Annotated in this window: 49 protein-coding genes and 1 pseudogene; 33 read left to right on the top strand and 17 right to left on the bottom strand. The window is 44.4% G+C overall.

The annotated features are described in order from the left end of the window. Positions 1-350: 350 nt before the first annotated feature. The 8 genes from L693_RS0117140 (at position 351) to katA (ending at position 18201) form a co-directional block, all read left to right on the top strand. Positions 351-3794: a non-ribosomal peptide synthetase gene (locus L693_RS0117140; RefSeq protein WP_231503685.1), complete on the top strand. Its 3444-nt coding sequence runs from the start codon at positions 351-353 to the stop codon at positions 3792-3794. Positions 3795-3797: 3 nt separating this feature from the next. Further along, positions 3798-12431 carry a non-ribosomal peptide synthetase gene (locus L693_RS0117135; protein WP_025718553.1) on the top strand — a complete coding sequence of 2878 codons (8634 nt, stop codon included), beginning with the start codon at positions 3798-3800 and terminating at the stop codon, positions 12429-12431. After that, positions 12428-13309, top strand: a complete 882-nt coding sequence (locus tag L693_RS0117130; protein ID WP_025718551.1) for a hypothetical protein — start codon at positions 12428-12430, stop codon at positions 13307-13309. Before L693_RS0117135 ends, L693_RS0117130 begins: the two co-directional genes overlap by 4 nt. Positions 13310-13534: 225 nt before the next feature. Further along, positions 13535-14440, top strand: coding sequence for an NUDIX hydrolase (locus tag L693_RS0117120; RefSeq protein WP_025718550.1), 906 nt, complete (start codon positions 13535-13537; stop codon positions 14438-14440). A 24-nt stretch (positions 14441-14464) separates the two neighbouring features. After that, the gene (locus tag L693_RS0117115; protein WP_025718548.1) at positions 14465-14956 is read left to right on the top strand and encodes an NADAR family protein; all 492 of its coding nucleotides are present in this window, start codon (positions 14465-14467) and stop codon (positions 14954-14956) included. Beyond that, positions 14953-15855 carry a TIGR02452 family protein gene (locus L693_RS0117110; protein ID WP_025718547.1) on the top strand — a complete coding sequence of 301 codons (903 nt, stop codon included), beginning with the start codon at positions 14953-14955 and terminating at the stop codon, positions 15853-15855. Before L693_RS0117115 ends, L693_RS0117110 begins: the two co-directional genes overlap by 4 nt. 76 nt (positions 15856-15931) lie before the next feature. Next, on the top strand, positions 15932-16534 hold the full coding sequence (gene cysC, locus L693_RS0117105) for an adenylyl-sulfate kinase (RefSeq protein WP_025718546.1): 603 nt from the start codon (positions 15932-15934) through the stop codon (positions 16532-16534). Between the two features lie 209 nt (positions 16535-16743). After that, positions 16744-18201, top strand: a complete 1458-nt coding sequence (gene katA, locus L693_RS0117100) for a catalase KatA (RefSeq protein ID WP_025718544.1) — start codon at positions 16744-16746, stop codon at positions 18199-18201. A 185-nt stretch (positions 18202-18386) separates the two neighbouring features. Here katA and L693_RS0117095 read toward each other — a convergent pair whose 3' ends face one another. Further along, complete coding sequence (locus L693_RS0117095) at positions 18387-19850, bottom strand: DHA2 family efflux MFS transporter permease subunit (RefSeq protein WP_197029988.1); 1464 nt, start codon at positions 19848-19850, stop codon at positions 18387-18389. A gap of 135 nt (positions 19851-19985) precedes the next feature. Between L693_RS0117095 and L693_RS0117090 the strand changes: the two genes are divergently transcribed. Then, complete coding sequence (locus L693_RS0117090; RefSeq protein WP_025718541.1) at positions 19986-20555, top strand: TetR/AcrR family transcriptional regulator; 570 nt, start codon at positions 19986-19988, stop codon at positions 20553-20555. 188 nt (positions 20556-20743) lie between these two features. Next, entirely contained in the window at positions 20744-20995 is a 252-nt protein-coding gene (locus L693_RS0117085; RefSeq protein ID WP_007432418.1) for a YolD-like family protein, read from the top strand. 149 nt (positions 20996-21144) lie between these two features. On the opposite strand, the gene L693_RS0117080 is transcribed toward L693_RS0117085, so the two are convergent. Next, on the bottom strand, positions 21145-21474 hold the full coding sequence (locus L693_RS0117080; RefSeq protein ID WP_025718539.1) for a DUF3817 domain-containing protein: 330 nt from the start codon (positions 21472-21474) through the stop codon (positions 21145-21147). 305 nt (positions 21475-21779) lie between these two features. Here L693_RS0117080 and L693_RS0117075 point away from each other — a divergent pair, with 305 nt between their 5' ends. Further along, positions 21780-23639 carry a stalk domain-containing protein gene (locus L693_RS0117075; protein ID WP_025718537.1) on the top strand — a complete coding sequence of 620 codons (1860 nt, stop codon included), beginning with the start codon at positions 21780-21782 and terminating at the stop codon, positions 23637-23639. A gap of 275 nt (positions 23640-23914) precedes the next feature. Here the strand turns inward: L693_RS0117075 and L693_RS0117070 are convergent, their stop codons facing one another. Next, positions 23915-24790 carry a LysR family transcriptional regulator gene (locus tag L693_RS0117070; protein WP_025718536.1) on the bottom strand — a complete coding sequence of 292 codons (876 nt, stop codon included), beginning with the start codon at positions 24788-24790 and terminating at the stop codon, positions 23915-23917. A 137-nt stretch (positions 24791-24927) separates the two neighbouring features. Here L693_RS0117070 and L693_RS0117065 point away from each other — a divergent pair, with 137 nt between their 5' ends. After that, on the top strand, positions 24928-25218 hold the full coding sequence (locus tag L693_RS0117065; protein ID WP_025718535.1) for a DUF1330 domain-containing protein: 291 nt from the start codon (positions 24928-24930) through the stop codon (positions 25216-25218). Positions 25219-25237: 19 nt separating this feature from the next. Beyond that, positions 25238-26032 (top strand): SDR family oxidoreductase, encoded by a 795-nt coding sequence (locus L693_RS0117060; protein ID WP_025718533.1) that lies wholly within the window; start codon positions 25238-25240, stop codon positions 26030-26032. Positions 26033-26089: 57 nt separating this feature from the next. On the opposite strand, the gene L693_RS0117055 is transcribed toward L693_RS0117060, so the two are convergent. Both L693_RS0117055 and L693_RS29405 read right to left on the bottom strand, forming a co-directional pair. Continuing rightward, the gene (locus L693_RS0117055) at positions 26090-27085 is read right to left on the bottom strand and encodes a sensor histidine kinase (protein WP_231503684.1); all 996 of its coding nucleotides are present in this window, start codon (positions 27083-27085) and stop codon (positions 26090-26092) included. Positions 27086-27101: 16 nt separating this feature from the next. Then, positions 27102-27296, bottom strand: coding sequence for a hypothetical protein (locus L693_RS29405; protein WP_197029990.1), 195 nt, complete (start codon positions 27294-27296; stop codon positions 27102-27104). Positions 27297-27317: 21 nt separating this feature from the next. On the opposite strand from L693_RS29405, the gene L693_RS31560 reads away from it, so the two are divergent. Continuing rightward, positions 27318-27479, top strand: a complete 162-nt coding sequence (locus L693_RS31560; RefSeq protein ID WP_269320853.1) for an Asp23/Gls24 family envelope stress response protein — start codon at positions 27318-27320, stop codon at positions 27477-27479. 61 nt (positions 27480-27540) lie between these two features. On the opposite strand, the gene L693_RS0117050 is transcribed toward L693_RS31560, so the two are convergent. Continuing rightward, on the bottom strand, positions 27541-28713 hold the full coding sequence (locus L693_RS0117050; protein ID WP_025718530.1) for an MFS transporter: 1173 nt from the start codon (positions 28711-28713) through the stop codon (positions 27541-27543). Positions 28714-28822: 109 nt separating this feature from the next. Here L693_RS0117050 and L693_RS0117045 point away from each other — a divergent pair, with 109 nt between their 5' ends. Beyond that, entirely contained in the window at positions 28823-29128 is a 306-nt protein-coding gene (locus L693_RS0117045; RefSeq protein ID WP_025718528.1) for an ArsR/SmtB family transcription factor, read from the top strand. A gap of 102 nt (positions 29129-29230) precedes the next feature. Here the strand turns inward: L693_RS0117045 and L693_RS0117040 are convergent, their stop codons facing one another. The 3 genes from L693_RS0117040 to L693_RS0117030 form a co-directional block, all read right to left on the bottom strand. Then, positions 29231-30187 carry an aldo/keto reductase gene (locus L693_RS0117040; RefSeq protein WP_269320852.1) on the bottom strand — a complete coding sequence of 319 codons (957 nt, stop codon included), beginning with the start codon at positions 30185-30187 and terminating at the stop codon, positions 29231-29233. Between the two features lie 146 nt (positions 30188-30333). After that, positions 30334-32613: an alpha-galactosidase gene (locus L693_RS0117035; protein ID WP_025718525.1), complete on the bottom strand. Its 2280-nt coding sequence runs from the start codon at positions 32611-32613 to the stop codon at positions 30334-30336. Positions 32614-32699: 86 nt separating this feature from the next. Beyond that, positions 32700-33686, bottom strand: a complete 987-nt coding sequence (locus tag L693_RS0117030) for a LacI family DNA-binding transcriptional regulator (RefSeq protein WP_025718523.1) — start codon at positions 33684-33686, stop codon at positions 32700-32702. 637 nt (positions 33687-34323) lie between these two features. Between L693_RS0117030 and L693_RS0117025 the strand changes: the two genes are divergently transcribed. From L693_RS0117025 to L693_RS29395, 5 genes are all read left to right on the top strand, one after another. After that, entirely contained in the window at positions 34324-35280 is a 957-nt protein-coding gene (locus L693_RS0117025) for a helix-turn-helix transcriptional regulator (protein ID WP_025718521.1), read from the top strand. A gap of 121 nt (positions 35281-35401) precedes the next feature. Next, a complete protein-coding gene (locus L693_RS0117020; RefSeq protein ID WP_025718520.1) occupies positions 35402-35863 on the top strand; it encodes an SRPBCC domain-containing protein in 462 nt (153 codons plus the stop codon). A gap of 354 nt (positions 35864-36217) precedes the next feature. Further along, positions 36218-36805: an SDR family NAD(P)-dependent oxidoreductase gene (locus tag L693_RS0117015; RefSeq protein WP_025718519.1), complete on the top strand. Its 588-nt coding sequence runs from the start codon at positions 36218-36220 to the stop codon at positions 36803-36805. A gap of 286 nt (positions 36806-37091) precedes the next feature. Beyond that, positions 37092-37532 carry an oxidoreductase gene (locus L693_RS31555; RefSeq protein ID WP_049825196.1) on the top strand — a complete coding sequence of 147 codons (441 nt, stop codon included), beginning with the start codon at positions 37092-37094 and terminating at the stop codon, positions 37530-37532. Beyond that, positions 37432-38205: an oxidoreductase gene (locus L693_RS29395; protein WP_231503682.1), complete on the top strand. Its 774-nt coding sequence runs from the start codon at positions 37432-37434 to the stop codon at positions 38203-38205. The genes L693_RS31555 and L693_RS29395 overlap by 101 nt, the downstream gene beginning before the upstream one ends. Before the next feature lie 118 nt (positions 38206-38323). Here L693_RS29395 and L693_RS0117005 read toward each other — a convergent pair whose 3' ends face one another. Beyond that, positions 38324-38707 carry a VOC family protein gene (locus L693_RS0117005; protein ID WP_025718518.1) on the bottom strand — a complete coding sequence of 128 codons (384 nt, stop codon included), beginning with the start codon at positions 38705-38707 and terminating at the stop codon, positions 38324-38326. A 422-nt stretch (positions 38708-39129) separates the two neighbouring features. Here L693_RS0117005 and L693_RS0117000 point away from each other — a divergent pair, with 422 nt between their 5' ends. Beyond that, a complete protein-coding gene (locus L693_RS0117000; protein WP_049825194.1) occupies positions 39130-40134 on the top strand; it encodes a helix-turn-helix transcriptional regulator in 1005 nt (334 codons plus the stop codon). A gap of 25 nt (positions 40135-40159) precedes the next feature. Continuing rightward, a complete protein-coding gene (locus L693_RS0116995; protein ID WP_025718516.1) occupies positions 40160-40810 on the top strand; it encodes an SDR family NAD(P)-dependent oxidoreductase in 651 nt (216 codons plus the stop codon). Positions 40811-40948: 138 nt separating this feature from the next. Here L693_RS0116995 and L693_RS0116990 read toward each other — a convergent pair whose 3' ends face one another. After that, a complete protein-coding gene (locus L693_RS0116990) occupies positions 40949-43114 on the bottom strand; it encodes an amidase (protein WP_025718515.1) in 2166 nt (721 codons plus the stop codon). Between the two features lie 358 nt (positions 43115-43472). Beyond that, positions 43473-44387: an arginase family protein gene (locus tag L693_RS0116985; protein ID WP_025718513.1), complete on the bottom strand. Its 915-nt coding sequence runs from the start codon at positions 44385-44387 to the stop codon at positions 43473-43475. Positions 44388-44492: 105 nt separating this feature from the next. Here L693_RS0116985 and L693_RS0116980 point away from each other — a divergent pair, with 105 nt between their 5' ends. The 3 genes from L693_RS0116980 to L693_RS0116970 all read left to right on the top strand — a co-directional run bounded on the left by L693_RS0116980 (position 44493) and on the right by L693_RS0116970 (position 47064). Then, a complete protein-coding gene (locus L693_RS0116980) occupies positions 44493-44834 on the top strand; it encodes a winged helix-turn-helix transcriptional regulator (protein ID WP_025718511.1) in 342 nt (113 codons plus the stop codon). Positions 44835-45056: 222 nt separating this feature from the next. After that, positions 45057-46430 carry an MFS transporter gene (locus L693_RS0116975; protein ID WP_025718509.1) on the top strand — a complete coding sequence of 458 codons (1374 nt, stop codon included), beginning with the start codon at positions 45057-45059 and terminating at the stop codon, positions 46428-46430. Between the two features lie 181 nt (positions 46431-46611). Next, positions 46612-47064, top strand: coding sequence for an SRPBCC family protein (locus L693_RS0116970; protein ID WP_025718507.1), 453 nt, complete (start codon positions 46612-46614; stop codon positions 47062-47064). 318 nt (positions 47065-47382) lie between these two features. Here the strand turns inward: L693_RS0116970 and dapA are convergent, their stop codons facing one another. Further along, positions 47383-48264 carry a 4-hydroxy-tetrahydrodipicolinate synthase gene (gene dapA / locus L693_RS0116965; RefSeq protein ID WP_025718506.1) on the bottom strand — a complete coding sequence of 294 codons (882 nt, stop codon included), beginning with the start codon at positions 48262-48264 and terminating at the stop codon, positions 47383-47385. Positions 48265-48375: 111 nt separating this feature from the next. Here dapA and L693_RS0116960 point away from each other — a divergent pair, with 111 nt between their 5' ends. The 4 genes from L693_RS0116960 to L693_RS0116940 all read left to right on the top strand — a co-directional run bounded on the left by L693_RS0116960 (position 48376) and on the right by L693_RS0116940 (position 51041). Next, on the top strand, positions 48376-49248 hold the full coding sequence (locus tag L693_RS0116960; protein ID WP_025718505.1) for a LysR family transcriptional regulator: 873 nt from the start codon (positions 48376-48378) through the stop codon (positions 49246-49248). 267 nt (positions 49249-49515) lie between these two features. After that, the gene (locus L693_RS31550) at positions 49516-49620 is read left to right on the top strand and encodes a DUF6254 family protein (protein ID WP_015735743.1); all 105 of its coding nucleotides are present in this window, start codon (positions 49516-49518) and stop codon (positions 49618-49620) included. A 358-nt stretch (positions 49621-49978) separates the two neighbouring features. Next, positions 49979-50431 carry a MarR family winged helix-turn-helix transcriptional regulator gene (locus L693_RS0116945; RefSeq protein WP_025718503.1) on the top strand — a complete coding sequence of 151 codons (453 nt, stop codon included), beginning with the start codon at positions 49979-49981 and terminating at the stop codon, positions 50429-50431. A 25-nt stretch (positions 50432-50456) separates the two neighbouring features. Further along, on the top strand, positions 50457-51041 hold the full coding sequence (locus L693_RS0116940; protein WP_025718502.1) for a GNAT family N-acetyltransferase: 585 nt from the start codon (positions 50457-50459) through the stop codon (positions 51039-51041). Between the two features lie 184 nt (positions 51042-51225). On the opposite strand, the gene L693_RS0116935 is transcribed toward L693_RS0116940, so the two are convergent. Beyond that, a complete protein-coding gene (locus L693_RS0116935; protein WP_025718500.1) occupies positions 51226-52827 on the bottom strand; it encodes a S53 family peptidase in 1602 nt (533 codons plus the stop codon). Positions 52828-53306: 479 nt separating this feature from the next. Here L693_RS0116935 and L693_RS31545 point away from each other — a divergent pair, with 479 nt between their 5' ends. The 3 genes from L693_RS31545 (at position 53307) to L693_RS30095 (ending at position 54032) form a co-directional block, all read left to right on the top strand. Further along, positions 53307-53477, top strand: coding sequence for a sigma factor (locus tag L693_RS31545; RefSeq protein WP_231503680.1), 171 nt, complete (start codon positions 53307-53309; stop codon positions 53475-53477). 140 nt (positions 53478-53617) lie between these two features. After that, a complete protein-coding gene (locus tag L693_RS31540; RefSeq protein WP_231503686.1) occupies positions 53618-53737 on the top strand; it encodes an RNA polymerase sigma factor in 120 nt (39 codons plus the stop codon). 19 nt (positions 53738-53756) lie between these two features. Continuing rightward, a complete protein-coding gene (locus L693_RS30095; RefSeq protein WP_025718499.1) occupies positions 53757-54032 on the top strand; it encodes a hypothetical protein in 276 nt (91 codons plus the stop codon). A gap of 284 nt (positions 54033-54316) precedes the next feature. On the opposite strand, the pseudogene L693_RS29385 reads toward L693_RS30095, so the two are convergent. From L693_RS29385 to L693_RS0116915, 3 genes and pseudogenes are all read right to left on the bottom strand, one after another. Then, a pseudogene (locus L693_RS29385) lies at positions 54317-54595 on the bottom strand (alpha-amylase family glycosyl hydrolase); the annotation flags it as partial. Between the two features lie 228 nt (positions 54596-54823). Next, complete coding sequence (locus L693_RS0116920; protein WP_025718495.1) at positions 54824-55441, bottom strand: FMN-binding negative transcriptional regulator; 618 nt, start codon at positions 55439-55441, stop codon at positions 54824-54826. 697 nt (positions 55442-56138) lie between these two features. Further along, entirely contained in the window at positions 56139-56483 is a 345-nt protein-coding gene (locus L693_RS0116915) for a winged helix-turn-helix transcriptional regulator (RefSeq protein ID WP_025718494.1), read from the bottom strand. Between the two features lie 230 nt (positions 56484-56713). Here L693_RS0116915 and ahlS point away from each other — a divergent pair, with 230 nt between their 5' ends. Beyond that, positions 56714-57562, top strand: coding sequence for an AhlS family quorum-quenching N-acyl homoserine lactonase (gene ahlS, locus L693_RS0116910; RefSeq protein ID WP_025718493.1), 849 nt, complete (start codon positions 56714-56716; stop codon positions 57560-57562). The last annotated feature ends 109 nt before the right edge of the window (positions 57563-57671 follow it).

Below are 57671 nucleotides of genomic sequence, written 5' to 3'. Positions count from 1 at the left end.
TTGTTATTGTAGAGCATTAAGTGATAGCTATACACTTATTCTAAAGAAATTTTCGGTCGAAAGACAAGCTCTAATTGGATTGGATGAAATTTTGATGAAGACTACTGAGGCGTTAACACAATGGCCGCAGCTAAGAAGCGATACCTTTTTGGAATATCGGATCAATATTTGATTGCTCATGGCGAACTTGAATTTCTAGGGATGCCGGGAATGCTACACCTGATGTCATTTCTTCTCCTCCAGCTAAATTCCCATTTTAATGTAAAGTTGTGATTATAGTTTATCCATAAATGACTTCTACGCCTTATGGAGCAAGCCTTAATTGATATGAACGTTAATGGGAGAGGGAGATGAAGTTAAGCATGTTACACGGTACATTAGCGGATTACCCGCGGGATCAAACAATTCATCAATTGTTTGAGGAGCAGGTTGAGCGCTCACCGGAGCAAGTGGCAGTCGTATTTGGAGACAAGCACTTGACGTATGCTGATCTAAACAAACAGGCCAATCAACTTGCACGCGTTCTGCGGGCCAAAGGCGTAGATACAGACGAGCCTGTAGGGATTATAGCCGAGTGCTCATTGGAGATGATCGTCGGGATTTTTGGGATTTTAAAAGCCGGGGGAGCCTATGTGCCCATTGACCCCGAATATCCCAAGGAACGTCTACGCTATATGCTGACAGATTCTGGCGCAAAGCTTCTGCTAACCCGGCTGCCAATTAACCAACAAGTGGGGCTTGATGCTCTTGTGCTGGATTTAACAAACCAGCAAAATTATGGAGAAGAAACAGAGAATCTCACATCTATTCATAGTTCAGATGCGCTGGCTTGCATTATGTACACGTCTGGCTCTACGGGCGAGCCTAAGGGAAACCTGACAATGCATTATAATATTACTCGGGTCGTTAAAAAGACGAATTACATCCAATTTGCGACAAAAGATCGTATATTACAAATGGCCAGTTTTTCGTTTGATGGTTCTACATTTGGTATATACGGGGCTCTGCTTAATGGAGCCACCCTCGTTTTGACCCCACAAGCTCAAATCATGAATGCACGTGAGCTATCACGCGTACTACGGACACAACAAATCACGAAATGCTTCATTACGACAGCGCTTTTTAATGCATTGGTGGATATTGATCCCGATTGCTTTGCAACACTTGAAACCTTGCTATTCGGCGGTGAAAAGGTGTCGGTCAGCCATGTGCGTAAAGCATTTACCCACCTAGGCCCCGGTCGTTTAATTCATGTCTACGGACCGACTGAGAGCACGGTATTTGCAACTTTTTACCGGATTGATCATTTGGACGAAAATGCCAATACCATCCCGATTGGCAAACCAATCAGTAATACGTCGGTTTACATTCTGGATCATGATCAGCACCTTCTGCCACAAGGAGTTGCAGGTGAACTATGCATTGCCGGGGATGGATTAGTTAGAGGTTATTTGAACCGCCCCGAGTTGACACAGGAAAGGTTTATTCAGTCTCCATGGGTGCCGGGAGGCAGGTTGTACCGAACCGGAGATTGGGTAAAAGAGCAAACGGACGGAAATATCGAATATATCGGACGGATCGACGATCAAGTAAAAATAAGAGGCTTCCGAATTGAGCCAGGGGAAGTAGAGTCACATCTATTAAAAATTAATGATATCCAGGAAGCCGCTGTTATCGCGCGTGAAGATGAGACGGGTCAGAAGCAGCTGGCAGCGTACTTTACTGCGAACCAAATGCTGACATCAGATGAACTTAAAAACACTCTCTCTGCAAAGCTGCCGAGCTATATGATTCCATCTTTTTTTATGCAATTAGAGCAGATGCCGCTGACACTGAATGGAAAGCTGGATCGCAAGGCACTGTTGGCTCTTAAAGGTAATTTGCATACTGGGGCAGCATACGTGTCCCCTGAGCCAGGGCTGGAAGCCAAGCTGATGGAAATCTGGCAGGATGTGTTAGGTATTCAGCAGTTCAGTGTTTTAGATAGCTTCTTTGACCTCGGCGGGCATTCTATTCATGCACTTACGCTGATGTCGAGAATGGAGCGGGCAGGATTTCATATCACTTTGACAGATATATACCACTATAAAACAATTCGGGCCCTCGCTGCTTATCTTCATTCGGCTCAGCATGATGAAGGTTCCAAGAAGCAACAGGGCATCATAGAAACCAAACAAGAATTGACTTCTTGGCTGCATCAAGAAACAGGGGATGTTTACGAGCTGGTGAAATATCAGGTGCGAGATTTCCTTCACGAAGTTAGAGATATTCAGGTGCTTTACTCGGGCCCTGACGCTGACATTGACGTTAACCATATCATACGGATCATGGATGGGAAAATTGCTAAAGAACTATTACCACATTATATTGTACCTCTGCATCAAAAAGCTAAGTTGGATGATCAATACTGGACCATCAATGAAGAGGTGTTTTTCCAGTGTCTGGACTTGAAAGGCATGGATACGGATAAAGTAGCAAGGTTTCGCAAGCAGCTGGAGGACGATTATTGGAGAAAAGATCAATGGGTTCTAACGGGACAAGTGGCACAAGAATATCCACTCAGTGGAATTCAACAAATGCAAATTTCGTTTCATACACCACCCAGTGTAGGCATTTTTCGGCTCGACGAGCATGTGAATTATGATTTTCTGGATCAGGCTTACGCTCAATTTTTACAAAGTCAAGGATTACTGAGAAGCGTCCCTGTCCCAAGAGACGGGTGGACATTTTGGAGGGAGTATGTACTTCCTGACGCTAACCTGCCAAAACTTAAGATCATTGACGTGTCGGATAGCAGTCCCTGTGGGTCCTTTTCGGAAATGATAAATGATTATATTACAAGTACTCGATACATCGGAGAGCATACTTTGTTTCACATGTTTGTGCTGAAACGAAATCTTCGTGAGCATTACGTCATAACTCTTTATCATCATGCCATATGTGATCGGGTGACCTCGGAGGTGGCTGAACGACAGATGCTTGCTTGCTACAGAAGCCTGCTTCAGAACCAATCCTTTCCTACCGATGAAGTGAAGCCCTATGCAGAGTATGTGAAACAAATCCAAAGTGGGCCCAAACGAATTACGGAACAAGAATTGATGACATCCTTTCAGCTGGAAGCGTTTCAAAAAAACAAGCAGGACCTTTTACGATCCCCCAAGCTAAGAACGAGTACCGAAGCCTATCTGTTTAGCGTGAGCATCCCGGCTGAAAACCCATCTTTAGAGTTGGCGCTTTCTGTCTATACAAGGGGCTTGCAAACTTATTTAGGCATGGATAAGCTGCCATTGTTATTTTTATATGATGGAAGAAGGTATGACGAGGCGGCGTATTATAACACGGTTGGTGAATTTATTGATTTTGTGCCTATGTTGATGGGTATGAAGCAGAATCCAGATGAAATGCTGCAGTCTGTCAGAAGCAGGCTGGATTTATTAAAACGCCATACTATCAATTTTATGGATCTACTTACAAGCCCTGCTTACAAAAAACAGTGGGAGCGGACCCGAAAACTTGTACAGTTTGGGAAGCAGTATGAGCACCTAGATGTATTCATGTTTAACTATTTAGCCAATAGTACCAGGGAAGGCCTGAAGTACAGTCATTATTACGATGATGCTGTCATAAAGCAACCGAATCCGCTCCCGATCTATTCACTGTTCAACTGCATTGCTACCTCCTACACGGACGGCCTTATTTTTTCTATGCGCTGCAGCTACGAGATAGAGGTTGAGGAAGTCAGGGCTGCTTTTTATCAAGCGGCTGGTATAGCATCCCGGATAGGAGAGGTTTAATAAATGATCGAATCTTCCATTACTGCTATTCAGAGTTTGTCTGGTATGCCGGACAATAACCGACGGTACTTGCCTTTATTTTCTCATTGCAGGGGGAATACGGGACAGCCTAAAGATAAAGATCAAATACTTTACAAAATTCGTTTGAAAACAAGTCAGGTCAAAGCGATTATAGAATTTGTACAGCAGCATCAGCTGGGCATGCCTGCTTTTATAACATCCATATGGTCTGTACTTCTATCCCATTACGCCAATCAATATGCTGTGCCTGTTTTATATTCCGTGATATCAGACAAAGAGGGGGGAGCATGTCGTCGGGATTATCCACTTCTTATCCATATTCAGAGGGAAGATCATCTTCTTTCCTTAATGCAAAGGGTAAAGGCAGAATGGGACAAACGACATAGTAACGAGCGGATAGAGGCTTTTTCACAGCCAACGAAGGTCGATTCCCCATCAGGAATAGATGAAGATTATTTCAATGTGGGCATCGTAGAAACGTGTGGTGACTTCTCGTATCCAAGTTCGAACACAAAAACGCCAGCTCCCTTGTGCAGTGTAAATCAACCAGAGATTGCATTCTGCTACCGTTATGGTCCGGATATATTGGAGTGTACAATACAGTATAATGGCAGACATTTCGGAAAAAGACAGATGGCTAGACTCGCAGACCATTTTCAAATCCTACTGGAAAATATACTCCATCTTCCGGCGAAAAAGGTACTCTTTCACCCCATGCTGACCACAAAAGAATACAAGCAGATGCAACAATGGAATGATACAGAACAAGCATATCCCTTGGATAAAACTGTGGTTCATCTGATAGAGGAGCAGGCTGCCAGAACACCCGAGACGATTGCATTGGAGTTTGGAGAGCTCAAGTTGACCTACTTTGAGTTAAATCAACGGGCAAATCAAATCAGCCGCGCGATTTTGGAGTCGCTTTCGATACAGGAGCATGAAGTTTTGCCGCCTGGCACGTTAATTGCCATTTTCATGGATAGAAGTCTGGATGTAATCCCGGCGATGATAGGGGTTATGAAGGCGGGAGCCGCTTATCTTCCGATAGATCCCCAATATCCTGGAGAACGGATTCGATTTATTTTAGAAGATGCGCAGGCGAAAATGATTATAACGCATAGCAAACTAGTGACCAAACTGAATCTGTTTATTTCTCGAAATAGTATGGAAACGCATTCGCTGATTTGTGTGGATGAGTGCCTGATGCAGCCGCGTTATCATCCCGATGAGAACTTAAATATTCGCGTTAAACCGCGGGTGAAACAGAATGACCTGGCTTATGTTATATACACATCCGGTTCCACTGGAAATCCGAAGGGGACCCTTATTGAACACGCTGGACTTGTTACTCTAATCCCTTACCTTGTTGAAAAGTTCGGTATTAGCCCTGACTCCAGAGTCATGCAATTCGCCTCTATCAGTTTCGACGCTTCAGTCTACGAATGGGTTGGAACGTTAACCGTAGGCGGGACACTTGTTGTGCTATCGGATAAGGAGCTGCCGCCTTATGCGGATATTTCGGACGTTCTTGAAGAGAAGAATATCAACATTGCCATGCTGACACCGTCTGTGCTGCGAACGATGAAACAAAGAGATCTGCCTGAACTGCGCACAATCGTATCTGCGGGAGAGCCCTGTACATCGGATATTGTGGACTATTGGGGAAAAGGAAGACTGTATGTGAACGCTTACGGTCCGACCGAAGTCACGGTCATTTGTTCCACATCTGTATGCAAGCCTGGGAAAGGAATTACGATCGGCAAACCCGTCTATAACAAACGATTGTTTGTATTGAATTCATTTGGCAATCCTGTACCAGTCGGTGTTCCTGGCGAGCTGTGGGTGGGTGGAATAGGACTTGCCAGAGGATACTTGAATCGTGATGAGCTGACCCAGGAACGCTTCGTTCACAAACAGATTGTCATGGGCAGGGAGTATCCAGCACAGACAGAGCGGTTATATAAAACCGGAGACATTGTGAAATGGACGCCGAACGGTGAACTGGTATTTATCGGCCGCAGTGATGAACAGATCAAAATCAGAGGCTATCGTATCGAACTGGGAGAAATAGAGCATCGGCTTCGCCAGCATCCTGGCATTGGACAATGTGTTGTGAAAGCATGGAAGGATGAATCATACCATAAACTGGTGGCGTATTTTACTGCCATAAAAAGGCTGAAAGAGGCCGAGCTGGCGCAGTATTTAAGCTCTGTTTTACCTGCTTATATGGTTCCAGCTTATTTTTGTCAGCTGGATTCATTACCAGTAAATACAAACGGAAAAGTTGATCGTAGAGCTCTTCCCGATCCGAAAGCCACCTTATTTGTCCCTGCTGAGGAAGCTGCGGAAGCAGGTGAGGCTGGGTTTGAACAGCGCCTGCTTCGAATTTGGCGGCAGATCTTAAAAAGAGGCGATATCGGTGTTAACGATCATTTTTACGCGGTTGGGGGAGATTCCATTCTTGCCATTCAGGTCGTATCTATGGCGAGGGATGATGGTATTATGCTTACTCCAAGACAAGTTGCAGAGTACCCAACCATTAAGGATTTAGCTGCTGTGGCTACTTGGGCAGACTGTGAGAAGAAGGAAGAGTGTATCGTTGATTTGACGGGCGAATTTGGTCTGACGCCGATCCAGCACTGGTTTTTCGAGCAGCAGTTCGTAGAACCGGATTATTTCAATCAATCCCAGCTGTTTTTACTACTCCGTGATTGTGACCCCGCACAGCTGGAAACGGCCATCAACCAATTGATTCGACTGCATCCAGAGCTTTCGATGGAGATCTCAGCCAGAGAGCATACGTATTCACAGCGCTACCGAGCAGATACCTCCATTCAACTTGCCAGCCACACTATTCAACAAATCAATTGCCCCGAATCTGAAATTACAAGCATATGCAATGCATGGAACAGACAACTGAATTATGAGACAGGCACGATGATGTATGCAGGAATCATCCAAGGTCATCCTGATGGTAATGCTCGTCTTTTTATAACGATTCATCATCTGGTCATTGATGGAGTGTCTTGGAGAATATTAGTTCAGGAATTATATCAATTGTATCACGGTACAGCGTTGCCTCCTGTTTCAAACCCATATAAAAACTGGCAGTCCGCATTGATGGATTATGCCAAAAATAAAAATATTCTAAATCATCTAGAGTACTGGAAGCAAGTACAGCTTCAAAGCTCGGCATTTGTGCTGCCGGTAGATCATTGCCCAGATCACAAAAAGAGCGGCGAATCTTCGGAATTCGTGATAATGCTTACTCAAAGCGATACGCAGCTGCTTTTGCACCATTGCTCTCAGGCTTATCATACCGAGATTAACGACCTGCTGCTTACGGCCTGGTCGCTGGCACTTTCCGCTTGGTCTGGACAGAAGACGATTGCGTTTCGGTTAGAAGGTCATGGACGTGAGCATCTTGTATCCGATATGGATCTGACAAGAACCATCGGTTGGTTTACCTCCATATTTCCGGTATGTATTCAGGTTAGGGACAGTGGCTCCTTGGGAGAGACGATTAAATCCGTCAAAGAGCAGTTGCGCTGTATTCCTCACCGTGGTATATCATACGGTGCTTTGAGATATTGCCATCCGAACGAAGAGGTCCGTACCAAGTTAGCAGCCTCCGAACCTCTGGCTTTATTTAATTATTTGGGTCAATTTGATCAGGCAAATACGAGTGGTCTAAACGAGTGGTTAGGTTTTACACGTGACGCTGCGCAGGATCATAGCTCGCCGCTTAATCATGGAACAAGCCTATTGGAGCTCAACTGTTCCATTGTTCACGGAAAACTGCATTTGTTTATGAAATTTAGCAAACGTCACTATGAAGAAGCGACCATTTCTCGATTGATAAATGCTTTCAAGTCATATCTGCTTGCCATTATCGAGGATTGCAGTCAGACGGAACATGAGGAGTTTACACCAAGTGATTTTCCGTCGGTTTCATTGGAGCAGCATACGCTGGATCAGATCGTATACAAGTACCACATGCAATATGGTCTGGATAAAATGATGTATTTAAGTCCCTTACAGGAAGGTTTGCTATTCCATTATTTGGAACATCCCGCTTCTGATCAATACTTCGTGCAGGTTCGTTGGGAATACCATGGCAGGCTGGAGGTAAGCCGTTACCTGGAAGCATGGAACAGTGTGATTGCCGAAAATGATTGCTTGCGGACATGTTACGTTTGGGAATCGCTGGACAAGCCCTTGCAATGCATTATCCGAACAGCAGAATTGGATGGGACGTTCCTGGATTTTGCGGCAGAGCAGCCAGAGCGGCAACAGGAATATATTGAACGATGGATGGCACAGGATCGTAATCGCCGTTTTGATCTGAGCAAGCCTGCATATCGCCTAGCACTGATTCAGACTGCCCCGGAAGCGTGGACGGTGATCTGGAGCTATCATCATATATTGCTGGACGGTTGGAGTCTGCCCCTGCTGCTGAATCGGGTTCATGAACTCTATGGTTGTAGCCTGCAAAATATAATGCCACGACGTAGCTTGTCCCATTCTTGTGACGCTTTCATTCGTTGGTTGAACGGTAAGGATCGAACGGAGGCTGAATTATTCTGGAAGGCTTATTTGGCTGACGTAACGGAGCCAGCTTCTCTGCCTGTAAAGAAAGGAGGCATACTTCCCGATGTACATCAGCCAATTGAGAACCAGCAGATCGAGACTCTGTATATTGATTCAAGCCTAACCAATCGTATCGCTGCTTTTGTACAGCAAACACAAGTTTCATTAAACACGTTGGTACAGTTCGCATGGGGGAAAGTGCTGCAGGTCTATCATGATGCAGATACAACCGTTTTTGGCCTGGTCGTGTCCGGGAGGGGATCGGATCTGGCAAAAGCAGATCGAATCACAGGCATGTTGATTAATACGTTGCCTCTGGTCATGCACTGGAATGTGGAGCAAGCCATTACAGCATATCTAGAGGAGTTGCACCAAACCATTCAGAAGCTGAATGACTACAGCTATGTGAGTCTGAACGAACTGAAGGGCTGGAGTGCTATTCAGGGACATGCGATGTTTTACAGCATCGTGGCATTCGAGAATTATATGAACGACTATCGGCAGCCTGAAAATGGATTAAACATGTCAGGTATGGAGGAGCGTGAAAAAACCAACTATCCGATGACCCTCACGATTGCCAACGACGGAGAACAGATAACCATCAAGTTTATTTACGATGCGGATCAATTAGAGCAAGAAACGATTTGCCGGTTGGAAGAGCACCTGCTGAATACGTTGCAATATGTGCTGGACCATCCGAATCATAAAGTAGGAGATGTGTGTTTTATAAGCAAAGACGAATATGATCGAGTCGTCTACGACTGGAATAATACGTATACAGCATATCCCAGAGATCGTTCTATTGTTGACTTGTTTCAGGAACAAGCGAAGCTGCGGCCTTCACAGCCTGCAATTGTTACGTACAACCAGGTTATGACTTACCACGACCTAAACCTAATGTCCCAGCAGATTGCCAATAAGCTAACGGATGATGCAGACAGTCGATGCGACACCAAACCGTTTAGAAATGGGAGGTTTATTGGAGTATACTTGCCACGCTCTCCCGAATTCATTGTCTCCATCCTGGCGATTATGAAAGCAGGATATGCCTACGTTCCCATCGACCCCGATTTTCCGGCAGCAAGAACGCGTGAATTGGTCGAGGACGCCAGACTGGACACCATCATCACCTCGCAGCAAGGAGCGGAGAGTATCTTGGAGGCCTGTGAGGGAATCCATTTAAAGCTAATGTATACAGAGCATTTTGACCAGACTGAAGTTGTACCACAAGAAGAGAAAAGGAATATAACTGCTCCTGCTCCCAATGACCTTGCTTACCTGCTATATACATCCGGCTCGACGGGAAAACCCAAAGGCGTTATGGTAGAACATCGCAATGTCATCCGCTTGGTCAAAAACACCAGCTATTTCTCGTTTTCCTCTGATATCAGGCTGCTCTATACGGGTTCGCCCGTTTTTGACGCTTCTACGTTTGAAATTTGGGGGACATTGCTGAACGGAGGCCAACTGTTTGTCGTATCAAAGGATGGTCTCCTCAACATCCATATGCTGGAGCAGCGGATGAAGTTATGGGAAATTAATACACTATGGCTAAGTTCCGCACTGTGCAACCACTGGATTGAAGAAAATGAAAGGATGTTTGCTGGACTCAGATCGCTGGCTGTAGGTGGGAACGTTTTATCGGTTAAGCATATCAATCGCATCCGGCTTGCCTATCCGGAACTTTCGATCCTCAATCTGTACGGCCCAACGGAGAATACTACATTTTCGACGAGCTACCGGATCGAAGAGCCTTTTGAGCAGAATATTCCCATTGGCAAACCCATTAGTAATTCAACCTGCTATATTTTGGACAAAAGGGGCCGAATCCAGCCTGTCGGGGCAGTCGGAGAATTATATGTGGGAGGGGACGGGGTTGCAAGAGGGTATTGGCAGCAAAACCAGCTGACACAGCGTGTCTTTATTCCAAATCCATATACCTCTGCCAAGGACCGTGAAAGAGGAGTGAATCTGGTTCTCTACCGCACGGGAGATCAAGCAAGATGGTTGCCGGATGGTAATATCGAATTTATTGGACGAATTGACGATCAGGTGAAGCTTCGTGGCTATCGAATCGAGCCCGGCGAAATCGAATTCCGTCTTGGCAACTACCCTGTTGTGAAAGAATGCCTGGTCGTTGCCCGCGAGCTTTACGGGGAATTGCGGCTGATTGCTTACTATACAGCAGAAGAGGAAGAGCCGGAGGGGCAGCTTCAATCTTTTATGGCTGATGGTCTTCCATCATATATGCTACCCTTTCGTTACGTTTGGCTGAGGTCTTTCCCATTAACGATTAACGGGAAAATCAATCGTAAAAAGCTGCCTTTGCCAGCAATCCAAAACAGCGGTATCGAATCAAATTCCGGACCACTGACCGAAATAGAACAAATCATAAAAGAGATCTGGAGTCGAGTTCTGAAGCTTGATCAGATCGGCAAGGCTGATCACTTTTACGCGTTGGGAGGGCATTCGCTTTCTGCGCTGCGTATAGCCAGCCTGCTGCAAAAAAGCGGTTATCCGGTTACAGTCAACCAAATATTTCGCGAGCAAACCATCGAACGGTTGGCCCTTTCATTGAGCAGGGAATTGGCGGATACAGGAGCTGTTCTTTGTCCAAATAAAAATATCCCATCTAGTCAGTCTACAAAGAAGGGTTATCCTAATAATGGATTTCCGCTGTCTGCCGTACAAAGACGTTTTTTTCAAAGAGACCTGACGAATCGCAACATGTTTAATGTGCCTTACCTCGCTCTGCTCAAGAAATACATCTCCAGAGAGTTGCTAAACACGTCGCTGGAGGCATTACGGAATAAACATGTGGCGCTACGCCTGTCATTTTCCCAACTGGATCATGATGAATGGTATCAGTATGAGCAGAACATGAGCGTAGAACAGGTTGTTTCTTACGTGGATCTGCAAGTGATCCCAGGTTCACATGACGCCTTCCTTTCGGAATACTGCGCGAAGGTTCAGCATGAATTTAACATCGAGGAGGGCCCTTTATGGAAGGTGGTGCTGTTTGACCACTATGGCCAAGAAAAACGTCAGGTGATATTACTCCTGTTCCATCATTTAATTTTTGACGGCATATCGTTAAACATTTTATTAGAGGATTTGAAGCATCTTCTCTTGCCGGGAATGGGAAGTGATTTGGCGTTACATGGGGGAGAGGAAAGCAGCTATCGGGATTGGTGCATGGCGTTGACACAATATGCGGCAAAAGACATTCCTTCTAAAGCAGCAATCTACTGGAGAAGGGTTGTGGAAGGTGGTAAGTCTTTAGAGGTCGACAGGGATTCGGAGATCGAGCCTTTACACTGCCACATGACAACAATTACACAGGATTTACTTGAAGGAGAGGGACATATCAGCCTTTTAAAAGCATTGGCTGTGAAGCAGCATACTACACCGCTAAGCATCCTGCTAACAGCCTTGTCACAGGCTTGCTTCCAGCTGAAAAAGCAATCCGATTTGCTGCTGCATGTAATGTCTTATCAACGCGAGTCTTTTTTGCCGGGGATTATGATTGATCGTACGATTGGTTTTTTTGCCGGAGCTTACCCTATTCGAATCCAAATTCCCGAAGAGGAGCTGTCAAAAAGTTGGAGAACTATGCTGGAAGATATCAAGCAGACGTTGCAGCATATTCCATCTGAAGGACTGGATTACTTTATTTTACGGTACATGATACAGGATATGTATCCAAATACAGAGCCACTACAAGACGGGACACACATGCTTTTCCATTATCAATCGGAGGAAATGGACGGGCTGGCAGATGATTTGTACGAGCCTTTGACCCTTCCCTACGGAAATACCAACGCGCCGGACAATCCCTCTGCTTACAAGCTAAATATGACAGCAAGTCTTAAACATGATCGTTTAAGCTTAACCTGCTATTACAGTTCACTTCACTATGAAGACCAAACAATTGCTAAGCTTGTACGCTTAATATCCGGGTGGCTGCGCCAAAGCATTGGTGCTCATCCCAATACTATGATAGTGGAGAGGAGTTTCCGGCTATGAAAATATACGAATTTTGCCCTTTTTTTAATGAAAATCGGATTGCAGATATTAAAATCAAAGAAAATGCCCGCTGGATTGACGAGCTACATGTGGTCGAAGCCAACAAGACGTTTAGCTATTTGGATAAGCCCCGCAACTTTAATCCGGATTATGTTGGTCCAAAGGTCATTCATCATTCATTGCATGCGGATCATCTGTTTCGCGAGCCTGAGAAGAATTCATTGTATTTTGATGTGGCTAGCTGTGGTGCGGAACACTTTGACCGCTGGTACTGGCGTCTGCTCAGCTATAACAGCGCGTTTCATAATGAAGCTTGCCAAAGAAACAGGAGTACCTCTATCTTGCGGGATCGGGTTGAGGACGATGATGTGATCATATTGGCTGACTTCGATGAGATCGTGGATAGCCGGATGGCGGACCGGATTGTGTCGGAAGTGAAGAAGCACCAGATTATTACGATTAAAATGCATTATTCTGTCTTCTTTCTGAATCTGTTTTGTCAATCTAATCATGGTGCTCCTCATTGGAGCTATCGCGTGTTCGCCATGACAGGGCGGTACTTCAAAAGTATGCCATTCTCATCTGACTATCTCAGGAAGAAAGGGATTGCTGAAGCGTTGTATCAAGACATCTATTGCTTGGAGGAACCAGCCGGATTCCATCATTCATGGCTTGAATATCAGAAAACCGCGCTTCCCAAGTTGCAGGCATTTGCCGCCAATGTAGAGGATAAAAGTATCTTGAATGCAGATTATATTGATCAATGTTTACATGATAAAAAACTATATTATATCGACACCGAACTTTATGTTGATAACTCAAAATCGTTTTTGAGCAGTCTACAGGAGCTTGAAATAGATGATCTTTGGTATAAATAAAGGAAGCTATGCTTTAGCTGTCCGAGAAACCCGGTCCATACAAGACTAGGGTTTTTCTTTTGTTTTCAATCAGTGAAGTGCAAAGCCCTTCACTGATTGAATATGGATTTCATGGAGAAGATGTTGACAAAGCCAAATTCATTTATTACCATGTTGATATTAACATTTTGTTTTTATCATAACAATAATAACCTATACCAATATAAGAACAGGCGGGTGACGCAAGTGACAGAAATACCAAAATACAATCCTGACGGCTTGACGGAGGAGCAATTTCTGGCCGCTTATGATGCAACACAATACGAACGTCCGTCAGTAACGGTAGATATGCTGCTCTTTACTGTAATGGACCAGCTCCAGCATAATTATCGCAAGCTGCCTGAGAAGACACTCCAGCTGCTTTTGATCCAAAGAGGCGAGCACCCTTTTATAGGGCAATGGGCGTTGCCCGGTGGTTTTGTGGGTATGGATGAAAGCCTCGAAGAAGCTGCGCAACGCGAGCTTAAAACCGAAACGAATGTGGATCAGATTTATATGGAGCAGCTATACACTTGGGGAGATGTAGCACGTGATCCGCGGATGCGGGTTATCAGCTGCGCTTACATGGCATTGGTAGACCATGATTCCTTGGAGGTACAGGCCGGGGACGATGCCGCAGATGCCCGATGGTTTGAGCTGGATTACAGTGTGGTTCAGGAGACGCGGACTAATCAGCCGGAGGGTTACACGTGGGAGCAAGACATTGACGTTACCCTGAAGCATGGGGACATTCGTCTGTCTGCCAAAGTAAAATTGACCGAACTTCTGAAGGGGAAAACCATTGAAATCAAGCGGGAAGTGCTGGAGTCAGAGGGAATTGCCTTTGACCATGCCAAAATTATTGCGTATGGGATCGAGCGTCTGCGCAGCAAAATTGAATATGCAGATATCGCATTTCATCTGATGCCCTACCTGTTTACATTGGGTGAGCTTCAACAGGTGTATGAAATTATTTTGGGTAAGGAGCTATTGGCTGCGGCTTTCCGCCGTAAAATAGCGGATCTCGTGGAAGAAACGAATGAATATAGAAAGGCGGCTGGACATCGTCCATCCAAGCTATACCGATTCAAGCCCAGGTCGCGTTTTATATAAAGGAATATGAAATGAGGAATTATCATGGAAAAGTTTACATTTTTTTATCGCAGTCATTCGCCATTTTCGCAATGGTATCCTTCTGATTTTGTTGTGGAGGGTTTGGAGTTTAACTGCGCTGAGCAATATATGATGTTTAAAAAAGCGCAGCTTTTTGGGGACGAGGAGGCGGCCCGGAAAATTATGCTGGCATCCACCCCTCGAGAGCAAAAGGCCCGTGGTCGTAGTGTACGCGGGTTTGATCAATCCTTGTGGGACGAGAATTGCCGACAATTTGTGTATGACGGTAACTATGCCAAAATTACGCAAAATCCGAATCTGCTTAAATATCTGCTTAAGACGAAGGGGACCACACTGGTTGAAGCTAGTCCGACAGACACCATTTGGGGTGTTGGCTTGGCTGAAAATGATGCCCGCATAAACAACCGCAAGTTATGGCGAGGCACAAATTGGCTAGGGGAAATATTGACGAATTTACGTGAGGAACTATTGCAAAAGGAGGAATTGTCATCATGACAAATACGATGAATCACCGGAGCAACCGGGTTACTCGATCACAGATGGCGCAGGAAACGCTATCTATTTTGGAGAATAGATATTACACAAATACCAAACAAGTACAAGTGAATATAGCAAAAGAAGTGGATAACGCGATCACAGGCTCGAAGCTATATACACCTTCTCAACTGGTGGCTTTAAAACAAGAGGCAGAGCAAAGGATACAAGGTGCATTGGAGTCCTCTTCACACATAGACAAACGGGCGCATACTGCTGCAATGATGGAAATTACGGGCGAAAGCACATTACAGGCGGCATTTAGACTCCAGGTTGAGGAGAAGCTGGAGCACATAGCGTGTTTGAATTTTGCATCAGCCAAAAACCCGGGAGGCGGGTTTCTTGGAGGCAGCCAGGCCCAAGAGGAAAGCTTGGCTCGTTCGTCAGCGTTGTATCCCTGCATTTCACAAATGGAAGAAATGTACCAGCATAACCGAAAACTGCGAAGCTGTTTTTACTCGGACTATATGATTTATTCGCCTGAGGTTCCGGTATTTCGGGATGATCAGGGAACATTGCTAGAAAAGCCATATCAGGTCGATTTCCTGACTGCGCCTGCTGTTAATGCTGGAGTCGTGCGAGAACGGGAGCCAGAGCAGGTCAACCGGATAAGCGAAGTGATGTTGGAGCGTATTCGTTACATTCTCGGAATGGCTAAGCAAAACGGGGTAGAGCATCTCGTACTGGGAGCCTATGGTTGCGGGGTATTCCGCAATAAGCCGGAAGAGGTTGCGGACTGGTTTAAGCAAGTGCTTGTAGATGAGGGCTATGCCTTGTTGTTCGAACGGGTTGTTTTTGCCGTATTGGATCATACAGCAGGTCAACGTACCTTAAGCAGTTTTAAAAAACTTCTTTCCTGAAGCCGGGGGCTATCTTACAAAAAGCTTGTTATAATATCTTGTGAAAAGTAATATGTCATGAAAAGGAGAGTGCTGAATGAATCCATCTTCGAACATTACCTGGCATATGTCAGAGGTTAATAAGCAAGCGCGTCAGCTTCTGAATGGACATAAAAGTCCGGTGCTTTGGTTTACGGGGCTATCTGGCTCAGGAAAATCAACGGTGTCCTCCACATTGGAAAAAGCATTATATGCACGCGGCATACGCACGTTTATTTTGGATGGGGATAATGTTCGACATGGCTTAAATCGTAACCTGGGCTTCCTGCCTGCTGACCGTAAGGAAAATATCCGTCGTATTGCTGAAGTGTCAAAGCTAATGGCCCATGCTGGTGTTCTTACGATTTGCGCCACCATTTCCCCTTATCGTGAGGACCGTGAAATGGTAAAGGAAATTTTACAGGAGGAAGGCTGCTATGAGATCTATATTCAATGCAGTCTGGAGGAATGCGAGCGGCGTGATCCAAAAGGGATGTACAAGAAAGCGCGAGCGGGAGAAATTCGCCATTTTACGGGGATTGATGCTCCTTATGAAGCACCGCTGGAGCCTGATCTCCTCGTATCTACTGAAGGTCGGGAGGTAGCCCAGTCTGTTCAAGATATCCTGGATTTTCTCGACAGAGAATCATTGCTGCTCTAATCTTCGTCAAACCTTTTTCAAATCTTCCTGAAATCTTCCTGAAATCTTCATTATCCAGTTAAGGAATTCATGTTTAAATAGAATAGACCTCTCATCTTGAAGCCGTCTGAATCTTTCCCTGGTTCTTTCATATATACAGTGTCAGAGGTGAGAGGCCTTTTTGATTACAACATATCGTCAACCAATTCATTGAAGAGGTGATTTTAAACATGAGTAAACAACCAACCAACCTGACTACAAGCTGGGGGGCTCCTGTCGGTGATAATCAAAATTCCATCACTGCCGGATCACGCGGGCCTACACTGATTCAGGATGTGCATTTGCTGGAGAAACTGGCGCATTTTAACCGGGAGCGTGTGCCGGAGCGTGTTGTTCATGCCAAAGGTGCGGGAGCGCACGGATATTTTGAAGTCACTAATGATTTATCTGCATATACCAAAGCAAGCTTCTTGTCCGAGGTAGGCAAGCGTACACCGATGTTTATCCGCTTTTCTACCGTTGCGGGTGAGCTGGGCTCGTCTGATACAGTGCGCGATCCGCGCGGGTTTGCGGTGAAGTTTTACACCGAGGAAGGTAACTATGATCTCGTAGGCAATAATACGCCTGTCTTTTTTATTCGGGATGCCATTAAATTCCCAGACTTTATTCATACGCAAAAACGTCATCCCCAAACTCATCTGAAAAATCCGAATGCAGTGTGGGATTTCTGGTCCTTATCTCCTGAATCACTGCACCAGGTAAGTATTCTCATGTCTGACCGCGGCATTCCCGCCACACTTAGACATATGCACGGTTTCGGTAGTCACACGTTCAAGTGGGTGAATGCCGAGGGTCAAGCCGTATGGGTAAAATATCATTTTAAAACAGAGCAGGGCGTCCAAAATCTCGATGTCGATCTGGCAGCGAAAATTGCTGGTGAAAATCCGGATTATCATACAGAAGATTTATTTAATGCCATTGAGAAGGGCGATTTTCCTGCATGGAGACTACATGTACAGATCATGCCAGTAGAAGATGCGAACACATACCGCTTTGACCCATTTGATGTAACAAAAGTATGGTCGCAAAAGGATTATCCGCTGATCGAGGTAGGACGTATGGTACTGAATCGTAATCCTGAGAACTATTTTGCAGAAGTAGAGCAGTCGACGTTCTCTCCGGGTTCATTTGTGCCAGGTATTGAAGCCTCTCCGGATAAAATGCTGCAAGGACGCCTGTTTGCCTACGGTGACGCACATCGCTACCGTGTAGGCGCTAATCACAATTCACTCCCGATCAACCGCCCGCATGCGGAAGTACACAACTATCAACGTGATGGTGCATTACGCAGTGACAGCAATGGTGGTGGCTCTGTCTACTACGAGCCTAACAGCCTCGGTGGACCGAAAGAATCCCCAGCACACAAAATCGCTCCTTTTGAAGTGTCTGGCGAAGCTCAAAGTGTAGCCTACGATCATCATGATCACTACACACAGCCAGGAGACCTGTACCGCTTGCTCAGTGAAGATGAGCGTGCACGTCTGGTTCGAAATATCGTAAATGCGATGAAACCCGTAGAAAGCGACGAAATTAAGCTGCGCCAGATCGGACATTTCTACAAGGCTGATCCTGAATACGGACGCCGTGTAGCCGAAGGCTTGGGATTGACCGTGCCTCAAGGCGAATAGAGGTATCGACAAGCTCCTAACAGAAAGTTCCACGAATATATAAAAAGGATGTCTCCAACGCCATGTATGTGGTTGATGGGACATCCTTTACTTTTGAGTGTGAGGCAAAGCAGATGAGGTTCATACTGAAAAAAGGCTGCTTGACCGTGGAAATAAGGTCAGCAGCCTTTATATAGGTTTGTCAATTAGTGCATCGGAGCTTGAGCTGCTCCTTTTTTGACATGAACTCTGCGGATAAAGAAGGCAAGGATTAGCCCGATCACACTGACAATCATGGCAAAGAAAAATGAATGCTGGGATCCGAACACCATGGCATTCGCCATTTCGTTTACGGATTCAGGCATGCTGGATTGGCTCAAATAGCTTTCCATGCCTTTGGAGAGAATGCTTACTGCTATGGCTGTACCAATAGCACCAGCAACTTGCTGGAGCGTGCTCATAATGGCTGTTCCATCCGGGTACAGCTCCAGAGGCAGCTGGTTTAGACCATTCGTCTGAGCTGGCATCATGATCATGGATATCCCGATCATCAGGCAGCAATGAAGCACGATAATGAGTAAGATAGCTGATGTCGTTGTAATGCCGGACAGGAAAAACAAAACAGCGACAACGATCGCAAGCCCCGGGATGACGAGCCATTTGGGACCGAATTTATCGAACAGGGAGCCCATAATGGGAGACAAAAGACCATTGATAATCCCACCTGGCAGAAGCACCAAACCTGCTGTCAAAGCGGACAGGGCCAGCCCTTTTTGCAAAAAGAGCGGAAGAATTAACATCGTAGAAAGGATGGTCATCATACACAGGAAGATCATCACGACACCAATGACAAACATCGGATATTTAAAAACACGCAAATTCAGCATTGGCTGCTTCATTTTTAACTGGCGCATAGAAAACAGAATCAACGCGATCAACCCGATGATCGCAGGAAGCAAAACAACCGGGCTGGCCCAGCCTTCGCCGCCTTCTCCGGATTTACTGAAACCGAACACGACACCGCCGAAGCCGATGGAAGACAATAGGATAGACAAAATGTCAATTTTCGGCTTGGTAATTTTCGAAACATTTTGCATAAAGAAAATACCGAAGATTAACGAGAATACCAGGAACGGAAGGGAGATCCAGAAAATCCAGTGCCAGGACAGATTTTGCAGCACCAATCCTGCAATCGTAGGCCCAACCGCAGGTGCAAACATAATCACCAATCCGATGATCCCCATCGCCGCGCCTCTCTTTTCAGCCGGGAAAATGATCAGGATGGTATTAAACATCAACGGCAATAACAGCGCCGTACCAACGGCCTGAAGAATGCGTGCGATCAGTAGCACTGAAAATGTAGGTGCGAGCGCAGCAACAAGACAACCTGCAATAGAAAATAGTAACGATGCAACAAACAGCTGTCTTGTCGTGAAGGTTTGCAGCAGCAATCCAGATACAGGTACCAAAATACCAAGTGTCAGCAGAAAAGCTGTAGTCAGCCATTGGGCTGTTGTTGTCGTAATGTGCAAAATCTGCATTAAATCATTCAGCGCAATGTTCAGCGCCGTCTCACTAAACATTCCGATAAAACCACTAAGCAGCAGGGCAATCATAATAGGCAGCACCTTGAACGTTGTGGGTTCAGAAGGAGTGCTTGTTTGACTCATTGTACTCATGTTGTTTTTGTTCCTCCAATATATTGATGGGTATTGAATTATAACGATCGGTCTATATATAATAAACATGCTATTATTTTTTTGTCAAAATAAAATTTAAATATCATACAACGAAGGATGCTGTATATGGCTGCTAAACCCGAATCATATGAGAATATCGTACAAACCGCGTCGAGGCTCTTTTTTCATCAAGGGTATCACGCTACTGGGCTTAATCAGATTCTTGCAGAAAGTGGATCACCTAAGGGTTCTCTCTATTATTATTTTCCACGTGGCAAGGAAGAGCTGGCGTTAGAGTGTATTAGAAGAGGGAACGAGTTTATTAAGCAAAAACTGAAAGAGACTCTGGCAGAGAACGATGACCCCGTGAGGGCCATTCAGGAATTTATTCGCAATACAGCTGAGGAGGCAGATCGCTTCAGCTTTAACGGATTTATGCCGATTGGCTTTTGGACTGCTGCAGAAACTTCCTGCATTAGTGAATCTCTCCGCCATGCCTGTGTGAATACGTTTACAGATTGGCAGCATCTCTATATGGAGCGTCTTCAAGCGGCTGGATGGATGGAGGAAAAAGCGCGCAGTCTGGCAGTGCTCATTATATCCATGTTGGAAGGAGCTTTAATACTGGCTGTTACTCAACAGAGCAGTGCACCCATTTATAATGTGGTGGATTATATTCCACAGCTGATTAAATAATCTGAGCCTTCAAAACACTCCGAATAAGCTAGAACAGCCGCTTTGAGAGCCGAATTTCTTGTCTTGAGAAATCGGCTCCTTTTTATGTATCCGTGGATAAATTTTTACTCGGATTACCAGCACCAAATGATGAAAAGTATGGTAAAATAGAATGAATTTGATTTGTACGCAAGGAAGGGTGAACACAAGTGGCAAAGGCGAAGGTGGCCAAACGGCCTACTCGGGATGAATTTGTGCTGGAGGAAATCGGGAATCAGCTTGTAGAGGCACAACAAGAGCAATCAGAAGTCGTATTGACCGTTTGGGGGCGTGAAGAAGCAGTTCGCGGACAGATTGTCAAAATGGACCCAAGAACAGGGAGAGTTCATGTAGAGAATAATGGTGAGACGGATAAAGTTCCTTTTATGGACATCATGAGTGTCAATTACCCAAGAGACTAGTTAAGCTTACATAGTTAAGTAGAAGGAAAACCTAGATAATTAGTATTTTCACAATCTCTATACAAAAAACAACCGAGTGGTTTGAAGCCATCGGTTGTTTTTGTATAGAGGGCACATGAGAGATGAAGAGGAAGAAACCCCGTACATGCTTATGTAGCCTTTATTGGAGTAGTGCTATTGCCCCGTGCTTCAGCTTTTTTTAATACTTTACGATCAAAAATGAACGGCCCGAACGGCAGCAGCGAGGCAATCAAAGCCATGAGCCCTTGCAGTATTGTTATTTTCCGTAAAATCAGCATGACTACAATCGCAGCCACATAAGCCACGAACAGTACCCCATGAATCATCCCCACCCAGCTTACCATTTGCGGCATTCCGACTGCGTATTTAAGCGGCATGGCAATACATACGAGCAGTAAATATGAAATCGCTTCAATATTACCGATGAGACCAAAGGTCTTAAATGCATTTTTAAACATCATAAACCTCCTTTATTTTATTAGTTAAAATTTAATATAACCTACAAATTGATGCGGCAAGACGATAAAAAGTTACGAAATATCGAATATTTACAGCATCCCCAAGCGGATGTCTGAGTTCTCACTTATCATCAAAGAATGTGAAGCCCTAAACATTTTCTATGATAATTCCGATAACAGTTAAATGAACATGTAACCATTATGGTATACATTTTAAAAGCTAGGCTGCAGCAGGAGGATTTGTAGGCTTATTTATAATTATGAAGATTAAAATTTCTATACTGTTATCAAGGAGAGCATTGACCATGAATAAGAAGCATTTGCGCCAATGGATGGCTCCGTTCGCAACAGCTACACTGATTTTAAATACGGGATATGGAATTTGGGGAGGAACAGATGCGTTGGCGAGCCAAGCCGCTGCTCTGAGTGTTGCACCAGCAGAGGTAAGCAATCTGAATGCGGCTGCGTTAGATACAACAAGGGTGAATTTGTTTTGGGCTAATCCGTCGGACATTAATTTTGACCATGTAAAGTTGATCGGTGTCAGCAACGATGTGTATGTAGATAATATTAGAAGTAACTCTTATACTTTGAGCGGCTTACAGCCGGATACGACATATACCTTCCGAGTGAAGACGGTGAATAAGAGTGGAGATGAATCTCAAGGTACTACAATACAGGCCAAGACTGCTTCTACAAGCGCTCCTGTAGATAAGACACCCCCGGGAGAGGTAAGCGGATTGACAGTGGCGAATTTAGGGTATAACGCTTTTACCGTAAATTACATAATGCCCAAGGACGCTGACATGAGCCAAGCCATTATCTATTTAAATGGCAATGAAGTGCAGCGTACTACAGGGACGTCCTATACGTTCAGTGGATTAATTGCTTCCACAAACTATACAGTGATGATCAGGACTATAGACAAATCCGGTAACATATCCGGAGGAATCAGTATTCCGGTTACGACCTCAGCGCTCACCGTCGATACAGTGCCGGAAGTGACAGGAGCTACAGTAACATCGGTTAATAACTATAGCGTTACTGTTTCCTGGACGAGGCCTAGCGGAATTAGTACGGTAAGCTTATATCGGGATGGAACGCTGATAACAGACTCTACAGGAACATCCTATACATTCAACAATCTTTCGGCAAGCCAGACATACACGTTTATGATCAGGTCCAAGCGAAGCACAGGTGCATTGTCCTCCGGTGTGAGGCTGACTGCCACAACGAACAGCACGTCCTCCAATTCGTCAGAAGTATCCAATCTTGAAGTAGATAGCAAGAGCGATACCTGGATTAAAATCACCTACGATATGCCGAGTTCGGCTGAAAAAGTGAAAATATATGTTGATGGTGATTACAAGGGGACTACCTCCTCTGAATCCTACAAAATTACGGATTTGCGTGAAGGACGCTGGTATGAGATTAAGGTTACAACCGTTAATAGCAATGGAAGAGAATCTAGCGGTGTAAAGATTTCGGAACGTGCAGATAGCTACTCTTCGTCGTCGTCCAGCTCATCGAATTATGAGAAAGCAAGGGATTTGATGCGGATTGCGGAAAATAGTTTGAATGCCTCCGACTGGCGTTCTGCCAGAGATGCAATCAGTGATTTGCCGAGCGGGTCACGTAAAAGCGATCTGCTGGATCGGCTGGAAGCTATTCGCAATAGAGCGATTGGTACCAGCAGTTCATCGTCCGGGACGAGCCCAACTACAACGACTTCCGGTACAACGAACTCATACACGAACAATGCGTTTGCATATTCAAGCTCATTTATCCTGACACCAGGAGCTAGATCAGCTTATGTCGATGGTCGTGCTACAACGATAGCTCAGGCTCCGCGAATCATAAATGGGGTAACGATGGTTCCGCTGCGCTTTATTGGTGAACATGTGGGCTATCAGGTAAGCTATGATAAAGCAACTAAAAAGATCATTCTGAACCGTCCTGATGACGGCAATCAGGTGGTGCTTCAAGTCAAGAATACGACCCTTGCGGTGTACGAATTAAACAACTCCCGGAATTACTCGACGAACATCACAGCTCCGGTTATTATTAACGGCTACACGCTGGTTCCACTACGAGTTATTAGCGAGCTTTCGGGTTATCAAGTGAACTATAACACTGCATCCAAACAAATTACGATTACAAAATAAATGTATCTGTAAAAAAGAGTTCCATAGTGAAAACTATGGAACTCTCGACACTTTATTTTTTATTTGGGGAGACTCAACTTTTAAAACAAAAATCGATTTAAAACGATCTGAGGACCCATTTTTATTTGATCAAAATGGCCATTTTAAACCTCATTAAAAAAACAGGGGGTTTCTCGACAGCCTGAGAGTTCCATAGTGAAAACTATGGAACTCTTTTTATAAGTTTATTTAAACAATACACTGCCTATAGGACAGTTTTTTTGCAAACCCAACAATTAGTTACTCTGTTGGTCGATATAATCAATAAATCGCTTGGCTGCTGGAGATACATAGCGGTCTTTTCTCCATTTTAATCCTACTTCCCATTCCCAGCCCTCCTCCTGAATCGGAACCCATACAAGTCCATCGAGCATTAAGCCAAAGGTTTTGGGAAGTACAGATACCCCAAGCCCGGCTTTAATAAACCCCGCCACAGTGGGTAAATCTTCTGCATCAAAAGTGGAATCCAGCATAAAACCTGTATTTTCGAACCGGGAGGTTATGGTGGCTTTTAATCCGCAATTTTTCTTGAGACCAACGAAGGGTTCACCGGATAAATCAAACAAACTTAAAGAGGATCGGTTGGCAAAAGGATGCTGGTCAGAAACAACAATATACAAAGGCGTTTTTCGAATGACAATCCATTCATGATCATCCACAGTGGACTCTCTTGAAGTAATCATTAAATCGGAATGGCCTTTATCGAAGTGCTCGTTGATATCGCCCAGATTACCTTGTGTCAAATCAAAGCGTACACTTGGATTTGTGATCTGATAATCCCTGATTAACGCTGGAACCAGATCAATACCCAAAATGTTCAAATAAGAAATATGAATGACACCTTTATCAGGATTAGACCATTCGTTAATCTCCTGTTTTCCCTTTTCAAGATTTTTAAGCGCTTCTTCAACCCACTTGCTAAATATTCTCCCGTATCGGTTAAGCTCTACATTCCGGCCATTCCGCTCGAATAGAGGAATTCCGAGTTCATTCTCCAGCTTGGAAATCGCATGGCTTAATGCGGGTTGGGTTATGTTGAGCGCCTTGGATGCACTAGTCATATGCTGAAGACGCGCAACCGTTAAAAAATACTGCAATTGTGTAAGCTCCACTAGGAACACCTCTTAAACTATGAATAATAATAATAGATTTTATTAAAACTATAAATTAGACAATCAATTCACGTCAAGATTACAATAAGCTTGAGTTTGAGAGCCTTAACAAATAACAAAAGGAGATGTAATCCAATATGACGGCTTATGTAATTTTTATACGAGAGAAGACCAATGATCCGGAAGAACTCAAGATGTATTCCTCTAAAGCTCCAGCAGGGTTGGAAGGCCACCCTGTTACGCCACTTGCTGTGTATGGCAAGAATGAAGTCATCGAGGGTCCTGAAGCAGAAGGGGCTGCATTGCTGGAGTTTCCCAGTTTTGAAGCAGCAAAAGTTTGGTATTATAGTCCCGCCTATCAGGATGCCGTGCAGCACCGATTGAAGGGCGGAACCTACCGTGGAATGATTATTGAAGGAATTTCGTAAAAGGAGGAAATCAAATTTAATGGCTATTACTTATGCAAACCCAATGACTGAATTCGAAGATAAGAAAGTGCTTGTAACAGGCGGTACGAAAGGGATGGGAGAGAAGATTGCTCAAAGATTCGCGGCGGCTGGAGCAACCGTCCTGACGACTGCACGTTCTATTCCGGCTGAACTTGCTGATCCTAACCTGTTTGTTCAAGCAGACATTTCAACCCCTGAAGGTGTAGAAAAGGTTATTGAGGCAGTGAAAGAGCGTTTTGGAACCATTGACATTTTGGTAAATAACGTTGGGGGCTCTAATACGCCTCCAGGTGGTGCACTGGAAGTAACGGATGAGAACTGGATTGAAACCTTGAATTGGAATTTACTGGCTGCTGTGCGTTTGGATCGTGGATTGCTTCCAATGATGCTGGACAAGGGCAAAGGTGTAATCATTCATATTTCATCTATTCAAAGAAAATTGCCGTTGTACGAGTCTACTGTACCATATGCTGCTGCCAAAGCCGCTTTGACTAACTATAGCAAAAGCTTGTCCAAGGAGTTTTCTCCCAAAGGCATCCGTATTAATACCGTATCACCAGGGTTCATTCAAACCACTGCTGCTGACGCGATGATGGTGAATATTGCTAAGGTAACAGGCAGTGTGGAGAGTGCGCTTCAATCCGTAATGGATGCTTTGGGCGGCATACCTTTAGGCCGCCCTGGTTATCCGGAAGAAGTTGGCGAATTGGTGGCATTCTTGGCTTCAGATCGTGCGGGTTCCATTACAGGCGCCGACTATGTCATCGACGGTGGAACGGTTCCTACTGTCTAAGGCTATAATCATAGCCGATTATATCTGTAGCAGGGGATTAGCTTGGGTAATGGACAATCATGTCGATAATGGACTAATCGGAATTTCTATGCTTACCTGCCCGCCTCCTGTATCGGTGGAGTTAGCGATGTGCAGCGTTCCGCCATGCAGGTTGACGATAGATTTCGTAATGTACAGCCCCATTCCGTAATGCCCATTTAATCTTCTGGACGAGTCGCCCATATAAAATTGCTCAGCCGCCTGTTTGAGGGCTTCCCGGGAGAAGCCGGGACCCTCATCTATGACGGTGAACCGGATGCGGTCCAGGGTCGTTTCCACGGTCATCCGAATCTCGCTATGCTCCGCCGCTTGGTCTACCGCGTTGGAGGCAACATTCATGATGGCTCGTTCCAGTAGAACGGAGTCCGCATACAGCGTGTCAGGAAGGTTGTATACTCCGAACACTACGGATATTTTTTTGGCGGAAGCCAAGGCTAGTACCAGATCTTTTATTTTAGCCAAATAGAAGTCAGTATCAATTGTTTCCGCCCGCAGGGTGGCTGCTGTTTCCGCCTTTGTCATTTCAATGAGGGTCTTGATATACTGCTCCATCTGTTTGGTGCTCTCCGCTATATAATCGGTATACTCCTTTTGCTCCTCGGACTGCTCTGTTTCGGATAGCAGGTCTACATTCCCGCGAACGATGGTGAGCGGTGTTTTGACATCGTGTGCCAAGGCGGCAATTTGCTCTCGTCGGCTTTTTTCGAGATTCCACTGCTTCTGCAGTGAAGTCTTTAATGTTTCTTTCATTTTATCCATGGAATGGAGCACCTGATCGATTTCCATAACGCCACTGAGCTTAATCGAGAAATCCAGGTCCTGTGCTTGAATTTGCTGGGTGGCCTGTTGTAGTCCACTCATTTTGTGCGCCAGCTTTCGTCCGAAGGAGGAAGCCAGCAACGCAGCCCCCACCAAGAAGGCGATACAGAATACGACAAAAAAGGACAATTCCGAGTTCGGCATATACTGGCGCAGAATAGGGAGCTCAAACTGTGCCGCGATAGAGTAGCGCATCACAGTAACCTCATCATTATGCCGGACTTTTATCCAGGAGCAAATCTCCCTTAGGAACGGCAAGTCCATTGGGCAGCACTTTAATTACGGCGCACATCAATCGGGCTGGAATTGCATAAGGTACCGCCCACCACACGGTAGAAGTAGCAAACAGAATGGAGCAGGCTACGTTGCCCATCATGTTGATAATCAGGGTAGCAAACATCCCCATTCAGTAAGCCCGGACGAAACGATTATTGATCTAAAAATAGTCGTCGAATACGGATGCTCCATTCATGAAGTGGTCAGAGAGTTACAGCAAAATGTCATGGAGGATATGATTAATATGGCAGGGTTATTCACGATTGTGGTGAACGTCAAGGTGGAGGGAGTTGCTATTCAAAATAGTAGATAAAATGAAAGCCGAGCTGTTATTTTAGCCCGGCTTTTTAGATTTTTAAAATTGCTATGCCATTTTAGGAAGCAGATGAAGGAGAGGAGCTTGGTAAAACCCCGCTTCGCAGGAATAGGACCAGTGACATACTGAAACAAAGCACAGTAAAAAGACTGACGGAAATAAAACCACCCGTGTGAGCATACAGAATCCCCGCAGTGAAAGAGCCAACGGTCGTTCCGAAATACATCGAGGAGTTGGCGAGTGAAGAGATGGTTCCACGTGCTGTGGCAGACAGAGTTTGAAGCAAACTCATCATAAGCGGAAAAATCATTCCAAGGATGAAGAAGATCAGAAAATATGTAATTTCAACATAGGTTACACTAGGCAAGTATGGAAGCAGTAAATAAAGCAGGACGATGAAGATTACACCATACATAAAAGAGTGTCTAGGCCCCACTTTGTTAACCAGGCTGCTGCCGAAAAAACTGCTAATCGTATTTCCCAAACCCAGGAATAGAATCACGGTACCAATACTTGCAGTATTTAAGTTAAATTTGTCAGAAAGCCAGATGCCAATAAAAGAGAATGCAGCAAAATTTCCAAGTTGAAAGAGGAAATAGGCGAGAAAAGCAACCTTGGATGTCGAACTGTGCAGTAAAGAACGATATCTGCTCCCAATCGCGGCTGCTTTATGCTGTTGTTGAGCAGCAGGCATAGAAGGTAACAGAACAAAAGTAAGTAAAACGAGCAGGAAGGTGCAGCTGCCAATTATGATAAATGGTGTTTGCCATTTGACGGTAGCAAGATAGCTGCCGATGGGCACGCCCAGCATTTGGGAAATGGCCAATCCTGCGGTGACCACTCCCATGGCTTTTAAAATTTTATGCGGTTGAACCAGCTGCGGAATGGCAGCCCAGACTTGAGGCGAGGCAAAAGCGGCACTAATCCCAGCCAGAAAGCGAAAAGCAAACATGGTCCAAAAGTCAGCAGCAAAACCGCATAGCAGTGTGAACACACCGAAACCAAGCAAGCCCAATAGCAGCACTTTTTTTCGATTCCATCCATCTGACAGAGGCCCTGCAATCAAGGCAAACACGGCATAACCCAAAGCATAAGCCGCAACGATCCAACCCGACTGTTCGACAGAAATACCGAAAGTCTCGCGGAGGATCGGTAAAAGCGGAGATACAATAAACGTATCAGTTCCGATGAAAAACATAATAAAGAAAAACAAGGTGATAATTTTGTTCAAAGCGGATACCTCCATAATTTCGTTTATTCGAATATTTTCGAACATTAGAAATATAGCACCACTTATGCTATAATGCAACTATAATTCTTGTACGGGCAGGTGAAGGATTTTGAGAACGATGTATCATCCCAATGTTAATGAAATAAACCTATCCACCGTTTTATATGCGCTTAGTGACCAGATCCGGCTTAACATCATCAAAATTTTGGACAAAAACGGGGAGCAATCATGCAGCTCGTTAGATATTTCAGCTCCAAAGTCAACCTTGTCCCATCATTTCAAGGTTCTCCGGGAATCAGGAGTCATTCATACGAGATTGGTGGGAACCCAGCGATTCATTTCTATCCGATACGACGATTTGAATTCACGCTTTCCCGGTTTGCTGTCGGCTGTATTGCTGGGTATGGAGCAATAAAAAGCAGTCTGTCGATGGACAGCCTGCTTTTCCTTTAACGGACAAAATAACGAAGCTATAGAAGAAAACAAACGTTATTATTATATTTATTCGTTCTTTTATTTAAGCTCGTCTTCGGCGGGAGGGATTCAACCATTCAGGTTTCCAGATTTGTTCATTCTCATCTATTCTTATACCGGGAGATACTATTGTATCGATGGCATCCAGCAAATCTGGGCTAAGGCGCAAGGCCATTCCATCCAAAAACTGACTTAACTGCTCTGGTGTACGTGGACCCAGTATTGTTGGAGTGACGGCTGGATGGTTTTGAACAAACGCTACCGCCATATGTGCTAGCGTGATCCCAGCCTGATTTGCAGCTTCCTGCAATTGTCGGATGGTATCAAATTTTAATTTGTTTTGCGGTAATTCTGGATCAAGGGCAAGGCCAACAGAGCCTTTTAGACGCGCGGCCCTTGAATGACTGTCTGGAGCCTGTCCGGCTCTGTATTTACCCGTTAACAATCCTCCAGCCAGCGTGCCATAGGTCAATAATGCAAGATTATAACGCTGTGCCAATTCGGTGATATCCAATTCAATGCTCCGATTGATAATGGAATATAGTGACTGTTCGCTGATAAACCTCTGAAAATGATGACGGTCACTGACCGCCTGCGCCTCCATCAGCTGCCACGCTTGGTGATTAGAAGTTCCGATGTAACGAATCTTGCCTTCTTGGACCAGATCGGTCAGCACGCTCAGTGTTTCTTCGAATGAAGTCTCTGGCACAGGTTGGTGCAACTGGTAGAGATCAATATAGTCAGTTTGCAGCCGCTTAAGGCTCCCCTCTACAGCTTGCCGGACCCAGCGACGAGATGCCCCGCTTTGATTCAGCTTGTTACTAGATTCAGCTCCAAATTTGGTTGCTAGAATAACGTCATCACGTCTGTTTTTAATCGCCTGACCAATGATTCGTTCAGATTCTCCATCTGCATACCGATTAGAGGTATCTATTAAATTAATTCCCGCATCTAAAGCTTGGTGTATGATCTGTATACTGTCCTCTTTAGGGAATAATATATAATGGATTAAGTTGGGAAGTAATATTGTTCGGAAACGGGCAGATAACGGAATTATCCGCCTAATGATTAAACAAGGCAGGCCGATTATCCGGTCTGCCTTGTTTACATTTTTATATCGTCACTTTATGCTACTGGCTGCATCCGTTATCTGCGTGGGATAGCCTTAAGACGGAAGGTAGAGCTGGCAAAATCTCCCGTCAGATCCGAGACAACAAGTCCAATTTTCATTAGGCGGTCACCTCCAAAGATTTCGCCGCCGAACGCTGCTCGGAAGGGGGAACCGCCGTCTTCCATCAAGGTATTACCCCCATGATCTGTAGTGTTGCCCGTCGCTCCGCTTTCGATTGTATACTTTTTCTTCGAATCAAGTCCTTTTAGAGTTAATCGCCGGATTGGTCCGTTCGGCTCAGCCAGCACGCGGAAATAAGCGACAAATGCTTCAGATTGGTCCTCGCTAACAAACATCCATGCCGTATCGCCTCGGCTTTCAAAAGGGCTAAGAAGCCGATACATGTCCCCCTGCTGTACTAGGGAGCGAATTTCCTTGTACTGGGCGATTTGTTTGGCAGCGAGCTCCTTTTCCTCCTTTGTAAATACAGTAAGGTCAAGCTCGTAGCCAAAGTTGCCGCTCATTGCCACGTCGCCGCGTATGGCCAAGGAGGTGAGGCGTTCCACCTGGTGGTTCGGCACGCTCGATACGTGTGCCCCCATGGTGCTGGCCGGATATACGATGCTTGTTCCGTACTGGATAGCCAATCTTTCAATCGCATCGGTATCGTCGCTAGTCCATGTTTGCGGCATATAGTAGAGCATTCCGGGATCGAATCGACCGCCTCCTCCGGAACAGCTTTCGAACAAGATGTCCGGGAACCGGGAGGTGAGGCGTTCCAGCAGATCGTAAAGTCCAAGCATATAACGATGCGCGGTTTCCTTTTGCCGTTCGCTTGAAGCTGTAGCCGATGCAATCTCCGTCATATTACGGTTCATGTCCCACTTGACATAAGTAATCGGAGCGATCGAAAAAACAGAGCTAAGTGTATCGTATAAATAGTCGCATACTTCCTTGCGCGAAAGATCGAGCACCAGCTGAGATCTACCTTCAGTCCGCCGCCGACCCTCGGCATGCAGACACCAATCGGGATGCTTGCGGTACAATTCACTATCAGGAGACACCATCTCCGGCTCTACCCATAGCCCGAACTGTAATCCTTGTTCATTAACTCGTTTGGCCAGGTCGGCAAGACCCCCGGGCAGCTTGCGGCGGTCTTCAAACCAGTCTCCAAGTGAATTATCGTCGTTGTCGCGTTTGCCAAACCAACCGTCATCAAGAACAAACAGTTCAATTCCAAGGGGTCCTGCTTCCTTGGCAATCGCCTCGATTTTATCGGCATCGAAGTCGAAATATGTGGCTTCCCAATTGTTCACGAGAATCGGACGTTCTTTGTCACGGTAAGCCCCCCGGCACAGACGTGTGCGGTAGAGTCGATGATAGGTACGCGACATGCCCCCAAGACCTTCTTCTGAAAAGACCAGTACGGCTTCGGGGGTCTGGAATGACTGATCTGGTTCAAGTCGCCAAGAGAAATCAAAGGGATTGATTCCAATACTTACACGGGTCTGGTTGAACTGCTCTACTTCTGCCTGTGCGACAAAGTTGCTGCTATAGACCAGACTGAAGCCGTATACATTTCCACGATCTTCAGTTGCATCAGGACGAAGCAGTGCCAGAAAGGGATTCATCTGGTGACTACTGGAGCCCCGGCGACTTTCCAACCGAATGGCCCCGGGTCCGAGGTCGCGACGCTGGATATGTCTTTCCCGCACCCAAGCTCCGGACAGGTAGAGAGCTTGGTAGTTAGAATCGGCGAAATCGACAGAGGCGCTCATGGCTTGCTCAATATTTATGATAGCGCTTCCTTTATGCTCAAAAAGAGTAGACCGGGCAATAGCGCTGTGATTGGCAAATACAGTATAGAGCAGTGTGGTCTTAAGGCCCGAGTATTGGTCTTCAAGGATCAGAAAGAGAGTTGTCGCTTCATCATCTGATTCGGTATAGACGGCAGGAAGTCCCTCTAGCTTTGGTTTACCCTGTACAATGCGGTAGCCACTATATTTTAGCTCCGTAATCCGAGTTCCGTCCGCAAGTGCAGCCTGGTAAGCAGGCTGACGAAAATCACTTGTTCCATACTGAGGATATTCCTGGGGAAGCGTGTCCAAAGAAATCGTGCGGTTGGAAGGAACAGGATTGGGAGAGAAGGAGCAGCGCTCTCTAAGTTCCAGTACACTTGCCAGATTTTTGTCATGATGAAGCTGAGCTCCCCAATAGACATGTGCGGGATATCCTTCTACAAGTTGGATAATATAACTGCAATCCTTGGACTGCAGGTGAAACAAGCCAAGCGTCTCGTCTACATGAATATTCATGGTATTCACTCCTTGAGGATTAATAATATCAATTTGTTTTAACGTAAGGATATTTATCAAAGAGGTTAAGACTTTCAGGTGCCTATTTAGCTGTTTCTGCACGAGCTCTCCCGTATGACAAGCTTAGTGCCAATCACGCTGTGCGCAGGAGGTTCACGTCCCTCAAACCGCTCAGAGAGCAGTTGAACGGCAGCCTTTCCCATTTGTTCGGGATAGGCGCGTACAGTGGTTAGCGGAGGCTGGACGAAGGCCGCCATCTCAATGTCGTCGAAACCGACGATAGCCATATCCTCTGGTACCTTGACTCCATGTCCATGAAGGGCGCGAAGAGCACCGATGGCAAGCGGGTCGCTTGCAGCGAAGCAGGCTGTTGGTCTTTGCTCTTCGGCAAGGAGATCGGTCATCATCAGATATCCATCCGCGGTACTCCAGGCGCCTACACGGACGAATTGAGGATTGTACAACCCCTGGTCCCGCATGAACCGTTCAAAATAATGCGCCCGTCGCTCTCCGTCGCTCTTGCCGCCGATAAACCCGATTTGTCGGTGGCCCAGCTCGATCAGATGTCCGAGCGCCTGATCAACAGCTTGCCGGAAATGGAGGCGTACGGAATCGTACTCCAACTGTTCATCGTACTGATCGACAAGGACAATGGTGTTCTTGTCGGGATGCAGCTTGATCACCTCATCAGGATCAACTCCACCCACAACAATCAGACCGTCCGTCTTCTGCAAGGTTGCGATAGAAGAGCGGCCTCGCAAGGTCTGTCCCAACGTCAGGCCGAGCTCTTCACAGCGCAGCTCGATTCCACGGCGAATCGAGGCGTAATACGGATCGTCCCGTTCCTCTTCAATGGAACACCACAGTAGAAGAGAGACTGTTTTCCCGGCCCGTTCCGTATTTTGCTTTAATTGCCTCAGCCGGGAAGGCTTATATCCGAGCTGCTCTGCAATCGAAAAAATTCTGTTCTTGGTGTTTGGGCTCACGGACAGTGACAGATCGTTATTTAAAACCCGTGAAACGGTTGCGGCAGACACACCCGCTTCACGGGCAATGTCTTTAATGGTTGCCAAAGAGTTCACACCTTTTTAGTTAATAATTTTACTAAAATTCGACTTTATCCTAACATATCCCTAGTATACTTTCAAGATGGTGGTTGAATCTTTAGGATTAATTTTGATCTATTACTGTGCTGATAAGTTGTGTTAACATGATGAATATTCTGTCACTGGCTCGTAAGTGGTTTGGTCGTCTTCGCTAGATTAGGGGGGCAATGGGGGCCGTTATGACTATCGCTTCTCTGCCGATGGTACTCGTCTATCTATTCTTGAGTGAACAAGTAGAGCGTGCAATGACGGTAGGTTCCGCCGTAAAAAGATAAGGATTTGTGCGCAGTCTGCCTGGGCCTTGACCCCGACATCTAATAATAAGGAACTGAACGGAAAACATTCGTCCAGTCCCTTATTATCTTCACTTTATCAGATCAAACCGCTTAGGAGGCGACCTTCATCCGATTCACGTATTCTTTGAACGTCAGATTATTTCTGAAATATTTATTCAGCAACTTGTTGCCCTACATAACGCAGATGCCATAATGAATCTTGGCTGGTCTATATGACATTACTTGTATTCCAGCCGCTGTAAAGTTGGCGATACAAAGTTTTCGCGGTAAACTGATTGTAATTGAACTGTTTGGAAGGAGAGCGTCTGATGTCCAAAGCAGACCATATGTTATCCATTCTCTGGATGCTAAAGCAGCGTAAACGCACCGCAGGGGAATTAGCTGAAGTTCTGGAGATCAGCGTTCGTTCGGTATACCGCTATATAGATGCGCTGTGCGTCAGTGGAGTTCCAGTTATTGCGGATTCCGGACCCGGTGGTGGCTACTGCCTGCCTGATCATTTCGTAGAAGCACCGCTGTTCTTCGACGCCGAAGAGCAGAAGGCGCTTGTCCAAGCAGCCGCCTTCGTCCGTGGGACGGGATATCCGTATGTCCAAGCGCTTGACCGAGCGCTGGATAAGCTGAAGCGTTACAGCAACGACCAACAAATGGAACGGATGGAGAGTCATAAGCGCGGGATTGAAACGCTTTATACATCTAATGCGGCAATAACGGAAATTCTGCAAGAGCTTGAATCAGGCATTGCGAACGGAGACACTCTGGAAATGGAGTACCGCAAGGGAAATGAAAAAACGGTCTCCTCACGTTTCATTGACCCTTATGGGCTTGTACTTTGGAAGGGGCAGTGGTACTGCATCGGGTATTGCCACTATCGGCAGGAGATCCGTAGCTTCCGTGTCGACAGAATTACCAGACTCCGTTGTAGCGGCGCAAGTTTCATACGTCCTGACGATTTCTCTGCACGCGATTTTCTCCTGCAGAGTTTGGTTCCTGCCCGTGAACAAGAGCGGGCGCTGATTGCCGTGGTGATTGAGTCATCCGAGGTGATATTAAATGATCTTTGCGGTCACTGGCTATTCGGCCATACCTTAGAGCAACGGCAGGAGGGATGGGCCCGGTTTCTACTGGACGAAAGCTCGTTATTCACCTACGTTCCGTATTTCCTCTTGCCTTATGGAAAATCGCTGCATATTCGGGAGCCAGCAGCATTGAAGCAGCGGTTGGTGGTGGTTGCTTCGGAAATGGCTCGCCATTACGAAAATTAATTCTATTTTCTCGGGAACACTGACTGTAGCTGTCAGTGTTCTTTTTGTATAGTGTAAGCGAGTCTTAAGTATAAATGTAAGTAAGTACAAGCAAACAATTATGATTAGGGAGGAATATAGCATGAAAGAACTGAAATATGAGTTCTACATTGGAGGGACACCAGAACAAGTATGGGCCTGCCTGGTCTCTCCAGAGTACGTGCAGCAAATCTATTACGGAAGCATAATCCGTTCCAGCTTCAAGGAGGGGGAACTGCTGGAGTATGTCGGACCGGGCCCTGAAGGTGAAGAAATCGTACATGTGTACGGGACGCTGCTGGAGTATACTCCATTAAAACATCTGTGTTTTACGCATAAGGTTGGTCCAGCTTACCTGAAAGAAGGACAAGAGAACTATGAATCCCGGATTTCCTGGCGTCTAGAGCCAGTGGGTGGATGCACGAAGCTGTCTCTTATCCATGATCAGTGGCATCCTGACGATCCTTCCTATGAACCCAGCGATAGTGCCTGGTGGCATGTTCTAAGTAACACAAAAACGTTAATAGAGACTGGCCACACGCTTGATTTCGGAAGCAACAAATAACAAAGGCTGCACGGAATACAGGAATAGAAGCAGTCGATATTGATTGAACATTCGCTGGAATAACAGCGTATAGGTTTCAATTGTCGATAAATACAATAGATTTATTATTAAAGCCAGAATGTGCTGAAGCACATCCTGGCTTTAATGCTGTATGAAAAATAACAGTTAAACATAAACATTATAAAAATCATTTTTTACTGATCGTTCTCAATATGTTATATTGATAACACAAGAAAGGGAATTTCAATGGCAAGAAGGTGGGAACAGGGTTACGAAAGGACATTTTTTATATTTTTATTAGAATGATCGTTCTTTAATGTTGGTCGAGGCATATAAACAAGGAGTAACATGTTAATGTCTAACAAGATTGCACTTGTAACAGGAGCGAATAAAGGGATCGGTTTCGAGGTCGCCAGACAATTAGGTCGTCAAGGAATTACGGTATTAGTTGGTGCACGCACAAAAACGAAGGCAGATGAGGCGGCAAGCAAACTGCAGGTTGAAGGTGTTCGAGCTATTGGTGTGCAGCTCGAAGTTACGAATACCGAGCACGTTTCGAATTTGGTTCGCTTCATTGAGAAAGAGTATGGTCGTTTGGATATACTGGTGAACAATGCAGGAAGAATCGTCAATCAAAGCAGTGCTTTAGGGTCGATCCAGTTAAATCTATCCAACGAACATGTGCAGGCGGTGGCTACCCCGGCATATTCGACATCCAAAGCAGCGCTAAATCTGCTGACGGCCTATTGGTCGCAAAAATGGAAAGATACCAACTTGAAAATCAATTCTGCGCATCCAGCATTGGTAAGAACGCAAATAGGCGGGGTAAACGCGGAGCTGTCCGAAGCAGATGGAGCAATAACGGCAGTTCGTTTAGCGACTTTGCCCGATGACGGTCCGACCGGCGAATTCTATTATATGGACACACAATGTCCGTGGTAGCATCTAACTTATCCTGACTCGGGACACTGGTTCTTATTCAAGCACTCAGACTTATTTCTTGAGCATATATCATTATTCCTAAGATCAAACTTCAATTGAACCAGCTAAATGTTACATTGATCAGAAATCATTTTTCCACAACGTGTGCTTCCCCCCAAGTAGTTGCGGTGTTGTACAGAGGAGGAAGATTCTTTCACTCTGTCCTCGAATAGGAATTTGTTATTTTCCATGGAGTCCGCTTGCTAGATGATCATAAACGATGAGGAACTATAAGGAGTTGGACGGTATGAAAAATACTTCAATCTTAGCTAAGCCATTAATACTTAAAAATGAAGTGAGCATAAAAAATCGATTTTTTAAAGCGGCGATGAGTGAAACTTTGGCTGAGAAAGATGCTAATCCTACTCAGCTATTAGTTAATCTCTACCAAACGTGGGCAAGAGGAGGAGCAGGACTTGTTTTAACAGGAAACGTTATGATCGACAGACGAGCACTAGGAGAACCAGGAAACGTCGTGGTTGAAGATGAGCGTGATCTGGTTCTGCTCGAAGAATGGGCTAGAGCTGGTACTGAAAATGGAACACACCTTTGGATGCAGCTAAATCACCCTGGAACAATCGCCCAAGATGTTATCCAAAGAACCAGTCGCCCCAAGTTCTTCCCCACTTTCTGGAAATCTAAAAAACTTCTTCAATCCCCCTCGAGCTCTTACAGTCGAAGAGATTGAAGAGCTAATTACACGTTTTGGGAATTTCGAAAGAATTGCAAAAAAAGCAGGGTTTTCCGGTGTGCAAATTCACGCTGCCCATGGATATCTGATCAATCAATTTTTATCTCCAAATCATAATCAACGCAGTGATGAGTGGGGCGGCAGCTTAGAGAATCGAATGAGATTCCTTGTACGGGTGTATCAAGAAATTAGAAAACAGGTCGGTGAACAGTTTCCGATAGGTATAAAATTGAATTCTGCCGATTTTCAACGAGGAGGCTTTACAGAAGAGGAATCCATGAAAGTTGCTCAAAAAATATCCGAATTAGGCGGAGATTTAATTGAGATATCTGGTGGCAGCTATGAAAACCCTAAAATGTTGGTCTCAGAAGTGAGAGAAAGCACGAAGAAACGAGAAGCCTATTTTTTAGAATACGCAGTGAAGGTAAGAAAATTGACTACTACCCCGTTAGTTGTAACTGGTGGATTTAGATCTTTAGACGGAATGACTCATGCCTTAACTGATGGTGGAATCGATATGGTTGGCGTAGGAAAGCCATTTGCTATAGTACCAGACCTTCCCAATAGAGTTTTTCAAGGCAGCTTTACAAACATCACGCTGAAGCCGATAAGAACCGGAAATAGGAGTATTGATAAAAGTGCTGCAATGTTAGAACTTGGGTGGGGATAACAATCTTATTTCAGGACAGGGTTAACATAAAGTTGTTTGATTTTTAATAAAAAACACTTCACCGAGCTTAAAACTTGCCAATATAAGTCGTTTAGCACTAAGATATTTCGTCATGAAGTTACTTCTGCACAATCTGAATAAGGTTGCCGCATTTATCGTCGAAGACAGCTATTGTGAGTTCGCCCATTTTTGTCGGCTCCATAGTAAACTTGACGCCGTTTTCCAATAATCGTTTATACTCTTTATTAATATCTGCAACGCCAAACATTGTTGCTGGGATGCCATCGGCAAATATCTTCTTTTGATACTCTTTGGCGGCAGGATGGTCATTCGGTTCGAGTAAAAGCTCGGTACTGTCTTGCTCATCGGGAGAAACAAGCGTTATCCACCTAAATTCTCCGATGGGAACGTCATGCTTTTTTACAAAGTCCAGCGTTTCTGTATAAAACTCCAATGCCTTGTCTTGATCTTGAACGAATATACTGGTAACAATGATTTTCATAATGTTTTGCCCCCTTTGATATTTTCGACGTTGGTGCTCAGCTAACAATCTGGCTCCTCCAATCAGAAAAGCTCATAATACATTCGTAAAAAGTTATTATTAAAATTATTCTACCCATCCTTTCAGCAAATTTTTAAGTGGTTTGTTGTTAAATATAACCACTCGATTCGTGAAATATGGTGTCATGCCCAGTGTACAACCCCCTTGGCTTTCACATGAATGACAAAAGCCGAGGGAATTGTTTACATAATAAATTAACAGCAGATTAAGATTTGGCGTAATTGGCAAGTAGAATGTCGCCTTCTGCTAGTTACAGAGCGACATTGGGGAGGTACTATAAGAGTTGTCCCATCAACAAGGCAGGACACCCAATCACAACCAAAACTAATGAATATAAAAATAGCTAAAGGAGATCCATATGCATGAAGTCTCATACCTCTGACCGTATTAAAATCCCGCCAGGATTTTGGACAGGGTTACGTCAATTAGGGATTGTCGCCCATGACGTAGCTTGCAAAGCACGACTGCCGCTCACTATTATCACTGAACCAGTAGTCACCACCGCCCAATATTTCGCAATCTGGCAGGCTTATTCCGATCTCATTGGTGACACTGCCCAAGGAATCATCGAGCTTGCGACCGTCTTTGAAACAGCAAAGTACCCACCGACCGTCTTGGCGACTTACCACGCTCGTGACTACCGCGACGCTCTAAACCGAATGGCTCGGTATAAACAACTATGCCCCCCGGAAAGCTTACGTATCTCCGAGGAGGGTGAGCATTGTACAATCGAACTGGAATGGCTGGATACCGAGCAACCCGGTCCGCCGATGCTGGTTGGTATCACGCTGGCATGCCTTCTGGAGTTTGGGCGCCGGGGCACAGGTCAACCTTTGACAGCGCGGTTCGTCGAATTTTCGCACTCAATGGGCGATGTACAGGCACTCGAAGCTTACTTTGGTTGCCGTATCGGGACTGGTGCAAATTGTAACCGGTTGACGCTACATCGAAGAGATCTGGACCGCCCCTTTGTTTCGTACAACGAAGAGTTGCTGGAGATCCTGACTCCCGTTCTGGACCGATCGCTGGATGAACAGCAACGCAGCCGGTCAATTACCGAAACGGTCAAATGGATCATGAAACGTAGCCTCACAGGAGGGCGCCCTGACATTCAGGCTGTCGCGAAGGAACTCGGTATGAGCGATCGTACCTTGCAGCGCCGGCTTACTGATGAAAACACGAGCTTCAAGCATCTGTTGACACAGGCGAGACATGAGCAGGCACTAGAGTACTTGGCAGACCCTTCGCTCGATATTAAAGAAGTGGCATTCTTGATTGGATATGAAGACCAGAACTCGTTCTACCGCGCCTTCCGTCTTTGGGAAGGTGATACTCCTTCAAATTGGCGTACTGAACATTTAAACTGAACAATCCAGAAGGGAGAAATGTATTATGGATATGGGGTTAAACAATAAAACAGCTTTAGTTACAGGATCAACGAAAGGTATAGGTAAAGCAATTGCCATAGAACTTGCCAAGGAAGGTGTTAATGTACTAATTAATGGACGAAGTTATGAAGAAGTACAACAAACTGTAAATGAAATTAAGTCAGATTTCCCAGCCACCTCTCCTCAAAATGCAACAGCCGATATTGTGGATATAGGGCAAAGAGAAGCCTTATTTGAAAAATACCCCAATATTGATATTTTAGTTAACAATATGGGTATTTATGAAATTATGCAATATGAGGAGATTGACGATGAAGTATGGGAAAAATACTTCCGTACGAATGTTCTGGCTGCAAATGGATTATCTAAATTAACAAAAGGAACAGAAGTTACGGTCAATACAATCATGCCAGGACCAACGCTCTCTGAAAATGTGCATCAAATAATTGAGGGTATGTACCCTAATGAAAATATGACTTTTTCAGAAAAAGAGAAAGAATTTATGACTACAAACCTGCCCCAATCTGAAATACAGCGATTTATCAAGCCTATTGAAATAGGTAGATTAGCTGCATTTGTATGTAGTCCTTATGCATCTGCATTTAAAGGTGCTCCAATCCGTATGGATGGGGGAATGGTACCGACTATTTTTTAAAACTTTACTATTTCAAATATTGTACGAAATTCTGTTTCCCCTAAAGCAATGTGCTGTATCAACGAAAATAGAGGGAACCTGACATAAGTCAAGTTCCCTCTTTTATTATTTAGATGGGGCGGCCGATGATGTCCTTCATCATTGGGATAAAGCGACAGACTTGACTTGAGCAGAGGTATTTCCGTAAATATCCTTGGCCAGCACAAGAATATGCAGCGTATCGGCTTGGGAGGCGCCAGCCTGTTTGTATTTAGAAGTTGGAAGCGTTGCTGACCAATTGGCTTTATCTTCTGTAGTTACGACACGAATGCCATTGACATAAACTTTGAGTTGTGCGATAGCGCTTTGATCTGTGACTGAACCTTCCAAAGAGAGGACATCGTCCTTGATTAAGGCATTCAATTTGAGCACAGGCACGTCTGTTTCCTTGCGTTTAGAGGGTGGGAGCGTGGTTTTCGGGTTATAGGAAAAGGTTTCATCCTCAAGCGCTGGCGTACGCGTTGCAATAGGACGGTTTTTTGTCGCCTGCTCATAGGAATAAGCATAACGCAACAGGTCATTATCGGTGTATGCGGCACCCGCCATTGTTAGATTAACGGGCATACCGGTATCCTTCATAGCGCCCATGCTCACGGACACACTTGGGATCCCGTACTCGCGTAGAATGAAATTCGTATTGGAGAAATAGTTGCCATTTTCCCAAGCTTCCTCATAGGACGTTTCATTCACATCGGAGTCGGCTTTGCCGATATTGGAATTTGCCGGGAATACAATAAAATCAAGATTGTTTTGCTTCATCCAATCTTCAAAATCAATCTTCCGTACATTTTCAAGCCCCCGCAGCCCTTCATGAAACTGTGGAATTTGTTCGTATGGGGTGACGCCTTTCTTTATGGTATCAATGAATACGTCATAATGGCCAAGGTCTCTGCCACGTTTGGCATCTACCGAACCGGGCGGATTCGGGAAGACGGTTGCAGGGTCGATATTAGCCCATGACGGGAAGTTTGGATCGCCCACACTTTTGAGGAATTCCTCAGCCGCATAAGGATTAAGCAGCCCAAATTCCTTTTCGGCCCATTTTGCTGGCATCAGTCCACGCTCCTCAGGTGTTTTCGCTGTTGCCCGGTCCTTCTCGCTGTTCGCCTGCAGGGGGAAGTCAACTTCCACAACCTCAGCTCCGAGAGCAGTTAAATCTTTTACAGCTTTTTCCCATAATGCCTGTATCGAAGGTCTGAATTTGATCGGAGTTCTGGTTTCATGGTCCTTACCGATATAGATTTTCGGAACGCCAATGCGTTTGCCTTTTAAAGCTTGGGTGTCTCGCAGTTTTAAATAGGATTTTGGACGGACACTGTTGACAGGAGGCAGCCGAACGGCTTTCTGTTCTCGCCAGAAATCGCCTTTGGTGATCTTATCCTCTACAACGATCACGTTAAGCAAGCGGAGCATGTCCTCGACAGTTCTCGTATGTGGGACAACGACATCCCGTATTGGGAAGAGCGGCCAATTCCCCCGAATGGAGATTAGGCCCCGCGATGGCGTGTAGGCAATTAAACCATTGTTTGATGCTGGAGATCTTCCAGAAGATACCGTTTCTTCCCCCATACCGAAGGCAGCGAGGTTGGCGGCTGTTGAGACGCCAGATCCGTTAGAGGAGCCAGAATACCAGGCTGCAGCCAGATAATCTGGATTGTACGGACTTTCAGCACGGCCATAAACCCCTCTTTGCATTCCCCCCGCTGCCATTGGCGGCATGTTGGTTTTACCAATCAGAACTCCGCCGGATTTGCGTATCTTTTCTACTGTAAAGGCATCATCCTTTGCCATCAGGTTTTTGAAAGCCGGAGATCCAGAAGCAACAGTGAGTCCCTTAACCTTGTAGCTGTCTTTAACCGTGTAGGGGATGCCTTGCAGAGGCCCGGTCTTGATGCCCTGCGCCCTTAGTTGATCAGCCTGAGCGGCTTCTTTTAGTACATCAGGGTTCAGAACAGGGATGGAATTGAGCCGAATGCCACTAGAATCATAGGCATATACCCGGTTAAGGTACATGGCGGTAAGCTCGACACTCGACAGTGCCCCTGACTTCATCGCGTCCTGCATCTGAGCAATCGTAGCCTCTTGCAATTGAAATGTAACCAGGGAGGAGGCGGGTTTACTATTAGTTTCACTTGAGGATGAGGGCGAAGGAGCTGCGGATGCAAGCGAGCATCCCGTGAAAGTTAAAATCATACCAGTTGCGATCCATTTGCAATAACTGCCGATTACATTCCTTGTATTCGCTTTTACCGTTCGTACGTACATAGCATTTTCACTCCTTAGATGGATAGGATTTTATTCTATTACTCATTTTTATGGGCATTGTCAGTTATTATTATGGAGATCAACGCCTGTTAACACCACCATTTTTAAAGTTGCGGAGATTTGAATAGGTTTAAGTTATCCGTAAAGAGAAGATGATGTTTTTACATAATATACACTATTTTCCTACCTGCGTGTCAATATATTTTACTCTAAATCCTTCTGCAATAACATAAAATTATCCATGGAAATGTTTGAAAAATTATTCGTATGAGAAAAGAGAAGGGAGAATCAGGTATTGGGGATGTTAAGCCGATTGTATTAAAGCAATTGACTATGACAAACATAATTTCCGTTTTTACTACTTGTTTAGAATAGGTATTTCTCCAAGCAGATTTTTCAAGTTAATAGAATCCCACGGCATATGCTCCGTTATACCTAATCCAACTACATCTGTTTCTTCAGACAGCTCTTTAATCAGATGAAGTAGTTGAGGCATTTGCATTGTTCCCGCAGGAGAATAATTATAAGGTGCTTCAGGGTTGGCGAACAATAAAGAACGAAATGCCTTGGGATCAAGCACATCTAAATCAAGGTGAATAGCTAGGTGCTTAATGCTACTTTCTTTAATCCACTCTTTTATAGATGCAGTACTGTTCGTTAACTCTTTGGTTCCTGCAGTTTTAATACCCAGTCTTTGAATCATTTCTGTATCTTGTTCTGCAGGAGCTATACCTAATGTTTGAAACGCTTCTGAAATCACTTTTGTTTCTTCTTCTGTAGGAGCTGCTAATCCAGCGATAAAGACATTTTCAGGTTTAAGAGGAATTTTTACATGTTTTGCGAACTCCTCATCTCCTTCTCCCAAAAGATTCCCAAGCGGTAATGTATGTCCGTTATCATAGCCAACATACCTAACTAAATCACTGTGAGCATCGATCCAGATTAAACCTAATTTACCCTCGTATCGTACGTTTAAATAGGCAAACGGGGCTTGTTCGACTAAGCAGTCACCACCAAACATTACAATGCGATCTGGCTTATGTGCGTCAATGATATGTTGAGCAGCCTCTAATTGTTCAAGTAGCTGTTTTCTCCCATTCATACCGTTCTCATTTTGAAGCGGAATTCCATCAAAAGTTTGAACTGGAACATGAATAAGAGGTTGATCATTGTCTGGAGCTAGCCAAGCAAGCAATTCGGCTCCAAAAGAGTAGTTAGGGTTGTTTCCCCCTTGCCACTGTGGCATTAAAAGACGTATTGTTTTTTTAGTCATGCTGTTCTCTCCTTTACTTCAAAGTGAGGTTAGTATAAACTGAACGCGAATAAAAACGTAGTACGCACTTTTTTGATAGGTACTACCCGAAAGGATAGTGTGAATATGAGTATGACCGAATTTAAAGGTAAAGTTAAAAATATTCAAGATACACCTTTTGGTTATACATTGTCAGTTATTGGTGGTAAATGGAAAATGGTTATTATTTACCTCCTAGCAGAAAACGAACCGGTTCGCTTTAATGATCTGAAAAGACAGATAGGAGCTATTACCTATAAAATATTGAGTTCACAACTTAAAGAATTGGAAGCGGATGGTATGGTGAAACGAAAAGAGTATCCTCAAGTTCCCCCTAAAGTCGAATACAGTCTCACCGATAAAGCAAAAACACTATTACCCGTTTTGGAAGAGTTATGTGAGTGGGGAACAAAAAACCAAAATAATTAAATCCAGTTTTCTAAATGCTCAGCATGACTCTCAATAATAGCAGGTAATATTTTTATTATTTTTATGATAATATGGTTAGGTAGTTTTGATTAAACTGATTTTTACTTTTGGAGGCGTTAGAATGAAGTATATAGTGAAAAGAAGGGCACAAAATAAAGGGGACATTGCATCACTGGCCCTATAAACTGCGTGTTCCCCTGGCATTTTTAAGGGGTTTGCATGATGGAAAAATCGGTTGAGAAACGTATATCTAAATCCTTGATTTGGCTGTGTGTGCTTGCATTTTTCAGCGTATTGAATGAGACGGTGTTCAACGTATCGTTGCCCGATATTGCCGCTCAATTTGGAATTGAGCCATCCGTCGCAAATTACGTCAATACCAGCTTCATTCTTTCTTTTGCAGTAGGAACGGCCGTTTACGGAAAAATATCGGACATCTATGGCATAAAAAAACTGTTTTTCATCAGTGTGCTGATATACGGCGGGGGATCGCTAATCGGCTTGCTGTTTCATTTCTGGTTTCCGGCTTTACTTGCCGCGCGATTTATTCAAGGAGCGGGTGCTTCTGCCGTTCCCGGGCTGATTATGGTCATCGTTACCAGAAGTATCGAAAAGCAGCATCAAGGAAAGGCTTTTGGAATGATCGGATCGACCGTTGCTTTGGGAGAAGGTTTTGGTCCGGTATTTGGAGGATGGATCGCAGACTATATACACTGGTCCTATCTGTTTTTCCTGCCGATGATGACGCTAGTAACACTGCCGTTTTTCTTACGGACGCTTACTGACGAGCCTGTGAAAAAAGGTGGGCTTGATGTTCCGGGATGCCTGCTCTTTGTGCTTGGAATTGTTTCGTTTACTTTATTTACGACGCATTACGAGTGGTGGTATTTGATCATCAGCGTCATTCTATTCATAGGATTTGTGCTGAGAATTCGAGGAGCTAAGGAACCTTTCTTGGAACCGGCTTTATTCAAGAGGAAAAGATTTATCGTCGGAGTACTTGTAGGGGGAATACTTCTAGGAACCGTCGCAGGATTTATGTCCATGATCCCTTACATGATGAGAGAAGTACATCAGATGTCGACAAGCCTCATTGGCGGCAGTGTTCTGTTTCCTGGAACGATTGGCGTGATTTTTTTCGGGATCGTTGGTGGTTCTTTAGTCGACAGGCGGGGAGCTCGTTTTGTCATGATTGCCGGACTATTGCTGCTCGGTGCGGGACTTTTGATCGTTTCACTTTTCGCGGATAGTACTCCCTGGATCATCTCGGGAGCCTTGGTTTTGATTTTTGGTGGACTATCCTTTGTCAAAACGGTTATCTCAACCATTGTGGCAGGCTCGCTAAGCGCTGACGAATCAGGCTCAGGTATGGGTTTTTTGAATTTTTCCTGTTTTTTGGCAGAAGGGCTCGGTATCGCAATTGTAGGTGGACTGCTTACACAACTCAGGCTCAACTTTCCTATTCTCCCGATGGTTACTGACGTTGCAGCGTATCTGTACAGCAATTTGACGCTACTGCTTCTAGCAGCAGTAATTATAGGCGGGGCTATTTTCCTGATCGCATTCAGAGAAGGAAAGGCTTCCTTAGATAAGTAATTATCGTTTTTCACTGCTGTTCCAAAACCAAAAATGATATTCCGAATAGTTATACAAAAACGACTTGAGTCCCTATTGTTGGGTCTCCAGTCGTTTTTGTATTTATTGGACAGATGATGACTCGGATATAATAATAAAGAGATGATCATAATGCTGTTGAACTGAAGGGATTGAAGATGAAGTGACACTACCTATTTCTTTGCCGGATATTTCACAAAGACCGTCTAATCTAACAGTGGAACGAAAAATGGAAGCGTCACCCAATGTTCTGTATCAAGCGTGGACCAAACGGTTTGACCATTGGTTTGCAGCCCCAGGGTCTGTAATCATGGAGGCCCGAGTGAATACGGCTTTCTTTTTCGAAACACATTTTGAGGGGGAACGCCATCCGCACTACGGACGATTTCTGAGACTAGAACAAGATCGCCTTATCGAACTGACCTGGGTTACCGGGGAAGGAGGCACCAAGGGATATGAAACGGTGCTTACCGTTGAGCTTGAACTTAGTGGAAATGGCACGTTACTTCGATTAACCCACGCAGGTTTTCCAGATGAGAATTCGAGAAACCAGCATGAACAGGCATGGCCGTTTGTACTTGAGCAGCTCGATAAGAGGATGATGACAAATAGCTAATGAAAAGCCTGCCTACTCTTCGAAAACAATCTATAAAGCATTTTTGTACCAAGGCGGCCGGTAACCGCAAAATCCAGGTCAGTCTACCGTACTTCCAGTATAAACGGAAGATGAGGGCAACACTGTTTCCCTTGCCTATAATCTGCTAAAAAAGCACAAAATGGACGAAAAAAACAACCGAACCAGACAAGGATGACCTCCTTGCCCGGTTCGGTGTTTTTTTCATTTAGGAGACTGTCCTTATTTAATGAAAAAGCTGCTTTTGGGACAGCCCCTTCTTCTACGTTATGATTGGGAAGTTTGATGCAAGTTGATTTATCAGGATACGATCGAATTCAGGAGACCCTGCTTCACCTGATCCGACAGCGGCATAAGCGGCAGACGCAATTGCTCGGCGGCAATAATCTCTTGCTGGGCAAGCCACCACTTGATCGCGGCCGGGGCTGGCTCTGCAAATACATGCTGGATCATCGGCTCCAGTAGCATGAAACTGTCTCGCGCCCCGTTCATGTCACCAGTCACAAAACGTTGGTATATCTCCACATACTTCTGGATGTTGATATGAGCGGATGCAAGCATACCGCCAGCAGCCCCCTGACATAGCATGGCATGGAAATAGGCATCCTCTCCGCAGAGGATAGGCTTAGTCTCGTACTGGGTCAATTTCAAGAGCAGATCAAGACCGCCCGTGCTGTCCTTGAGCCCAATTACGCCATCCAGGTCGAGTACTTTGCGTATTGTATCTATTGTCATGCGACTGCCAGTGCGAACCGGAATCTCGTATACAAGCACAGGCAGGCCTACACGAGATACGACACGGAAATGCTCCAAGATTCCTTCCTGAGTCGGCCGATTGTAATACGGAGTGACCACCATGGCTGCATCCGCTCCTAAATCAGCTGCCATTTCCGTCCGATGCACCGTTGAATAGGTATCGTTCGTTCCCGTGCCAATGATGATCGGAATAGTTTTGTTCATGCTCTTCAGAACATCCTGCGTCACCTGTACCATCTGCTTGACTTCATCCCAGGATACGGTCGGCGATTCTCCCGTCGTACCGTTAACCACCAGACCCTGGATGTCATGGCCTGCAAGATAGGTAACATACTTCCGGTACGAATTGATGTCCAGCTTATAGTCACGCGAAAAAGGTGTAATCAGCGGTATAAAAATCCCATGAATATGTTGTTCGTTCATCATCATCAGTTATCCCTTCCCGTTGAATTAAATCTAATGTAACATAGGAGATAGTATCAGAGTTATCTATAATAAATGATAATTCTCATCAATAATTTCGATGGGGTGATCAGCTTGGATTTCATCTATCTTCAGACATTTCGGGAAGTTGCCATTCGTGAAAGCTTTACGAGAGCAGCAGAAGTGCTCGGTTACGCACAATCCAGTGTCACGACCCAGATTCAGAAGCTGGAGAAAGCGTATCAAGTCAAATTGTTCGATCGCTACAGCAACAACAAGATTCGTCTTACCTCCGCCGGGGAAGAGCTGTTCAAGCTTGCCGGACAAATGCTGGAGCTCTTCGAGCAATCTAAAGAAAAATTGGCCAAGCAGGGTGGGGGTTCCATGATGATCGGTACCATGGATTCCATCGCTTCGTATTTTCTGCCGCCGTATATGCAGGCGACCCGCAAAGAATATCCTGATCTGAACATACGGTTGCATACGGATCGCGAAGAGATGATTTTGCACCAGGTCAGGGAAGGGGAGGCTGATGTCGGGCTGATCCTCGCGGACGATTCAAGCGATCCGGCCTTACAGTGGATTAGGATCCGCGAAGAACCGCTTGTGCTGATTGTCCATCCGAACCATCCGCTTACCGCTAAAGAGCGAATCAGGCTGGACGATCTGGTGGATGCGGAGTGGATCATGCCCGAGCATACGTGCAACTACAGGCAGCTGCTGGAGAGGGTGCTTCGCGCAAATGGAATCGCCTATCGAGTGGGCCTGGAGTTGGGTAATCCGGAAGCAATCAAGCGGAGCATCAAGACCGGAGAAGGTATATCCATTCTACCGCTAATGGCCGCGCTGGAGGAGATTGAACGGGAAGAGCTAAAGGTGTTACCCTTTGAGCATACCGAGCTCAAGCTGGAGATCCAGCTTGTTCTTCATCCCAAAAAGTGGGTGTCCAACGCATTGAGCTTTTTTATGGAGAGTCTGAGGATATAGATTTTCGTCCAAATAAGAAATGGGGAGCGATAACTGGAATCCGAAGTAGAAATTCGCAGATGAGTCGAACATCGGAAAGCAGCAGTTTTCATATTTTCTGGAAGCTAACGGCAGTTCCAGCTACTTTGGAATTGTAAAAGCAGGGCAGGTATCACCCTAAAGTTATAACAAAAATCCAACAAATTTAGTTTTATGAATGAACAGAGCCGAGAAATGACAACTTAAGGTAGTGGTATACATCACAATTTCCAAAGGAGGATATCTGTTATGGCTCACCAGAAGAGAAGGAAAGAAGCTGCCTGGAAGTCACGAAAGCAAGAACAGCATCCCCATGGTAAAATCAAATCGCTCAAGGAATTATCCAGCGAATAGGATTGAGGAGTATACTACTTGGAAGAGAAGGACTGTCGGTGAAATTTATCGGCAGTCTTCTTTATTGTAATAATCTTTCCACTACCGGAAAGGGCGAATTGCTATTTCATGGTGCGAGAGCATAATGGCCCTAATACTGCTACTGGATTTGATAACAACCATCCAGCCAATCTATGATAATGAGGGAATTAACCAAGAAGAACTATCGAACATGCTATTTTGGGATAAAGTTGCTACTGCAAGGGCTGTAAAGTTACCTATGCCTATCTCCATGTTGCAAATGCAACAAAATTAAGGTAAATTAAATACATGCCATTTTTATTGCATTTGCAACAAAATAGGGACAAAGGAGTTAATTATGAAGGAAGTACTTCGTGAAATTGGAATGATAGCAAGGGCATTAGATTCTATAAGTAATATCGAATTTAAGGAATATGACCTTACAAAAGGGCAGTATTTGTACCTTGTGCGAATATGCGAAAACCCAGGAATCATTCAAGAAAAGTTAGCTGAGATGATAAAAGTAGATCGAACAACAGCATCTCGTGCCATAAAGAAACTTGTAATTAATGGATTTATTGAAAAGAAAGAGGATAACCATAACAAAAAAATCAAAAAACTCTTTCCAACAGAGAAAGGGAACAATGTTTATCCTTCTATAAAAAAAGAAAATGATTATTCCAATAACGTTGCATTAGAGGGATTTTCGGAAAGAGAAGTAGAAAACATTTTCAATCTTCTTCAAAGAGTAAGAGAAAATATAGGAAAAGACTGGGAATTTGTGAAAAAGGGGAACAAAAGAAATTATTGATTTATATAGGGAGCGATACCTAAAAATGACTGTAAAAATAATAAAGTGCAGCCGTGAAGATTTACAAATACTCCAAGAAATAAGTATTGAAACATTCAACGATACTTTTAAAGATCAGAATTCACATGAAAATATGAAAGCCTATCTGGAAAGAGCATTTAACTCTAAACAGTTGGAGGAGGAATTGTCCAATGTCTCTTCAGAAATCTTTTTCATCTATTTCAATGAAGAACTTGCTGGATATTTAAAAGTAAATATGAATGATGCCCAATCCGAAAATATGGGTGATGAGTCACTTGAAATTGAGAGAATCTATATAAAGAACAAATTTCAAAAACATGGACTTGGTAAGTATCTGCTAAATAAAGCTATCGAAATTGCAATGGAACAAAATAAAAACAAAATCTGGCTCGGCGTATGGGAAAAAAATGAAAACGCTATTGCTTTTTATAAGAAAATGGGGTTTGTTCAAACTGGAGCACACTCTTTTTATATGGGTGATGAAGAACAAATTGATTTCATAATGACCAAAACAGAGCATCATCCAAATGATCATGATACAAAGGCACATAGCTGCATAAAGAAATTAGGTACAGTGGAATATGTTTAACGCCCACTTTCTAGTAATTAGACCAAAAAAGCGATGTCTATTCCATAGGTATCTAATGAACATCTTATAAATACCTAAGTGATTTAGGTATTTATACTGATTCTGCATTCGAACAGGTATAACTGTAAGAAAAATGACTATCAAAGTGTATCAATTTGATAGTCATTTTATTTCGGATATCCGACTATTCGCTTAGTTTATGCATAAGTTCAGTTCCATCTGGACTTCCAAGACCTGTACAAGCATCCCACCCTGATTGTGCCTTATAAGGTCCGTTTTCACCAATAGTATCGTTGTTTCCACTCGTAATGTCATGGAATATATTGTCTTGAGCAGATAGGTTGTACAATTTAGGATTAATAAAGCCTACTGAATGGCCTAACTTCTGGTTTATGTTTGCAAGTAATCCTGCCCAAAGAGGTGCTACCGCACTAGTTCCGCCACTAACGAGTTGTTGCCCATCCACTAGAACCTGGTAACCGGTAGCAGGATCGGCGTTGCCAGCCACATCTGGGACCCCTCGCCCGATTTTTCCTCCCGGATTCACTGAAGGAGGGACGTTGGCATTGACTTGCCAATTGGGTAAATCAAATACATCACTCACCCCGCCACCAGTAGCACTGTTCTTTCCTTCATTCCAAACAACTTCTTTAGTAATCGTTCGTCCTGATCCTTCTAGCCGAGTTCCACCACACGCAAGTACGTGAGGACTTGAAGCCGGAAAATCAGCATGAACAAGATTATCCCGAAGAGGGGAGGACATGTTATAATCTGATGAGCCATTATCTCCTGATGCGCAGCAAATCGTTACACCAAGTGCTGCAGCATCTTGGAATGCCCGATCCATAGCTTTTATTGCCTGTAGGGTCCACTGTTGTTCAGTGCTTCCCCAGCTAATTGAAATCACTGATGGTTTATTGCGAGTGTCGTGGATTGCAGTTGTAATGGCTTTGAGGAAGCCAGCATCCGTGTTAGGTGCAAAATAAACTGCGATTCTTGCTCCAGGAGCAACAGCGGCAGCCACCTCAATGTCTAAAACTACTTCGCCATCGGCACTATTAGGATCACCTGATGGTTGGTTGGTTGCTCCATCGATTGATACATCTACAATCTCTGGATGGCGAACTCCGAGACGATTAAAATATGCCTCTAAATCATTAGAACGGTACCCGCCAAGTTCATTGGGACGGTGCTGTGCACCACACAGTTCAATAAGTCCGATACACTGGTCTTTACAATTTATTGATGGGAAATTATAAAGTTGTGCTAATTCGGGAGGTGTAAATGAATTTCTTCCAGCGTGTGACTTTGCAAATTCTTCTTCATTCAAAAAACGAAAATGAGGACTTGCCTGTCTACGGTTATCTAGACCTAAAACCGCTTCAACTATACCGGTGAGGTTCTCGGGTATGTGTACATGCCCAGTACGTCCGCGGTAGGTAAATTTCGGGTGCTCGTAAGTATCTAGATCAACTTCAAAGGCCTTGCTAAAGGAAGCTACTGTTCCTGATAACACCACAGTCCCTGCAGCTATGTTTACCTCTTTAACTTCAAGACCATATTCTTGGGCGAATTCCTCCAACTTTTTCACTTCGTTGGGATTAACGCCGTGGGTAGTAGCGAATTCCTCATGGCTAAGGTGGCGACGTTCGGAAAATGGGCGAGTACTTATTTCCTCAATCATTGAAGTTAGTGTTGGTGCAGTTTCCGGACGACGAACAATCAATGTTACCGAAATACGCTCGTCTGGATTCGCTGGACCAACTTTTCGGGAAGCAGGTACCATAGTGCGCTCACTTCCCGGAACTCGAACCATATTAGAAAGATTTTTCCATTTAAAAAGTTATCGTTCATTTTTCAACTATCTCCTTTTTACTTTTATACATCAATTTACATAAAAATCTCCCTTTACCTTTGAAGCAAATAAACTAAGAAGATTCTAGGTACATATTTTATACTTTCATTTTATAAGTAAATATATGTATCCATTTTTTAGACACTCTACGTTAATTCCAGCTATTACAAGTGGCTGAATCGCAAACTCAGTTCTTGTGAACAGGAGAATGCAGAACTGACACATGTCTTGATGATCCATTTGCGAGAAAGTTGAGCGTTTCTTTGGATATCGTTAATTAACGCTACATCTGCGACGCCAAATGAGAAGCTGTAGATTTGTTAAAAACATTTAATGAAGTTGGTCATGCTAATTTCAAATTAGTGGAACGGTGAAGATGCTGATAGCAATAAAATAGCACGTAAAGAATTGTGAATGTTATACGGGCTGTCCAACAAAGCTTATATGTAATAGCAAGATCAATCGTTAAAAACGACGAAGATTGTGCAGATGCTATACAGGAGACCATTGTCAAAGCTTTTTCAAATGTACATAGACTGAAAGAGCCTACTTATTTTAAAACATGGATCATTCGGATTTAGATCAATGAGTGTAATCGGATTATTAGGAAAAAGAAGAGGGTATACCCCGTCCCTTATGATTTAAGAAAGACAACATATAAGGGTGACTATGAACAAATCGAGCTGTTTACGGACTGGATGAACAACTTCAAACTACTGTGATGCTTTTTTATATTGAGGATTTATCGGTCAAAGAGATATCCAAAGTGCTCAATGTATCCGAAGGGACAGTAAAATCACGCTTATTTAGGGCCAGACAGCAATATAAAAGGAAATTGTGACTTTAGCTTTGGCATTGATATGAAAAAGGCAAACAAGCAGAACAAAATAGAGGAGCTGGCAGGTAGTTACACAACGCCGCATGGAATGACGGTTACATTAAAAAGACTAACGAGAACGGTGCAAGGAGTGCGTTTCGAACTGGAAACCGAACTTGATGACAGGGCAATGGCAAGCCCCCCGGTGATTTATGGGAAAAGAGATGTTGAGCTTTCATTTCGAGACTACAGGTGGGGAAGAGATTCACTCGGTGAATCCAAGAAAAAGTGGCTACATGGACAGCTTAATGACATCTGATCATAGAGTTGTTGGAAACGGAAAAATGCATTGGAGTTATACTTTCAGGTACCTGCCTGAGCATAAACTATACCGTTTTATCCTGGAAGGATACTCGGTTAACAGAAATGGACAGAAGCATGACTTCCTTTAGACCACCTGAGCTGACTCAGCCCAAAACTTTTAAAATAGGGAATGAAAGACTGGAGCTGGTTAGGGCTTCACTTGAGGAATCGCATGCCAACAAAGGCGCATATGAAACTGCCATCTCATTCTACGGAAAAATGGATAATGAAATAAGTCAAGACATCTCTGTACCGGGTGGCTACTTCTCCAAAAATATAGAAATCCGAGCCGCCTCTTGTCTTCCAGGCAGGAATATAGTATTTATTGAAAATATACCGGCTCACATGCTTCACTGTATCGACACGGAAAGCGTCCACACCCATGTCAATATAGTGATTGTAGGTATCAATTAAATATTTGTTAACTGCAGGATTTTCTGTGTTCAGGTCCACACAATCGCCCGCTATCTGTCCGGTTTGAACCCTATAGGATTCCCAGGAAAGACTTTTCTCTGTATGGGGGGAGTACCAGCGTCGCTGTCACCAGGGGCAAAGTATATGGATAAATATGTTAAATATAAGTGCTGGGAATTTCGCTATGATTGGAGAAATACCAGCGTCTCAAACGTATGGAATAAACCTACATTTATCTTGTTGGGTTGTTTACGTTAATGGCCAAAGACAGAGCTAGGCTGCCGACATTGATCGGCAGCCTAGTCTTAGTTGGAGATTGAACTATCGTGCGCGTTAGCTTAATGACCTAAGATTTTGTTTCATAAGAAAGGAGATTTTTTGCTCGTCTGTATTTTCGATTTTCTCTAGCTGTTGAATAATCAATTCCTGTCGTTGTATTGGATGATTTTGGCTTAACTTTGCTTTCCCTTCTATTCTGTTTATTTTGATTCTAAAGCCCTGAACTCCTTTATTCAAATCACTTAGAAAGTCAGGGTCTACATCCTGCAACCTGTAGGAACTATTAGGGGGTTCGTACTTCAATATCATATCATTAAAGGAAACCATTAACTCATTTTCGTCTTCTATAAGTTCGACTTCCCCGTATACGTGAACGGTCACATAGTTCCATGTTGGAGCTGCCTTATCCGTCTCATACCAAGAAGGAGAGATATAACAATGAGGACCATGAAAAACTGCTAACACAATTTGATTCCTAATATCTTTCCATTGAGGATTTGGACGAGCAAAATGCCTGAATAGGTACATATGATTTTTATCGAGAATTAATGGCAAATGGGTAGCATATGGTGTCCCATCATGTTGAGAAAACAAAGTAGCAAAACTATTTTCTCTCATAATCTTGTAAGCAGTTGATATATCCGTAATTTTAAAATGCGTAGGTATATACATATGATTTTCTCCTCTCAAAAATTTTATCTTTTAATAAAAAATAAGCAAAAGAGCGGACTGGTGGAAGAACCAATTTCAACAATTATTATTGTACCAATCTGTCATGTCTTTTGTATAAATTGCAAAGATATTAAGCGAAAGGCTGCCGATTGCCGGCAGCCATGTTTGAGCAATCGTTCCCCGTCGTATTATGAGGTCAGCCAGTTTTTACTGGTTGACCTCTTTTGTTTCTTGGTGTATCTGTGAGTAGCCGGGGCAGATCGGTCGTTCCCCTGGGTCCATAACCCGACGCTAAAACTGATCACCCCCTACTCGTAGACCATGTTTGAGCTGGTTGAGACGAATAGATCTCACATAACAAGCGATGTTATGGAACTATGAGCTGTGCTTAGGGGTACCGGCAATTTTATATAAAAGGAGAGTGCTTAATGATCCGTAATTCTAACAATGATACGGCTCACCGTATCATCTATACTTCTGGGCCAGCTCTTTATTAATGGCGAATTTGCGGTGAATACGGTATTTAACCTTTTCAAGGAGTCCAGGCAATTAAAAAGGACATCAAGCTCGACAATTACAATCCGTCGTTTTTCATCGGCTGCAAGAACAGTGAATTGCCTCCAAGTTCAACGAAAAGAAAACGTACTTTCACGCTTGATTTCGCTTTTTTGATAAGATTAGGGGCATGTTCAATGGCTTAACGGCAAAAAAGCCGAGCAGCACAAGGATGCCTTAGCTCTTTCATCGGCTGAAGCAATGTTTCCCCTAATGTTGTTAGTGAATATTCGACGCTCGGAGGTACTGTAGGAGTTATGTGTCGTTGGACCAATCCATCACGTTCCAACTTGCGTACCGTCTGGGTAAGCATTTTTTTGGATATACCCTCAACCCTCTTGAGCATTTCTCCATATCGGATTTTACCGTTTTCCACGGCATATATAATAAGTGCAGTCCACTTGTTAGAGATAATGTCAAGAACTTTGCTATAACCGCAATTGGATAACGAAATATCAGATTGTTTAGTTGTGGATGAATGTGCCAAATAGTTCCCCTCCTATGCACTACGAAGTTCCCAAGACACTTTAAAGTGCCTACTTATATCATTCTATTTTTTATATTACAGTATGTCTATACCAGTACTGTAGCAGCTTGCGCAAGATCTGCCATAGCAAAGACACCGCTTAAGGGCGATCCGGATGTTCCAAGAGCAAGAAAATGCGCCCCCGAAAAGGGGTTACCTTGTACTGGATTCTTCGATGGGTAGGTATAAACATGACAAATATTGTTAAAATGCATCCCAAGCTGTATGTATTGGATAACGGTCGAATGAGCATGGATAAAAATTGGATAATCTCCATGCATAATCCAGCTACAATTAATAATCCGAATGCCCCGACACAATTTGTGGAATTTCCAATTTATACGGTATTGATTGATCATCCTGAGGGAAAAATCTTGTTTGATACAGCCTGCAACCCAAACTCAATGGGCATTGGAGGGCGTTGGGCACAATCGACCCAACTGTCGTCTCCATGGGTGGCGAGCGAGGAATGTTACCTGCATAATCGGCTGGAGCAGCTTAAAGTTAGACCCGAGGAAATCAAGTATGTCGTTGCCTCACACTTGCATCTGGACCATGCAGGATGCCTCGAAATGTTCACGAACGCGACCATTATCGTCCATGAGGATGAGTTTAATGGAGCACTGCAGACCTACGCCCGCAATGAAAAAGAAGGAGCCTATGTTTGGGCTGATATCGATGCATGGATCAAAAACCAGCTGCATTGGAAAACAATCAAACCGGGCGAAGACAACTTGGATCTGGTGGATGGTATCAAAATCTTGAATTTGGGAAGCGGTCATGCATGGGGAATGTTAGGTCTCCAGATCGAAATGCCAGAAACAGGCGGAATAATTCTAGCTTCCGATGCCATCTATACCGCGGAAAGTTTTGGTCCTCCAGTCAAGCCGCCTGGTATTATTTATGATTTGATCGGCTACCGAAACGCAGTGGAGAAAATTCGCACTTTGGCTACCCGCACGAAATCCCAAGTGTGGTTCGGGCATGATGCGAATCAGTTCAGAACTTTGAGAAAATCTACTGAAGGATATTATGAATAACTCAACTTTCGGTGCGACCAAGCCTAGGTTGTGAAGTTTAGCAGGTGGAAATCCTGCTTGGAAAGGCTAAAGCCAAGCCACCAATAGCGAGCCTTGGACGGCTGGAAGT

The sequence above is a fragment of the Paenibacillus sp. 1-18 genome, assembly GCF_000520755.1.
Classification (GTDB): Bacteria; Bacillota; Bacilli; order Paenibacillales; family Paenibacillaceae; genus Paenibacillus; species Paenibacillus brasilensis.
The sequence above is the reverse complement of the archived record's forward strand: the minus strand, read 5'-3'. Positions and strand labels throughout refer to the sequence as shown.

Bases quoted from the DNA above. Each gene is read 5' to 3' on its own strand.
- L693_RS0117060 (WP_025718533.1), top strand. From the start codon at position 25,238: ATGGCTATTACTTATGCAAACCCAATGACTGAATTCGAAGATAAGAAA.
- L693_RS0117055 (WP_231503684.1), bottom strand. From the start codon at position 27,085: ATGCGCTACTCTATCGCGGCACAGTTTGAGCTCCCTATTCTGCGCCAG.
- L693_RS0117135 (WP_025718553.1), top strand. From the start codon at position 3,798: ATGATCGAATCTTCCATTACTGCTATTCAGAGTTTGTCTGGTATGCCG.
- dapA (WP_025718506.1), bottom strand. From the start codon at position 48,264: ATGATGAACGAACAACATATTCATGGGATTTTTATACCGCTGATTACA.
- ahlS (WP_025718493.1), top strand. From the start codon at position 56,714: ATGACAAATATTGTTAAAATGCATCCCAAGCTGTATGTATTGGATAAC.
- katA (WP_025718544.1), top strand. From the start codon at position 16,744: ATGAGTAAACAACCAACCAACCTGACTACAAGCTGGGGGGCTCCTGTC.
- L693_RS0117020 (WP_025718520.1), top strand. From the start codon at position 35,402: ATGAAAGAACTGAAATATGAGTTCTACATTGGAGGGACACCAGAACAA.
- L693_RS0116995 (WP_025718516.1), top strand. From the start codon at position 40,160: ATGGATATGGGGTTAAACAATAAAACAGCTTTAGTTACAGGATCAACG.
- L693_RS0117065 (WP_025718535.1), top strand. From the start codon at position 24,928: ATGACGGCTTATGTAATTTTTATACGAGAGAAGACCAATGATCCGGAA.
- L693_RS0117095 (WP_197029988.1), bottom strand. From the start codon at position 19,850: ATGAGTCAAACAAGCACTCCTTCTGAACCCACAACGTTCAAGGTGCTG.
- L693_RS0117140 (WP_231503685.1), top strand. From the start codon at position 351: ATGAAGTTAAGCATGTTACACGGTACATTAGCGGATTACCCGCGGGAT.
- L693_RS31550 (WP_015735743.1), top strand. From the start codon at position 49,516: ATGGCTCACCAGAAGAGAAGGAAAGAAGCTGCCTGGAAGTCACGAAAG.
- L693_RS31540 (WP_231503686.1), top strand. From the start codon at position 53,618: ATGCTTTTTTATATTGAGGATTTATCGGTCAAAGAGATATCCAAAGTG.
- L693_RS0116990 (WP_025718515.1), bottom strand. From the start codon at position 43,114: ATGTACGTACGAACGGTAAAAGCGAATACAAGGAATGTAATCGGCAGT.
- L693_RS0117090 (WP_025718541.1), top strand. From the start codon at position 19,986: ATGGCTGCTAAACCCGAATCATATGAGAATATCGTACAAACCGCGTCG.
- L693_RS0116945 (WP_025718503.1), top strand. From the start codon at position 49,979: ATGAAGGAAGTACTTCGTGAAATTGGAATGATAGCAAGGGCATTAGAT.
- L693_RS29395 (WP_231503682.1), top strand. From the start codon at position 37,432: ATGTTATCCAAAGAACCAGTCGCCCCAAGTTCTTCCCCACTTTCTGGA.
- L693_RS0117035 (WP_025718525.1), bottom strand. From the start codon at position 32,613: ATGAATATTCATGTAGACGAGACGCTTGGCTTGTTTCACCTGCAGTCC.
- L693_RS29405 (WP_197029990.1), bottom strand. From the start codon at position 27,296: ATGGGGATGTTTGCTACCCTGATTATCAACATGATGGGCAACGTAGCC.
- L693_RS0117110 (WP_025718547.1), top strand. From the start codon at position 14,953: ATGACAAATACGATGAATCACCGGAGCAACCGGGTTACTCGATCACAG.
- L693_RS0116940 (WP_025718502.1), top strand. From the start codon at position 50,457: ATGACTGTAAAAATAATAAAGTGCAGCCGTGAAGATTTACAAATACTC.
- L693_RS0116985 (WP_025718513.1), bottom strand. From the start codon at position 44,387: ATGACTAAAAAAACAATACGTCTTTTAATGCCACAGTGGCAAGGGGGA.
- L693_RS0116920 (WP_025718495.1), bottom strand. From the start codon at position 55,441: ATGTATATACCTACGCATTTTAAAATTACGGATATATCAACTGCTTAC.
- L693_RS0117000 (WP_049825194.1), top strand. From the start codon at position 39,130: ATGAAGTCTCATACCTCTGACCGTATTAAAATCCCGCCAGGATTTTGG.
- L693_RS0117025 (WP_025718521.1), top strand. From the start codon at position 34,324: ATGTCCAAAGCAGACCATATGTTATCCATTCTCTGGATGCTAAAGCAG.
- L693_RS0117080 (WP_025718539.1), bottom strand. From the start codon at position 21,474: ATGTTTAAAAATGCATTTAAGACCTTTGGTCTCATCGGTAATATTGAA.
- L693_RS30095 (WP_025718499.1), top strand. From the start codon at position 53,757: ATGAAAAAGGCAAACAAGCAGAACAAAATAGAGGAGCTGGCAGGTAGT.
- cysC (WP_025718546.1), top strand. From the start codon at position 15,932: ATGAATCCATCTTCGAACATTACCTGGCATATGTCAGAGGTTAATAAG.
- L693_RS0117130 (WP_025718551.1), top strand. From the start codon at position 12,428: ATGAAAATATACGAATTTTGCCCTTTTTTTAATGAAAATCGGATTGCA.
- L693_RS0116980 (WP_025718511.1), top strand. From the start codon at position 44,493: ATGAGTATGACCGAATTTAAAGGTAAAGTTAAAAATATTCAAGATACA.
- L693_RS0117115 (WP_025718548.1), top strand. From the start codon at position 14,465: ATGGAAAAGTTTACATTTTTTTATCGCAGTCATTCGCCATTTTCGCAA.
- L693_RS0116975 (WP_025718509.1), top strand. From the start codon at position 45,057: ATGGAAAAATCGGTTGAGAAACGTATATCTAAATCCTTGATTTGGCTG.
- L693_RS0117015 (WP_025718519.1), top strand. From the start codon at position 36,218: ATGTCTAACAAGATTGCACTTGTAACAGGAGCGAATAAAGGGATCGGT.
- L693_RS0116935 (WP_025718500.1), bottom strand. From the start codon at position 52,827: ATGGTACCTGCTTCCCGAAAAGTTGGTCCAGCGAATCCAGACGAGCGT.
- L693_RS0117075 (WP_025718537.1), top strand. From the start codon at position 21,780: ATGAATAAGAAGCATTTGCGCCAATGGATGGCTCCGTTCGCAACAGCT.
- L693_RS31555 (WP_049825196.1), top strand. From the start codon at position 37,092: ATGAAAAATACTTCAATCTTAGCTAAGCCATTAATACTTAAAAATGAA.
- L693_RS0117005 (WP_025718518.1), bottom strand. From the start codon at position 38,707: ATGAAAATCATTGTTACCAGTATATTCGTTCAAGATCAAGACAAGGCA.